General features: G+C 70.4%; 55 protein-coding genes, 1 tRNA gene and 1 pseudogene (1 of these 57 running past the window's edge). 22 read left to right on the top strand and 35 right to left on the bottom strand.

Going from position 1 to position 55,322, the window contains the following annotated elements; genetic code table 11:
- The 5 genes from ACWD11_RS09375 to ssd all read right to left on the bottom strand — a co-directional run.
- Window positions 1-184, bottom strand: partial view of a DUF4244 domain-containing protein gene (locus ACWD11_RS09375; RefSeq protein ID WP_389416900.1) — the 5' portion only. It extends 32 nt beyond the left edge of the window; 184 of the gene's 216 nt are visible here — the first part of the coding sequence; its start codon is at window positions 182-184; its stop codon lies off the left edge, out of view.
- A gap of 71 nt (window positions 185-255) precedes the next feature.
- Window positions 256-1,041, bottom strand: a complete 786-nt coding sequence (locus ACWD11_RS09370; protein WP_389416899.1) for a type II secretion system F family protein — start codon at window positions 1,039-1,041, stop codon at window positions 256-258.
- A 101-nt stretch (window positions 1,042-1,142) separates the two neighbouring features.
- Complete coding sequence (locus ACWD11_RS09365) at window positions 1,143-2,018, bottom strand: type II secretion system F family protein (protein WP_389416898.1); 876 nt, start codon at window positions 2,016-2,018, stop codon at window positions 1,143-1,145.
- The gene (locus ACWD11_RS09360) at window positions 2,011-3,228 is read right to left on the bottom strand and encodes a TadA family conjugal transfer-associated ATPase (protein WP_451282221.1); all 1,218 of its coding nucleotides are present in this window, start codon (window positions 3,226-3,228) and stop codon (window positions 2,011-2,013) included. Before ACWD11_RS09360 ends, ACWD11_RS09365 begins: the two co-directional genes overlap by 8 nt.
- Window positions 3,225-4,328, bottom strand: a complete 1,104-nt coding sequence (gene ssd / locus ACWD11_RS09355) for a septum site-determining protein Ssd (protein WP_451282219.1) — start codon at window positions 4,326-4,328, stop codon at window positions 3,225-3,227. Before ssd ends, ACWD11_RS09360 begins: the two co-directional genes overlap by 4 nt.
- Before the next feature lie 586 nt (window positions 4,329-4,914).
- Here ssd and ACWD11_RS09350 point away from each other — a divergent pair.
- Window positions 4,915-5,748 (top strand): HAD family hydrolase, encoded by an 834-nt coding sequence (locus tag ACWD11_RS09350; RefSeq protein ID WP_389416848.1) that lies wholly within the window; start codon window positions 4,915-4,917, stop codon window positions 5,746-5,748.
- Between the two features lie 372 nt (window positions 5,749-6,120).
- Here ACWD11_RS09350 and ACWD11_RS09345 read toward each other — a convergent pair whose 3' ends face one another.
- Window positions 6,121-6,945, bottom strand: a complete 825-nt coding sequence (locus ACWD11_RS09345) for an oxidoreductase (RefSeq protein ID WP_451282217.1) — start codon at window positions 6,943-6,945, stop codon at window positions 6,121-6,123.
- Between the two features lie 101 nt (window positions 6,946-7,046).
- Between ACWD11_RS09345 and ACWD11_RS09340 the strand changes: the two genes are divergently transcribed.
- Window positions 7,047-8,027: an ATP-binding protein gene (locus ACWD11_RS09340; protein WP_451282216.1), complete on the top strand. Its 981-nt coding sequence runs from the start codon at window positions 7,047-7,049 to the stop codon at window positions 8,025-8,027.
- 6 nt (window positions 8,028-8,033) lie between these two features.
- On the opposite strand, the gene ACWD11_RS09335 is transcribed toward ACWD11_RS09340, so the two are convergent.
- Window positions 8,034-9,308, bottom strand: coding sequence for a hypothetical protein (locus ACWD11_RS09335; protein ID WP_451282214.1), 1,275 nt, complete (start codon window positions 9,306-9,308; stop codon window positions 8,034-8,036).
- A gap of 341 nt (window positions 9,309-9,649) precedes the next feature.
- Here ACWD11_RS09335 and ACWD11_RS09330 point away from each other — a divergent pair, with 341 nt between their 5' ends.
- The 6 genes from ACWD11_RS09330 to ACWD11_RS09305 all read left to right on the top strand — a co-directional run bounded on the left by ACWD11_RS09330 (window position 9,650) and on the right by ACWD11_RS09305 (window position 17,689).
- Window positions 9,650-12,100, top strand: a complete 2,451-nt coding sequence (locus ACWD11_RS09330) for a SulP family inorganic anion transporter (RefSeq protein ID WP_451282212.1) — start codon at window positions 9,650-9,652, stop codon at window positions 12,098-12,100.
- 216 nt (window positions 12,101-12,316) lie between these two features.
- Complete coding sequence (gene acs / locus ACWD11_RS09325; protein ID WP_389416843.1) at window positions 12,317-14,272, top strand: acetate--CoA ligase; 1,956 nt, start codon at window positions 12,317-12,319, stop codon at window positions 14,270-14,272.
- A gap of 186 nt (window positions 14,273-14,458) precedes the next feature.
- Entirely contained in the window at window positions 14,459-15,889 is a 1,431-nt protein-coding gene (gene nhaA, locus ACWD11_RS09320) for a Na+/H+ antiporter NhaA (RefSeq protein WP_451282210.1), read from the top strand.
- A gap of 60 nt (window positions 15,890-15,949) precedes the next feature.
- Window positions 15,950-16,441 (top strand): phage holin family protein, encoded by a 492-nt coding sequence (locus ACWD11_RS09315; RefSeq protein ID WP_389416841.1) that lies wholly within the window; start codon window positions 15,950-15,952, stop codon window positions 16,439-16,441.
- Window positions 16,438-17,379, top strand: coding sequence for an alpha/beta fold hydrolase (locus tag ACWD11_RS09310; RefSeq protein ID WP_389416840.1), 942 nt, complete (start codon window positions 16,438-16,440; stop codon window positions 17,377-17,379). Before ACWD11_RS09315 ends, ACWD11_RS09310 begins: the two co-directional genes overlap by 4 nt.
- 127 nt (window positions 17,380-17,506) lie before the next feature.
- Entirely contained in the window at window positions 17,507-17,689 is a 183-nt protein-coding gene (locus ACWD11_RS09305; protein ID WP_451282207.1) for a hypothetical protein, read from the top strand.
- A gap of 25 nt (window positions 17,690-17,714) precedes the next feature.
- Here ACWD11_RS09305 and ACWD11_RS09300 read toward each other — a convergent pair whose 3' ends face one another.
- The 3 genes from ACWD11_RS09300 to nth all read right to left on the bottom strand — a co-directional run bounded on the left by ACWD11_RS09300 (window position 17,715) and on the right by nth (window position 20,757).
- Entirely contained in the window at window positions 17,715-18,914 is a 1,200-nt protein-coding gene (locus tag ACWD11_RS09300) for a MarP family serine protease (RefSeq protein WP_389416838.1), read from the bottom strand.
- 66 nt (window positions 18,915-18,980) lie between these two features.
- On the bottom strand, window positions 18,981-19,676 hold the full coding sequence (locus ACWD11_RS09295) for an NUDIX hydrolase (RefSeq protein ID WP_451282205.1): 696 nt from the start codon (window positions 19,674-19,676) through the stop codon (window positions 18,981-18,983).
- A gap of 139 nt (window positions 19,677-19,815) precedes the next feature.
- Window positions 19,816-20,757: an endonuclease III gene (gene nth / locus ACWD11_RS09290; RefSeq protein WP_451282203.1), complete on the bottom strand. Its 942-nt coding sequence runs from the start codon at window positions 20,755-20,757 to the stop codon at window positions 19,816-19,818.
- Between the two features lie 252 nt (window positions 20,758-21,009).
- On the opposite strand from nth, the gene ACWD11_RS09285 reads away from it, so the two are divergent.
- Both ACWD11_RS09285 and ACWD11_RS09280 read left to right on the top strand, forming a co-directional pair.
- A complete protein-coding gene (locus tag ACWD11_RS09285; protein ID WP_030943409.1) occupies window positions 21,010-21,684 on the top strand; it encodes a Crp/Fnr family transcriptional regulator in 675 nt (224 codons plus the stop codon).
- A 174-nt stretch (window positions 21,685-21,858) separates the two neighbouring features.
- Window positions 21,859-22,680, top strand: coding sequence for a nucleotidyltransferase domain-containing protein (locus tag ACWD11_RS09280; RefSeq protein WP_451282201.1), 822 nt, complete (start codon window positions 21,859-21,861; stop codon window positions 22,678-22,680).
- Between the two features lie 23 nt (window positions 22,681-22,703).
- On the opposite strand, the gene ACWD11_RS09275 is transcribed toward ACWD11_RS09280, so the two are convergent.
- The 4 genes from ACWD11_RS09275 to ACWD11_RS09260 form a co-directional block, all read right to left on the bottom strand.
- Window positions 22,704-23,534 (bottom strand): MBL fold metallo-hydrolase, encoded by an 831-nt coding sequence (locus ACWD11_RS09275; protein WP_389416834.1) that lies wholly within the window; start codon window positions 23,532-23,534, stop codon window positions 22,704-22,706.
- Complete coding sequence (locus ACWD11_RS09270) at window positions 23,531-24,412, bottom strand: NUDIX hydrolase (RefSeq protein WP_451282199.1); 882 nt, start codon at window positions 24,410-24,412, stop codon at window positions 23,531-23,533. The genes ACWD11_RS09275 and ACWD11_RS09270 overlap by 4 nt, the downstream gene beginning before the upstream one ends.
- A gap of 582 nt (window positions 24,413-24,994) precedes the next feature.
- Window positions 24,995-25,462 carry a RidA family protein gene (locus tag ACWD11_RS09265; protein WP_389416832.1) on the bottom strand — a complete coding sequence of 156 codons (468 nt, stop codon included), beginning with the start codon at window positions 25,460-25,462 and terminating at the stop codon, window positions 24,995-24,997.
- Window positions 25,459-25,620 (bottom strand): DUF4177 domain-containing protein, encoded by a 162-nt coding sequence (locus tag ACWD11_RS09260; RefSeq protein WP_389416831.1) that lies wholly within the window; start codon window positions 25,618-25,620, stop codon window positions 25,459-25,461. Before ACWD11_RS09260 ends, ACWD11_RS09265 begins: the two co-directional genes overlap by 4 nt.
- Before the next feature lie 95 nt (window positions 25,621-25,715).
- Here ACWD11_RS09260 and ACWD11_RS09255 point away from each other — a divergent pair, with 95 nt between their 5' ends.
- Both ACWD11_RS09255 and ACWD11_RS09250 read left to right on the top strand, forming a co-directional pair.
- Entirely contained in the window at window positions 25,716-26,693 is a 978-nt protein-coding gene (locus tag ACWD11_RS09255) for an ArsA-related P-loop ATPase (protein WP_451282197.1), read from the top strand.
- A complete protein-coding gene (locus ACWD11_RS09250; RefSeq protein ID WP_389416829.1) occupies window positions 26,690-28,030 on the top strand; it encodes an ArsA family ATPase in 1,341 nt (446 codons plus the stop codon). Before ACWD11_RS09255 ends, ACWD11_RS09250 begins: the two co-directional genes overlap by 4 nt.
- A gap of 13 nt (window positions 28,031-28,043) precedes the next feature.
- Here ACWD11_RS09250 and wblA read toward each other — a convergent pair whose 3' ends face one another.
- Complete coding sequence (wblA, locus tag ACWD11_RS09245) at window positions 28,044-28,382, bottom strand: transcriptional regulator WblA (RefSeq protein ID WP_067033339.1); 339 nt, start codon at window positions 28,380-28,382, stop codon at window positions 28,044-28,046.
- 927 nt (window positions 28,383-29,309) lie between these two features.
- Between wblA and ACWD11_RS09240 the strand changes: the two genes are divergently transcribed.
- Window positions 29,310-31,661 carry a transglycosylase domain-containing protein gene (locus ACWD11_RS09240; RefSeq protein WP_389416828.1) on the top strand — a complete coding sequence of 784 codons (2,352 nt, stop codon included), beginning with the start codon at window positions 29,310-29,312 and terminating at the stop codon, window positions 31,659-31,661.
- A 118-nt stretch (window positions 31,662-31,779) separates the two neighbouring features.
- Here ACWD11_RS09240 and ACWD11_RS09235 read toward each other — a convergent pair whose 3' ends face one another.
- Window positions 31,780-32,244 (bottom strand): GatB/YqeY domain-containing protein, encoded by a 465-nt coding sequence (locus tag ACWD11_RS09235; RefSeq protein ID WP_389416827.1) that lies wholly within the window; start codon window positions 32,242-32,244, stop codon window positions 31,780-31,782.
- Window positions 32,245-32,376: 132 nt separating this feature from the next.
- Between ACWD11_RS09235 and ACWD11_RS09230 the strand changes: the two genes are divergently transcribed.
- The 3 genes from ACWD11_RS09230 to ACWD11_RS09220 all read left to right on the top strand — a co-directional run bounded on the left by ACWD11_RS09230 (window position 32,377) and on the right by ACWD11_RS09220 (window position 34,285).
- Entirely contained in the window at window positions 32,377-33,306 is a 930-nt protein-coding gene (locus tag ACWD11_RS09230; protein ID WP_389416826.1) for a metallophosphoesterase, read from the top strand.
- A 74-nt stretch (window positions 33,307-33,380) separates the two neighbouring features.
- Entirely contained in the window at window positions 33,381-34,178 is a 798-nt protein-coding gene (locus tag ACWD11_RS09225) for a Pr6Pr family membrane protein (RefSeq protein WP_389416825.1), read from the top strand.
- Window positions 34,179-34,211: 33 nt separating this feature from the next.
- Window positions 34,212-34,285: transfer RNA gene (locus tag ACWD11_RS09220), tRNA-Pro, on the top strand.
- An 83-nt stretch (window positions 34,286-34,368) separates the two neighbouring features.
- Here ACWD11_RS09220 and ACWD11_RS09215 read toward each other — a convergent pair.
- From ACWD11_RS09215 to ACWD11_RS09150, 14 genes and pseudogenes are all read right to left on the bottom strand, one after another.
- Window positions 34,369-35,559 (bottom strand): site-specific integrase, encoded by a 1,191-nt coding sequence (locus tag ACWD11_RS09215; RefSeq protein ID WP_451282194.1) that lies wholly within the window; start codon window positions 35,557-35,559, stop codon window positions 34,369-34,371.
- Window positions 35,560-35,633: 74 nt separating this feature from the next.
- Entirely contained in the window at window positions 35,634-35,846 is a 213-nt protein-coding gene (locus ACWD11_RS09210; protein ID WP_451282192.1) for a helix-turn-helix domain-containing protein, read from the bottom strand.
- A gap of 173 nt (window positions 35,847-36,019) precedes the next feature.
- Window positions 36,020-37,203 (bottom strand): annotated as a pseudogene (locus ACWD11_RS09205) (DUF3631 domain-containing protein).
- Window positions 37,200-37,550 (bottom strand): hypothetical protein, encoded by a 351-nt coding sequence (locus ACWD11_RS09200; protein WP_451282190.1) that lies wholly within the window; start codon window positions 37,548-37,550, stop codon window positions 37,200-37,202. The pseudogene ACWD11_RS09205 and the gene ACWD11_RS09200 overlap by 4 nt, the downstream one beginning before the upstream one ends.
- Window positions 37,547-38,455, bottom strand: a complete 909-nt coding sequence (locus ACWD11_RS09195) for a bifunctional DNA primase/polymerase (protein ID WP_451282188.1) — start codon at window positions 38,453-38,455, stop codon at window positions 37,547-37,549. The genes ACWD11_RS09200 and ACWD11_RS09195 overlap by 4 nt, the downstream gene beginning before the upstream one ends.
- An 86-nt stretch (window positions 38,456-38,541) precedes the next feature.
- Window positions 38,542-39,039 (bottom strand): hypothetical protein, encoded by a 498-nt coding sequence (locus ACWD11_RS09190; protein ID WP_451282186.1) that lies wholly within the window; start codon window positions 39,037-39,039, stop codon window positions 38,542-38,544.
- A 12-nt stretch (window positions 39,040-39,051) separates the two neighbouring features.
- On the bottom strand, window positions 39,052-39,468 hold the full coding sequence (locus tag ACWD11_RS09185) for a hypothetical protein (protein ID WP_451282329.1): 417 nt from the start codon (window positions 39,466-39,468) through the stop codon (window positions 39,052-39,054).
- A gap of 60 nt (window positions 39,469-39,528) precedes the next feature.
- Window positions 39,529-39,720, bottom strand: coding sequence for a hypothetical protein (locus ACWD11_RS09180; protein ID WP_161066051.1), 192 nt, complete (start codon window positions 39,718-39,720; stop codon window positions 39,529-39,531).
- A complete protein-coding gene (locus tag ACWD11_RS09175; RefSeq protein ID WP_451282185.1) occupies window positions 39,717-39,992 on the bottom strand; it encodes a hypothetical protein in 276 nt (91 codons plus the stop codon). The genes ACWD11_RS09180 and ACWD11_RS09175 overlap by 4 nt, the downstream gene beginning before the upstream one ends.
- Window positions 39,993-40,133: 141 nt before the next feature.
- Window positions 40,134-42,374 carry a cell division protein FtsK gene (locus ACWD11_RS09170; protein ID WP_451282183.1) on the bottom strand — a complete coding sequence of 747 codons (2,241 nt, stop codon included), beginning with the start codon at window positions 42,372-42,374 and terminating at the stop codon, window positions 40,134-40,136.
- Between the two features lie 158 nt (window positions 42,375-42,532).
- The gene (locus tag ACWD11_RS09165) at window positions 42,533-42,910 is read right to left on the bottom strand and encodes an RRQRL motif-containing zinc-binding protein (protein WP_451282181.1); all 378 of its coding nucleotides are present in this window, start codon (window positions 42,908-42,910) and stop codon (window positions 42,533-42,535) included.
- The gene (locus tag ACWD11_RS09160; protein WP_451282179.1) at window positions 42,910-43,770 is read right to left on the bottom strand and encodes a protein spdB; all 861 of its coding nucleotides are present in this window, start codon (window positions 43,768-43,770) and stop codon (window positions 42,910-42,912) included. The genes ACWD11_RS09165 and ACWD11_RS09160 overlap by 1 nt, the downstream gene beginning before the upstream one ends.
- Window positions 43,767-44,216 (bottom strand): Pycsar system effector family protein, encoded by a 450-nt coding sequence (locus ACWD11_RS09155; protein WP_451282177.1) that lies wholly within the window; start codon window positions 44,214-44,216, stop codon window positions 43,767-43,769. Before ACWD11_RS09155 ends, ACWD11_RS09160 begins: the two co-directional genes overlap by 4 nt.
- Entirely contained in the window at window positions 44,213-44,524 is a 312-nt protein-coding gene (locus ACWD11_RS09150) for a hypothetical protein (RefSeq protein WP_451282175.1), read from the bottom strand. Before ACWD11_RS09150 ends, ACWD11_RS09155 begins: the two co-directional genes overlap by 4 nt.
- Window positions 44,525-45,026: 502 nt before the next feature.
- Between ACWD11_RS09150 and ACWD11_RS09145 the strand changes: the two genes are divergently transcribed.
- The 4 genes from ACWD11_RS09145 (at window position 45,027) to ACWD11_RS09130 (ending at window position 48,062) form a co-directional block, all read left to right on the top strand.
- Window positions 45,027-45,380 carry a GntR family transcriptional regulator gene (locus tag ACWD11_RS09145; protein WP_451282173.1) on the top strand — a complete coding sequence of 118 codons (354 nt, stop codon included), beginning with the start codon at window positions 45,027-45,029 and terminating at the stop codon, window positions 45,378-45,380.
- Window positions 45,381-45,613: 233 nt separating this feature from the next.
- Window positions 45,614-46,630: an AAA family ATPase gene (locus ACWD11_RS09140; RefSeq protein ID WP_451282172.1), complete on the top strand. Its 1,017-nt coding sequence runs from the start codon at window positions 45,614-45,616 to the stop codon at window positions 46,628-46,630.
- Window positions 46,627-47,214, top strand: a complete 588-nt coding sequence (locus ACWD11_RS09135; RefSeq protein WP_451282171.1) for a guanylate kinase — start codon at window positions 46,627-46,629, stop codon at window positions 47,212-47,214. The genes ACWD11_RS09140 and ACWD11_RS09135 overlap by 4 nt, the downstream gene beginning before the upstream one ends.
- Complete coding sequence (locus tag ACWD11_RS09130) at window positions 47,211-48,062, top strand: DUF1932 domain-containing protein (protein ID WP_451282169.1); 852 nt, start codon at window positions 47,211-47,213, stop codon at window positions 48,060-48,062. Before ACWD11_RS09135 ends, ACWD11_RS09130 begins: the two co-directional genes overlap by 4 nt.
- On the opposite strand, the gene ACWD11_RS09125 is transcribed toward ACWD11_RS09130, so the two are convergent.
- The 3 genes from ACWD11_RS09125 to ACWD11_RS09115 are packed head-to-tail and all read right to left on the bottom strand — an operon-like array spanning window position 48,059 to window position 50,443.
- Window positions 48,059-48,703 carry an HAD family hydrolase gene (locus tag ACWD11_RS09125; RefSeq protein ID WP_451282167.1) on the bottom strand — a complete coding sequence of 215 codons (645 nt, stop codon included), beginning with the start codon at window positions 48,701-48,703 and terminating at the stop codon, window positions 48,059-48,061. The genes ACWD11_RS09130 and ACWD11_RS09125 overlap by 4 nt on opposite strands.
- Before the next feature lie 41 nt (window positions 48,704-48,744).
- Window positions 48,745-49,866: a type II toxin-antitoxin system antitoxin DNA ADP-ribosyl glycohydrolase DarG gene (gene darG / locus ACWD11_RS09120; RefSeq protein ID WP_451282165.1), complete on the bottom strand. Its 1,122-nt coding sequence runs from the start codon at window positions 49,864-49,866 to the stop codon at window positions 48,745-48,747.
- On the bottom strand, window positions 49,850-50,443 hold the full coding sequence (locus ACWD11_RS09115) for a DUF4433 domain-containing protein (protein WP_451282163.1): 594 nt from the start codon (window positions 50,441-50,443) through the stop codon (window positions 49,850-49,852). The genes darG and ACWD11_RS09115 overlap by 17 nt, the downstream gene beginning before the upstream one ends.
- A gap of 601 nt (window positions 50,444-51,044) precedes the next feature.
- Between ACWD11_RS09115 and ACWD11_RS09110 the strand changes: the two genes are divergently transcribed.
- Window positions 51,045-51,260 (top strand): DUF4287 domain-containing protein, encoded by a 216-nt coding sequence (locus tag ACWD11_RS09110; RefSeq protein WP_389416824.1) that lies wholly within the window; start codon window positions 51,045-51,047, stop codon window positions 51,258-51,260.
- 4 nt (window positions 51,261-51,264) lie between these two features.
- On the opposite strand, the gene ACWD11_RS09105 is transcribed toward ACWD11_RS09110, so the two are convergent.
- A complete protein-coding gene (locus ACWD11_RS09105; RefSeq protein WP_389416823.1) occupies window positions 51,265-51,957 on the bottom strand; it encodes a TIGR03943 family putative permease subunit in 693 nt (230 codons plus the stop codon).
- Entirely contained in the window at window positions 51,954-52,943 is a 990-nt protein-coding gene (locus ACWD11_RS09100; RefSeq protein ID WP_451282161.1) for a permease, read from the bottom strand. Before ACWD11_RS09100 ends, ACWD11_RS09105 begins: the two co-directional genes overlap by 4 nt.
- Window positions 52,944-53,116: 173 nt before the next feature.
- Between ACWD11_RS09100 and ACWD11_RS09095 the strand changes: the two genes are divergently transcribed.
- Complete coding sequence (locus ACWD11_RS09095; RefSeq protein WP_451282327.1) at window positions 53,117-55,102, top strand: NAD-binding protein; 1,986 nt, start codon at window positions 53,117-53,119, stop codon at window positions 55,100-55,102.
- Window positions 55,103-55,322: the final 220 nt, after the last annotated feature.

Below are 55,322 nucleotides of genomic sequence, written 5' to 3'. Positions count from 1 at the left end.
TGGCCTGGAGCTCCGCGTTGACCTGCCCGCTGGTGACCACCTTGTAGAGCACCACGGCGAACGCCACCGCCGCGATGATCCCCATCGCGTACTCGGAGGTCACCATCCCCGAGTCCCGCCGTCCGACACAGACCCGCATGCACGCCCGTACTGCCTTCGCTGCCGTATTCCTTGCCTTGCGCATTACCTTGTTCATTGCAACCCCCGTGAGGATCAGTTCCGTTGATACGACTGCTGGTCAGAGCCGAAAGCCGGTCATCCACCACCCCCTTCCAGCACCCCGTCGGCCAGCCCGATCACCACGGGCAGCACACCCACCGCGATGAACGCGGGCAAAAAGCACAGCCCCACCGGCGCGGTGACCAGGACCGCCGCCCGCCGCGCCCGGGCGGTCGCGGCACGCGCCCAGGTGGCGCGGGCGTCGGCGGCGATGCGGGCGACCGGTCCGGCCGCCGGAAGCCCGGACACATCGGCCCGCTCCAACAACCGCGCCAGCGCCCCGGCGCCGGGCAGCGCCCCCAACTTCCGCCACGCCTCGCCCGGTTCAGCTCCCAGCCGTACCTCGGCCGCGCCCCGCGCCAGCCCCTCCCCCACCGGCCCGCCCAACGCCTCGCCCACGGCCTGCGCCGCGATCACCGGCCCGGCGCCGGCGGCGATGCAGGCCGCCAGCAGATCGGCGGCGAGGGGAAGTTGCCGGGCCGCCTCGGCGGCGTCGTACACCGCGCCCTCGGAAACGGCACGCCGCCCCCGCCACCGGTCCAGGGCAACCGCACCGGCCAGCCCCACCCCGGCCCCGGCGACCCCACCGACCAGCACCCACCCGGCACACCCCACCGCCACGGCGGGCAGCCACCGCCGCACCAGGCTCCGCACCGGGAACCTCGGCACGCCCGGCGGCACTTCCGCAGCGGCCATCAGCCCGGCGAGCCGCCGCCGAACCCTCCGCTCACCCCGCACCACCCCCACCCACCGCACCAGCCACGCCAGGCCCAGCACGATCCCCACGATTACCCCCAGCCTGTGGACAACTTCCGTACTCACCACGCCTCCCTTCACCAAGCCCCTCAGCCGAACCCCGCCCCAGAACCGCCCCTGGACCTCACCCGACCCGCCCTCGCCCCCCACCCCGGACCTCACCCCCCTCACACCGCCTCCGCCCCCCGCACGATCCGCATCGCCCACCACACCCCCAGCCCCTCCAGCACCCCACCGGCGAACAGACACCCCAGCCCGGCACCGCTGTGCAGCAGCACGCGCAGCGGATCAGCGCCCATGACCGCGCCGAGGAGCAGTCCCAGGACCGGCAGCCCGGCGAGCATCAGCGCCGTCGACCTGGCGCCCGCCAACTGCGCCCGCAGATCGGCCCGCTGGTCGCGCTCTGCCCGCAGCGCCGCTTCGAGCCGGTCAAGTCCGGCCGCGAGTCCCGCGCCCCGGTCCACGGCCACCCGCCAGCACGCGGCGAGACCCAGCAGCCCCTCGGCGCCCGGCTTCCGCGCCGCCGCCGCGAGGGCGCCGGGAACGTCGCCGCCGAACCGCGCGGCCGCCAGCACCGCCGCCTGCGCGTCCCCGAGTCCGCCGGAGTCGAGCGCCGCCCGCAGCAGCGCCTCACCCGGCTGCCGTCCCGCCCGCACCTCCCCGGCGAGCGCCGCGCACAGGGCGATCACCGCGTCCCCCCGGCGTTCCCGGGCCCGCCGCGCCGCACCGGCCAGCCGCACCCTGCGCAGCAAGGGCACCGCCACCGCACCGGCGACGAGCGGCAGCGCCGACGCCCCGAGCCCCGCCAGCACGACCCCGGCGACCGCCGCCCACCACTCGGCCCGCAACCGCCCCCGGATCCGCCGCAGTTCACCGGCCGCCTGCCGCCACCCGGGCGACCCGGCCGCCACCACCCCACCACCGGCGAGCAGCAGCCGGGCCCGCCGAGCCCCGGCGTCCCGCCCGCTCAGCAGCCACAGGGCGGCCCCGGCACACACCACGGCCGCGCCCGTCGAAACCCCGCCCACACCCGTCTCACCCATCCCCGCTCCCCCACTCGAAGTCCTCGTCCCGGAGCAGCCCCCGCAGCCGCCCCCACCCCCGCTCGACCACGAACGCCCCCGCTCCCCACCGCAGCGCCGGAACCGTCCGCACCAGCCCCGACGGATCCCGCTCCAGCACCTGCACCTCGGCGATCCGCCGCCGGCCGTCGCGCCCCCGCACGAGATGCAGCACCACCGACAGCGCGGCCGCCACCTGGCTGTGCAGCGCCGCCCGGTCGAGTCCCGCCGCCGTACCGAGGGCCTCCAGCCGGGCCGGGACATCGGCCGCCGCGTTGGCGTGCACGGTGCCGCAGCCGCCCTCGTGACCCGTGTTGAGCGCGGCCAGCAGATGGACCACCTCCGGTCCGCGCACCTCGCCCACGACCAGCCGGTCCGGCCGCATCCGCAGCGCCTGGCGGACCAGGTCCTGGAGCGTCACGAGCCCGGCGCCCTCCTGGTTGGCGGGTCTGCTCTCCAGCCGTACGACGTGCGGATGGTCGGGGCGCAGCTCCGCCGAGTCCTCGGCGAGCACGATTCGCTCTCCCGGCCCGACCAGTCCGAGCAGCGCGCTCAGCAGCGTCGTCTTGCCGCTGCCGGTGCCGCCGCTGATGAGGAAGGACAACCGCGCCTCGATCAGCGCCCGCAGCACCCGGTCCCCGCCCGGCGGTACCGTGCCCGCCGCCACCAGCTCGTCCAGCGTGAACGCACGCGGCCGTACCACCCGCAGGGACAGGCAGGTGCAGCCGACGGCCACCGGGGGCAGCACGGCGTGCAGCCGGGTCCCGTCGGGCAGCCGGGCGTCGGCCCAGGGCCGCGCGTCGTCCAGGCGCCGTCCGGCCACCGCGGCCAGCCGTTGCGCGAGGCGTCGTACGGCCGCCGCGTCGGGGAAGCGGACGCCGGTCAGCTCCAGGCCGCCTCCGCGGTCCACCCAGACCCGGTCCGGGGCCGAGACCAGCACATCGGTCACCGACGGGTCGGCGAGCAGCGGTTCCAGGGGCCCGCTGCCGACCAGTTCGGACCGCAACTGCTGCGCGGCGCCGAGGATTTCGGCGTCCCCGAGCACGCGCCCTTGTTCGCGCAGCGCCTGCGCCACGCGCGCGGGGGTCGGCTCGGCCCCGCTCTCCGCGAGCCGGCGTCGCACGCCGTCGAGCAGCGCCGGTGTCATGTCGGATCCGGCCGCGAGCGCCTCCTGTCCCAGGTACGTGCTCATGCCGTCCCCGCCTCCAGCAGTGCCCGCTCCCAGAAGGTGCGGCAGAAGCGCGCCAGCGGTCCGCGTCCGGCCGCGGCGGGCGGCGTCCTGCCGTTCTGCGGGCGGCTCAGCCCCGCTTCGACCGGCACTTCTCCGGCCAGCGGCAGTCCGAGGAGCCGGGCCACCTCGCGGTCGTCGAGGCCGGGCGCGTACGGCCCGCGTACCGCCACCCGCAGGTCCCCGAGCACCATCCGGACCGCGGAGGCCACCCGTCCGGCGGCCGCGACGGCGCGCAGTTCGCCGGGGACGACGAGGATGCCGAGGTCGAGCTGGGCGAGCACTTCGGCGACGCCGTCGTCGATCCGGCGCGGCAGGTCGACGACGACCGTGCCGCTGCGGCGCCGGGCGGCGGCCAGCACCGCCCGTACGGCCTGCGGCGGGACGGCAACGCAGTCCCCGCGGTCCCAGCTGAGCACCCGCAGGTTGTGCAGCCGGGGCAGCGACTCCTCCAGGGCGCCGCCCCCGACCCGTCCGCGTGAGGCGGCGAAAGCCGGCCAGCGCAGCCCCTCTGCGGTCTCGCCGCCGAGGAGTACGTCGAGTCCGCCGCCCAGCGGATCGGCGTCCACGAGCAGGGTGCGCAGTCCCTCCCGCGCGGAGGTGACGGCCAGGGCGCACGCGAGCGTGGACGCACCGGCCCCGCCCCGCCCGCCGATCACGCCGACGGTGAGGGCGGGCCGGCCCACGCCCTCGGCCACGTCGGCGATGCGGTCGACCAGCCACTGCTCCCCGTCCGGGAGCATCAGGACATGGTCGGCGCCGATCTCGACGGCCCGCCGCCATACCCCGGAGTCGTCCTGGTCCCGGCCGACCAGCACCACGCCCCGTCTGCGCGGCGCGCCGCGCACCCGGCGGGCGGCGTCGTCGCCGACCAGGACCAGCGGTGCGGTCTCCCAGTTCCCGCGCGGTTCGGGGACGCCGTGATGGACCTCGGGCGTGGCGCCCGCTGCCGCGCACAGCCGCAGCAGGTCGTCCAGCAGGCCGGCGTCCTCGGTGACGATCAGCGGTGCTCCCGGCCGCCCCGAGGCGGCGGGCGGCGGTTCTTGGGTGGCGGCAGCGGCCATGGCATCCCCCTGTGTCGCGTCTGTCGCGGGGCCCCTGCGGCCACGCGATTCCCAAAGGTGCGGAGAACCGGCGTCCGGTCTCCGTATGAGCGGCCGATACGAACCGGCCAAACGCGCCCGACTAACCGGAACCGGTCATGAAGTCCGCCCCGGCGGGACGCGTTGGGAAACACGGTGCAGCGATGCCGGAAATCGTGTGGATCTTGGTCGATAACTGTGGACAACTCGATGGTTGTGAATATCGCCGTCACCCATACCGGTGACCCGTGTACTGGTCCCGTACGACTTCCGGAGAGCAGTCCACCGACTACCCACAGTGACGGATCATGGGCATGCCGAAGAGGCGGCCTGAGCCGCCTCGCTGCGACCTCGCGGTCGGTCAAAGAAGGGGGAAAACGCACCCGGACATGCGACGACCCCCGCCGGGGGGGAGAGCGGGGGTCGTCTCCACGGCCGACTCGGGGGGGGGGGGGAGGAGCCGGGCCGGGTTAGCACGGTCGCGAACGATCCGTGACTTCCATGGTGTACCCGAGAGGCCTCTCAGGCAAACCCACGCGCCCCACCTTACGCCGAATGGGCTGCGCCTATGCTCAGGGTCGTGGAAAACCACTCCTTGCCCCGCACAGCGGCCTTCTTTGACCTGGACAAGACGGTCATTGCGAAGTCGAGCACGCTCACCTTCAGCAAGTCGTTCTACCAAGGCGGTCTGATCAACCGCCGGGCCGTCCTGCGGACCGCGTACACCCAGTTCGTGTTCCTCGCGGGCGGCGCCGACCACGATCAGATGGAGCGCATGCGCGAGTACCTGTCCGCGCTGTGCCGCGGCTGGAACGTCCAGCAGGTCAAGGAGATCGTCGCCGAGACCCTGCACGACCTGATCGACCCGATCATCTACGACGAGGCCGCCTCCCTCATCGAGGAGCACCACACCGCGGGCCGCGATGTCGTGATCGTGTCGACATCGGGCGCGGAGGTGGTGGAGCCCATCGGCGAGCTGCTCGGCGCCGACCGCGTGGTGGCCACCCGCATGGTCGTCGGCGACGACGGCTGCTTCACCGGCGAGGTGGAGTACTACGCGTACGGCCCGACGAAGGCCGAGGCGGTCAAGGAGCTCGCCGCGTCCGAGGGGTACGACCTCTCCCGCTGCTATGCCTACAGCGACTCGGCGACCGACGTGCCGATGCTCCAGTCCGTCGGCCATCCGCACGCCGTGAACCCGGACCGCGCGCTGCGCCGCGAGGCACTCGCGCGCGGGTGGCCCATTCTCGACTTCCACCGCCCGGTCCGGCTCAAGCAGCGGCTGCCCGGGTTCTCCGTCCCGACCCGTCCGGCGCTCGTCGTGGCGGCCGCTGTGGGAGCGGCGGCGGCCACCGCGGGGCTCGTCTGGTACACCAGTCGCCGCCGCACCGCACTGGCCTGACCTGCGCCGTTGCCGACCCTTGGGCCGGTTCGGCAGGTCCACGCCCGTTTAGCTCCTGTTTGAACGCAAAAGTAAAGAACGGCAGCCAGGGCTTCCGCTTGCTCCGGACCTGGAGTAGAAAGGATTCAACGGCCCGCGAGACCAAGGGCATCCGCGAGGATCACCTTTACACCGCAACTGGCCCCACGGACCGAGCATGGACACCGGGCACCCACGCGACGTCGACCCGTCGATTACGGGCCAGCCGCACCAGGGCACGGGCAAAGTCCCCGACCTGATGGGCAATATATCGAGGACGCTTGGTAACCCGGTGAACATGCCAGCGGCGGTACGAATCTCTTCGTACCGCCGCAACCCTTTTCCCGAGGACTTCTACGCCGCCCCGCGCTGAAGCGCCTCGCACACCGCCGTCGATTCGCGCGCGCCCAGCTCGATCGCCTTGCCGCAGTGGGCGATCCAGGCGGCCACGCCCTCGGGAGTGCCGGAGACGTATCCGTCGAGCGCCGCGAGGTAGGCCGCGCGGCCGAGTTCGCCGTGGCCGACCTCCGAGGGGCAGACCGACTTCGGGTCGAGACCGCTGCCCACCAGCACGATGCGCTCGGCCGCCCGCGCGACCAGGCCGTTGTGGGAGGTGAACGGGCGCAGCGCCAGCAGCTCGCCGTGCACCACGGCGGCGGTCACCAGCGCCGGTGCGGACCCGCCCGCGATGATCAGCTCGGACAGGCCGTCCAGCCGGCCGTGGACCTCGTCGGCGCCGGGCAGCGGCAGCTCGACGAGCGGCTCGTCGACCGGCTCGCCGGCCTGGCGCGGGCGCCCGACCTCCGGCCCGTTGGTCGCCGCCGCGACCAGGTGCAGCCGGGCCAGCACGCGCAGCGGCGACTGCCGCCAGATCGACAGCAGCTGGCCCGCCTCCGCGGTCAGCCGCAGCGCGGCGCCCATCAGGCGCGCCTCGTCGTCCCCGCTGAAGTCGGTGCGCCTGCGCACCTCCTCCAGGGCCCAGTCGGCGCCGGACAGCGCCGCCGAGCCGCGGGCCCCGCGCAGCGCCGCCTCGGAGGTGATCGCGTTGCTGCGGCGCCGCATGACCCGGTGCCCGTAGATCCGGTCCACGGCCTTGCGCACGGACTCCACGGACTCGGCCACGCCGGGCAGCGCACCCAGGGCCGCGAGCGGATCGGCGGTCGCGCCTGTCGTACTCATGAGTACGACATTACGCATTCCAGTGCCCGGCCCCACGATCGAGTGGCCTTCTTCACGTTTGCCCGCCCCAGGCGCCCGGGCCGCCACTACGCTTACTGAACATGAAAATTGCTTTCGTCGGGAAGGGCGGCAGCGGCAAGACCACCCTGTCGTCCCTGTTCATCCGGCACCTCGCCGCGACCGGGGCGCCGGTGGTCGCGATCGACGCCGACATCAACCAGCACCTGGGGGCCGCGCTCGGCCTGGACGAGCCCGAGGCGGCCGCCCTGCCGGCGATGGGCGACCGGCTCCCGCTGATCAAGGACTACCTGCGCGGCGCGAACCCGCGGATCTCCTCCGCCGAGACGATGATCAAGACGACCCCGCCCGGCGAGGGCTCCCGGCTGCTGCGGGTGCGCGAGGACAATCCGGTCTACGACGCCTGCGCCCGGCCGGTGGAACTCGACGGCGGCACCGTCCGTTTGATGGTCACCGGCCCCTTCACCGACGCCGACCTGGGGGTCGCCTGCTACCACTCCAAGACGGGAGCGGTGGAGCTGTGCCTGAACCACCTGGTGGACGGGCGCGACGAGTTCGTCGTGGTCGACATGACCGCCGGCTCGGACTCCTTCGCCTCCGGCATGTTCACCCGCTTCGACATGACGTTCCTCGTCGCCGAGCCGACCCGGAAGGGGGTCTCCGTCTATCGCCAGTACAAGGAGTACGCCCGCGACTTCGGCGTCCGGCTGAAGGTCGTCGGCAACAAGGTGCACGGACCGGAGGACCTCGACTTCCTGCGCGCGGAAGCCGGGGACGACCTGCTCGTCACGGTCGGGCACTCGGACTGGGTGCGCTCCATGGAGAAGGGCCGCCCACCCCGGTTCGAGCTCCTGGAAGAGGCCAACCGCAGCGCCCTGCACCGGTTGCAGGAGGCCGTGGACGCCACCTACGAGAGCCGGGACTGGGAGCGCTACACCCGCCAGATGGTGCACTTCCATCTGAAGAACGCGCAGTCCTGGGGGAACGAGCGGACCGGGGCCGACCTCACCGCACAGGTCGACCCCGCCTTCGTGCTCGGTGAGAGCGTCACCGCTCCCGCCTGAGCGGCGCTACTGCCGGGCCGCCGGTGCCCCGGGGACGCCCTTGGGCGCCGGGGCCGGGCGGTCCGACAGGAAGGACTCCCAGCCCTGCTTCGGGGCCTGGCCGACCGGCAGGGTGGTGAGCTTGGCCAGCACCTTCGGGTCCTGCGCGTCCAGCCAGTCGGCGAGCTGCCGGAAGGAGACGCAGCGCACCTCCTCCTTGGTGCACACGTTCTCGATGACCTCCTGGATGGCCCGCATATAGGTGCCGCCGTTCCAGGACTCGAAGTGGTTGCCGATGATCAGGGGCGCGCGGTTGCCGTCGTAGGCCCGGCGGAAGCCCTGGAGCAGGCCGTCGCGCATCTGGTCGCCCCACAACTCGTACTTGTCGGGGTCGCCCTGGCTGGTGGTGCCGGACTGGTTGACCATGAAGTTGTAGTCCATGGTCAGCTGCTCGAAGGTGTGCCCGGGGAACGGCACGAGCTGCATCGACAGGTCCCACAGGCCTTGCTTCTTCTTGGGCCAGACCTGGTTGTTGACGCCGCTGGTGTCGTAGCGGAAGCCGAGTTCCCGGGCGGCTTGCATGAAGTTCTCCTGGCCCTCCAGGCAGGGCGTGCGGGCGCCGATGAGCTCGCGTTCGTAGTCGAAGGGCAGCGGGGAGGCGTCCTTCAGACCGGTGTTGGTCTTCCAGGACTTCACGAACTGCTTCGCCTGGGCGATCTCGTCCTTCCACTCCTCGACCGACCATTCGCCGACCCCGCGGCCCTTGCCACAGAAGTGGCCGTTGAAGTGGGTGCCGATCTCGTTGCCCTCCAGCCACGCGCCGCGCAGCTGCTCGACGGTGGCGGCGATGCCCTGCTCGTCGTTGAAGCCGATGTCGGAGCGGCCCGGTGAGTGCTGCGGCGGCCGGTACAGATCGCGCTTGTGCTCGGGCAGCATGTACACGCCGCTGAGGAAGTACGTCATCGTCGCGTTGTTGTCCCGGGCGACCTTGCGGAAGTGGGAGAACAGCTTCTGCCCGTCCTCGCCCGCGCCGTCCCAGGAGAACACCACGAACTGCGGCGGTTTCTGCCCGGGCTTCAGCCGTTCGGGCCTGGGCAGGTGCGGCTGGGCTCCGGTGTACGCGGTCGAGCCGTCGCCGATCAGGCGGACCGCGCTCTTGGGCGGCGCCTGGGCCGGCTTGGCCTTCTGCGGGCCGGAGACCCCTTCCTCGGTGCCGTCGCTGCCGATTCCGCAGCCGGCGATTGATGCGGCACAGACCGCGGCGACCACGGCGCCCGCGGCGATCCTCTGGGTGGCGGCCATGTTCCGCCCACCTACTTCCTTCTCTCAGGCCAACGCTGACTGGGCGTTTTCTGGTGATCTGCCGGGAAAATGCCGACAGCGCCGCCAAGGTCGCACGGGACCAAGAAGGAATTAGTATGACAAGCCGACCAATGGGCCACTTCACTCATTTCGGTGAGTTATTCGCCCATTTGCCCGGAAACTCTATGCTCGCCCTTTACTCTGCATTACGATCCGTTTACCGAGCGTTGATTCATCCCGCCGCTGCACGCCGTGACCCACGGCCGCGACCCGACCCCCCGCCGACCGGACGGGGGACCACCAGATCCGCGACCGCGCTGCCCCGGAGGAGACGGGAATCCATGTCAGCCTGCGTCCCTACCCGCGCCACCGACCCCACTCGGACCGAGCGCACCCAGTCCCCCAGTACGCCGCCCACGCGCCCCCGCCGATTCCGGCTCGCCGGCGCCGATGTGTCCGCGTCGATCGCGGTCTTCCTGATCGCCCTGCCGCTGTCCCTGGGCATCGCCCTCGCCACCGGCGCGCCCCTCCAGGCCGGTCTCGTGGCCGCCGCCGTCGGCGGGCTGGTCGTCGGCCGGCTCGGCGGCTCCCCGCTTCAGGTCAGCGGCCCGGCCGCCGGTCTCACGGTGGTCACCGCCGACCTCATCCAGCGCTACGGCTGGCGCACCACCTGCGCCATCACCGTGCTCGCCGGACTCGCCCAACTCGGCCTCGGCTGCCTGCGCGTGGCGCGCACCGCACTCGCGGTCAGCCCCGCCATCGTGCACGGCATGCTCGCCGGCATCGGCGTCACCATCGCCGTCGCCCAGCTGCACATCGTCCTCGGCGGCACCCCGCAAAGCTCCGTCCCCGACAATCTGCGGGCCCTGCCCGCCCAGTTGGCGGATCTGCACCCGGCCGCCCTGTCGGTGAGCGCGCTCACCCTCGCGCTGCTGCTGCTCTGGCCGCGCCTACCCGGCCGGGCCGGCCGCCTGCTGCGCAAGATCCCGGCCGCGCTCGTCGCCGTCGCCGGAGCCACCGCGGCCGCCTCGCTCGCAGGGTTCCGGCTGCCCAAGGTGGACCTGCCCTCCTGGAGCAGCCACGCCCTCGCGGGACTCCCCGAGGGCCCGGTGCTCGGCGTCGTGGCGGCCGTGCTGACCACCACCCTCGTCTGCAGTGTGCAGTCGCTGCTCGGCGCGGTCGCCGCCGACAAGCTGGTGGCCGGGCGCCCCGGCCCGCCCGCCCCCGTCGGCCGTTCCGACCTCGACCGCGAACTGCTCGGCCAGGGCGCCGCCAACATCGTCTCCGGCGGCCTCGGCGGGCTGCCGGTGGCGGGAGTGGCGGTGCGGACGTCGGCGAATGTGCACGCGGGTGCCGTGAGCCGGAACTCCACGATGCTGCACGGCGTTCTCGTAGTAGTCGCCACCCTGCTGATGGTCCCGCTCCTGGAGCTCATCCCGCTCGCCTCGCTCGCCGCCCTGGTGATGGCCGTCGGCATCCAGATGGTGTCCCTGCACCACATCCGCACGGTGACCCGCCACCGCGAAGTGCTGGTCTATGCCGTCACCACCGCCGGCGTGGTCTTCTTCGGCGTCCTGGAGGGCGTGGCGCTGGGGATCGCCGTCGCCGTCGCCGTCTCCCTGCACCGCCTCGCCCGCACCCGGATCACCCACGACGAGCAGGACGGAGTCCATCACGTACACGTCCGGGGCCAGTTGACGTTCCTCGCGGTCCCGCGGCTCAGCCGGGCCCTGCATCTCGTACCCCACGGAGCGCCTGCCGTCGTGGAGTTGGACGGGTCCTTCATGGACCACGCGGCGTACGAGACGCTCCAGGACTGGCAGAACACGCACACCGCGCGGGGCGGCTCCGTCGAGCTGACCGGCCGCCGCGCGGGGCTCAAGATCTCCGAACCGGGGGTCCCCACCACCGTGCACAACGAACCCGGGTCGGCCGAGGCGGCCGCTTCCGCCGGCTGCCGGTGCCGCCCCTGGACGCCCTGGCGCAACCACCAGTGCGAGCAGCCCCACCTCGGGCCCGCTTCCGGCGCACGGCAGGACGGTCCCGGCGACGGCGACGGCGCCGGAGGCGGTACGCCGGGACCGGACCGCGGCCGCAGCGGGCATGAACTGGCGCGTGGTATCAGCGCGTTCCAGCGCCACACCGCACCCCTGGTGCGCGGGGAGCTGGCGCGGCTGGCGCGGGAGGGGCAGCGGCCCTCGCAGCTCTTCCTCACCTGTGCCGACTCGCGTCTGGTCACCTCGATGATCACCTCCAGTGGTCCCGGGGACCTGTTCGTGGTGCGCAATGTGGGCAACCTCGTTCCGCCCCCGGCCGACGCCGCGAGAGACACCCGGCCCGGCGAGGAGTGGGGGGACGACTCGGTGGCGGCCGCGATCGAGTACGCGGTGGAGGTGCTGAAGGTGCGTTCCATCACCGTGTGCGGGCACTCCGGGTGCGGGGCCATGCAGGCGCTGCTCGCCGCCGAGCCGGAGGGCGCGGCGACCCCGCTCAAGCGGTGGCTGCGGCACGGGAGGCCGAGCCTGGAGCGCATGGCCGACGCCGGCCGGCCGTGGCCCCGGCTGGCGGGGCGGGCACCGGCGGACGCGGTCGAGCAGCTCAGCCTGACCAACGTGGTGCAGCAGTTGGAGCATCTGCGGGCCCATGAGTCGGTGGCCCGGGCCCTGCGCGAGGGGGCGGTGGAGCTGCACGGGATGTACTTCCACGTGGGTGAGGCGCAGGCGTACCTGCTCACCGGACCGGACGAGGGCCAGGTCTTCGACCACGTACGGGCGGAGGAGGTGCCGGTCTGAGGGGCGGCCCGGGGTCCGGAGCGGGAAAAGCAGGCCAGAGGCTGAACTCCGCCTGGTCAGCGTCCGTGGGTACGGATGACAGCGAGTGCCGCACCACGGCCGTGGACACAGCCACACAGGTCTAAACCAATTTCCCGTCGGCCCTTGTCACCGGGCCCCCGGGTCTGATGAGCTGTGGCCTGGGACACAACGGACACCCTGGGAAAGGGAGATGTCGTGAGCAACGAAAGCCTGGCCAACCTCCTCAAGGAGGAGCGACGCTTCGCGCCGCCCGCTGACCTGGCCGCGAACGCCAACGTCACGGTGGAGGCGTACGAACAGGCCAAGGCTGACAGGCTCGGCTTCTGGGCCGCGCAGGCCCGCCGCCTGAGCTGGGCCAAGGAACCGACGGAGACGCTGGACTGGTCGAACCCGCCGTTCGCGAAGTGGTTCAAGGACGGCGAGCTCAACGTCGCCTACAACTGCGTGGACCGGCATGTGGAGGCCGGACACGGGGACCGGGTCGCCATCCACTTCGAGGGCGAGCCCGGCGACGGCCGCGCGATCACCTACGCGGAGCTGAAGGACGAGGTCTCCAAGGCGGCGAACGCACTGCTGGAACTGGGTGTGCGGAAAGGCGACCGGGTCGCCGTCTACCTGCCGATGATCCCCGAGGCTGCCGTCGCGATGCTCGCGTGTGCCCGGATCGGCGCCGCGCACTCGGTGGTCTTCGGCGGCTTCTCCGCCGACGCGCTCGCCACCCGGATCCAGGACGCCGACGCCAAGGTCGTGATCACCTCCGATGGCGGCTACCGGCGGGGCAAGCCGTCCGCGCTGAAGCCGGCCGTGGACGAGGCCGTCACCAAGGCGGGCACCGTCGAGCATGTGCTCGTGGTGCAGCGCACCGGCCAGGAAGTCGCCTGGGACGCGGACCGGGACGTGTGGTGGCACGAGATCGTCGGGCGGCAGAGCGCCGAGCACACCCCGGAGGCCTTCGGGGCCGAGCACCCGCTGTTCATCCTCTACACCTCGGGGACCACGGGTAAGCCGAAGGGCATCCTGCACACCTCCGGCGGCTATCTCACCCAGGCCGCCTACACCCACCACGCCGTCTTCGACCTCAAGCCCGAGACGGACGTGTACTGGTGCACCGCCGACGTCGGCTGGGTCACCGGGCACTCCTACATCGTCTACGGGCCGCTCGCCAACGGCGCCACCCAGGTGATGTACGAGGGCACGCCGGACACCCCGCACCAGGGCCGGTTCTGGGAGATCGTGCAGAAGTACGGGGTAACGATCCTGTACACGGCGCCCACCGCCATCCGTACGTTCATGAAGTGGGGCGACGACATCCCCGCCAAGTTCGACCTCAGCAGCCTCCGGGTGCTGGGCTCGGTGGGTGAGCCGATCAACCCCGAGGCGTGGATCTGGTACCGCAAGCACATCGGCGGCGACCGCACCCCGATCGTGGACACCTGGTGGCAGACGGAGACCGGCGCGATGATGATCTCGCCGCTGCCCGGCGTCACCCAGACCAAGCCCGGCTCGGCCCAGACCCCGCTGCCCGGCATCTGCGCGACCGTCGTCGACGACGAGGCCCGCGAGGTGCCCGACGGCGGTGGCGGCTACCTGGTCCTGACCGAGCCGTGGCCGTCCATGCTGCGCACCATCTGGGGCGACGACCAGCGGTTCCTGGACACGTACTGGTCGCGCTTCGAGGGCAAGTACTTCGCCGGGGACGGCGCGAAGAAGGACGACGACGGCGACATCTGGCTGCTGGGCCGGGTGGACGACGTGATGCTGGTGTCCGGCCACAACATCTCCACCACCGAGGTCGAGTCCGCGCTCGTGTCGCATCCGTCGGTCGCCGAGGCGGCCGTCGTCGGCGCGGCGGACGAGACGACCGGGCAGGCCATCGTCGCCTTCGTGATCCTGCGCGGTACGGCCGCCGAGACCGAGGACCTGGTGGCGGAGCTGCGCAACCACGTCGGCGCCACCCTCGGGCCGATCGCCAAGCCGAAGCGGATCCTGCCGGTGGCCGAGCTGCCCAAGACCCGCTCCGGCAAGATCATGCGCCGCCTGCTGCGGGACATCGCCGAGAACCGCGAACTGGGAGACGTCACCACGCTCACCGACTCCACGGTCATGGACCTCATCCAGGCCAAGCTCCCGGCGGCACCGAGCGAGGACTGACCTCCGCGGCTCTGCGGACGCCCGGCGCCCCACCGCGCCGGGCGTTCCCCCGCGCCGGTCCGGCAGGGGTACCGGGCGTGCGGCCCCGCCGTACGTTAGATAAGCTAAACATCACGTAAGACCCTCAAGGTGCGCCGGGAAGTCTGGTCGGCAAGTGTTTGTGCTGCCCACTCACCGGAGGTTCCCGTGTCCGCGCCCCGCACCCCCCGCAAGGTCTTCGGCCGGCTGTCGCTGCCGGAGCGGACCTTCGTCACGGACGCGCTGCGCGCCGAGACCGTCGGCGGTGTGCTGCTGCTCGTCGCCGCCGTCGCCGCCCTGCTCTGGGCGAACATCCCCGCGCTGCGGGACAGCTACGACAGCGTCAGCCACTTCCACATCGGGCCCGCGGCCCTCGGCCTGGACCTGTCCATCGAGCACTGGGCCGCCGACGGGCTGCTCGCGATCTTCTTCTTCGTCGCCGGGATCGAGCTCAAGCGTGAGCTGGTGGCCGGTGAGCTGCGGGACCCCAAGGCCGCCGTACTGCCGGTGGTGGCCGCGCTGTGCGGCATGGCCGCGCCGGCGCTCGTCTACACCCTCACCGCCGTCGCCGGCGGCGGCTCCCTGAGCGGCTGGGCCGTACCCACCGCCACCGACATCGCCTTCGCGCTGGCCGTGCTCGCCGTCATCGGCACCTCCCTGCCGAGCGCGCTGCGCGCCTTCCTGCTCACCCTGGCCGTCGTCGACGACCTCTTCGCGATCCTGATCATCGCGGTCTTCTTCACCGACCAGCTCGACTTCGCCGCGCTCGGCGGCGCCGTCCTCGGCCTGGTCGTCTTCTGGCTGCTGCTGCGCAAGGGCGTCCGCGGCTGGTACGTCTACCTGCCGCTCGCGTTCGTCATCTGGGCACTGATGTACAACAGCGGCGTCCACGCCACCATCGCCGGTGTCGCCATGGGCCTGATGCTGCGCTGCACTCGGCGCGAGGGCGAGGAGCACTCCCCCGGCGAGCACATCGAGCACCTGGTCCGGCCGCTCTCGGCGGGCCTGGCCGTGCCACTGTTCGCGCTGTTCAGCGCTGGTGTCACCCTCTCCGGCGGAGCGCTCGGCGAGGTGTTCACCCAGCCCGAGACGCTGGGGGTGGTGCTCGGACTCGTGGTCGGCAAGGCGGTCGGCATCTTCGGCGGTACCTGGCTCACGGCCCGCTTCACCAAGGCATCGCTCAGTGACGACCTGGCCTGGGCCGATGTGTTCGCCGTGGCGTCCCTGGCCGGGATCGGCTTCACCGTCTCGCTGCTCATCGGCGAACTCGCCTTCGAGGGCGACACTGCCCTGACCGACGAGGTCAAGGCGGCCGTTCTGCTGGGCTCCCTCATCGCGGCCACGCTGGCGTCGGTGCTGCTGAAGATGCGGAACCGCCGGTACCGCCAGCTGACCGAGGCCGAGGAGCGCGACGAGGACCTCTCCGGCATCCCCGACATCTACGAGGAGGACGACCCGGCGTACCACCTGCGGATGGCGGCCATCCACGACGCCAAGGCCGCCGAGCACCGCCGGCTCGCCGAAGTAAAGGCCGCCGAACAGGCACGGCTTGCCGAAGTGACGGGTGGGGCAGGCGAGGAGGACGACCGTCGGGCATGATCTGACGGGACGGTACAAAAGACGAGACCTCACCCACAGGGTCAGAACAGGGAGAACGCGATGAGCGCACCCGACGGCAGCCCGGTCGGCGCCGAACGCAGCATCGGCCAGCTGTTCGCCTCGGCGACGACCGACATGTCGGCGCTGGTGCACGACGAGATCGCGCTGGCCAAGGCCCAGCTCAAGCAGGACGTCAAGCGCGGGGCGACCAGCGGCGGCGCGTTCATGGTGGCGGGCGGGGTGCTGGTGTTCTCCCTGCCGATGCTCAACTTCGCACTGGCGTACGGCATTCACACCTGGAGCGACTGGAATCTCGCCATCTGCTTCCTGCTGTCCTTCGCCGCGAACGTCCTGATCGCCGTGGTCCTCGCGCTGATCGGGGTCCTGTTCGCGAAGAAGGCCAAGAAGAGCAAGGGCCCCCAGAAGGTCGCCGCCTCGATGAAGGAGTCCGCGGGCGTCCTGCAGAAGGCCAAGCCGCACCCGCGTCCGGCGCCGGCCCTGGAGGACCGGTCGCCCGCCGCCATCGAGGCTGTGGCACGCTCATCGTCATGACGGACCCGGCCCCCACCCCTTCGGCACAACCCGCCTCGGTCGTACGACTCGATGGTCCCTGGACCCATCGGGACGTGGCCGCCAATGGCGCGCGCTTCCATATCGCCGAGATGGGTGACGGGCCGCTGGTCCTGCTCCTGCACGGATTCCCGCAGTTCTGGTGGACCTGGCGGCACCAGTTGCCGGCGCTCGCCGACGCCGGGTTCCGGGCCGTCGCCATGGACCTGCGCGGCGTCGGCGGCAGCGACCGCACCCCGCGCGGCTACGACCCCGCCAACCTGGCGCTCGACATCACCGGCGTGATCCGCTCCCTGGGCGAGCCGGACGCCGCCCTCGTCGGCCACGACCTCGGCGGCTATCTGGCGTGGACGGCGGCCGTGATGCGCCCCAAGCTGGTGCGGCGGCTGGCGGTGGCGTCCATGCCGCATCCGCGGCGCTGGCGCTCGGCGATGCTGTCCGACGTCAAGCAGACGGCCGCGGGCTCCTACATCTGGGGGTTCCAGCGACCCTGGATCCCGGAGCGCCGGCTCACCGCCGACGACGGGGCGCTGGTGGGCCGGCTCGTCCGGGACTGGTCCGGGCCGCGGCTGCCGGAGGACGACGCGGTGGACACGTACCGCCGCGCGATGTGCATCCCTTCCGCCGCGCACTGCTCGATCGAGCCGTACCGCTGGATGGTCCGCTCCCTGGCCCGTCCCGACGGCATCCAGTTCAACCGGCGGATGAAGCGCCCGGTCCGGGTGCCGACCCTTCATCTGCACGGTTCGCTCGACCCGGTGATGCGCACCCGCAGCGCGGCCGGTTCCGGTGAGTACGTCGAAGCCCCCTACCGCTGGCGCCTGTTCGACGGACTCGGACACTTCCCGCAGGAAGAGGACCCGGTCGCTTTCTCTACCGAACTGATCAATTGGCTGAAGGATCCCGAACCGGATCGGTGACCGTTCCGACGCACCCGGTATCCGCATCTGAACACCTGTACTACGAACAGCCAATTGCCCGGCGCATAGGCCAATTGGGGGCCCTGGGAGCGGTTATCGACCTTGGGGCGGGGGCAGACGTCGGGGTATGGGCTGGACGCACGACTACAGTGACGGAGCACGCACTCGCCGCTCGGGCAACGCCCGGAGCCCCCGCCAAGGCGGTGCCGCCCCGCAGCTCGCGGGCACCGACCCCAGGGTGGGCATTCCGCGCATCCTGCGCCGCCGTGCCCGCTGGGTCTCGGTACGCCTGCGTCACCCCCGCGGCTGAACTCCTCGGGCGGGTTCCACCCGGCTCACAGCGCGCAGCTGTCGCTGTCCACCTGCTGGTTGGCGGTGCGGCCGGCGGCGATGTCGTCCTGGATCTCGTCCGCGGTGAGCGCGTAGCCGGTGTCGGCGTCGTCGAGTGACTTCGCGAAGACCACGCCGTACACCTTGCCGTCGGGCGTGAGCAGCGGGCCGCCGGAGTTGCCCTGGCGGACGATCGCGTACAGCGAGTAGACGTCGCGGTGCACGGTGCCGCGGTGGTAGATGTCCGGGCCGTTGGCCGGGAGACGGCCGCGGACCCGGGCCGCGCGCACGTCGTACGCGCCGTTCTCCGGGAAGCCGGCGATGATCGCGTCGTCGCCGCTGCGGGCGTCGGTGGAGGTGAACTTCAGCGCGGGCGCGTCCAGATCGGGTACGTCGAGTACGGCGATGTCGCGCTTCCAGTCGTACAGGACGACCCGCGCGTCGTACTTGCGGCCCTCCCCCCCTATCTGGACGGTGGGTTCGTCGACGCCGCCCACCACATGCGCGTTGGTCATCACCCGGCGGTCGGCGTAGACGAAGCCGGTGCCCTCCAGGACCTTGCCGCAACTGTCGGCGGTGCCCACGACCTTGACGATGGATCGCTTCGCGCGGGCGGCGACCTTGCTGTTCGCCAGGGCCGGGTCGGGGGGCTGGACATCGGTGATGGGCTCGTTCGAGAACGGGCTGAAGACCTGTGGGAAGCCGTTCTGCGCGAGGACCGAGGAGAAGTCCGCGAACCAGGTGTCGGCCTGCGCGGGCAGCGCCCGGGAGACCCCGAGCAACACCTTGGAGTTGCGGACCTCCTTGCCGAGCGTCGGCAGGGTGGTGCCGGCCAGCGCCGAGCCGATCAGCCAGGCCACCAGGAGCATCGCGACGACGTTGACCAGGGCGCCGCCGGTGGCGTCCAGGGCGCGGGCCGGGGACCAGGTGATGTACCGGCGCAGCTTGTTGCCCAGGTGGGTGGTCAGCGCCTGGCCGACGGAGGCGCAGACGATGACGACGATCACGGCGACGACGGCGGCGGTCGTGCTCACCTCGGAGTTGTCCGTCATGGCGTCCCAGATCACCGGGAGCAGATAGACGGCGACGAGACCGCCGCCGAGGAAACCGATCACCGACAGGATGCCGACGACGAAGCCCTGGCGGTAGCCGACGATCGCGAACCACACCGCGGCGACCAGCAGCAGGATGTCCAGCACGTTCACCGCTTCAAGCCTCGCCTCGTCACTTCACGCCCCCCCCCCGGATTGCGGAACACGGCGTCCACCCTGTCATGACCGCCAGTCCAGCGGGACCTGGTTCTCCCGGTCCCAGGGCAGCTCCCAGCCCGCGAAGTGCAGCAACCGGTCGATGATCCCGGCGGTGAACCCCCACACCAGGGCCGATTCGACCAGAAATGCCGGACCGCGGTGGCCGCTGGGGTGGACGGTGGTGACGCGGTTGGCGGGATCCGTGAGATCCGCCACGGGGACGGTGAAGACCCGGGCCGTCTCGTTCGGATCGACGACACCGACCGGAGTCGGCTCGCGCCACCAGCCCAGCACCGGGGTGACGACGAAGCCGCTGACCGGGATGTACAGCCGGGGCAGGACGGCGAAGAGCTGCACGCCGGACGGATCGAGCCCGGTCTCCTCCTCGGCCTCACGCAGAGCGGCTCGCAGCGGCCCGTCGGTCTTCGGGTCGCCGTCCTCGGGGTCGAGGGCACCGCCGGGGAAGGAGGGCTGGCCCGCGTGCGAGCGCAACGAGCTCGCCCGCTCCATCAGCAGCAGTTCGGGGCCGCGCTCGCCCTCACCGAACAGGATCAGCACCGCGGACTGCCGCCCGGCGCCGTCCTCCGGCGGCAGGAACCGGCTCAGCTGCACCGGCTGGACCGTCTCCACGGCGCGCACCACCGGATCCAGCCAGCCGGGCAGGCCCTCCTTGCTGAGCGCCACCGGCCCGCCCTGTGTGTTGCTCGCGCGCGTCATCGCCACCCCCGTCGTTCTGCCGTGTCCAACGCCGGGCCCCGCCTGGATCGTTCCTGGGCCGGTCCCTGAGATCGCCCCTGAGAAGACCCCTGAGGCCGCTCCAGGGACGACCCCGGGTCTCGCTGCCGAGGGCCGCCCGTCATCCGGTCCCCAGCGGCGGGGCCGCCCTGCCGCCCCCGTCCAGATAGGCCTGTGGGGGCTTCAAACGCTGGCCGGGGAAGCCGCCCTTCTCGTACTTGAGCAGCTTCTGCGCCTTCTCCGGGTCGGTCTCGCCCTCGCCGTACGCGGGGCAGAGCGGGGCGATGGGGCAGGCGCCGCAGGCCGGTTTGCGGGCGTGGCAGATACGGCGGCCGTGCCAGATCACGTGGTGCGAGAGGTCGGTCCAGTCGCTCTTGGGGAACAGCGCGCCGATCTCCGCCTCGATCTTGTCGGCGTCGGTCTGCTCGGTCCACTGCCAGCGCCGTACCAGCCGCTGGAAATGGGTGTCCACGGTGATGCCGGGCCGCCCGAAGGCGTTGCCGAGCACCACGAAGGCGGTCTTGCGGCCGACGCCGGGCAGCTTGACGAGGTCCTCGAGCCGTCCCGGCACCTCGCCGCCGAACTCCTCCGACAGGGCCTTGGACAGCCCTATGACCGATCGGGTCTTGGCCCGGAAGAACCCGCACGGGCGCAGGATCTCCTCGACCTCCTCGGGGTTGGCCGCGGCCAGGTCCTCGGGGGTCGGGTACTTCGCGAACAGGGACGGGGTGGTCTGGTTGACCCGCAGGTCCGTGGTCTGGGCCGACAGGACCGTGGCGACCAGGAGCTGGAAGGGGTTCTCGAAGTCCAGCTCGGGATGGGCGTACGGGTAGACCTCGGCGAGTTCGCGGTTGATGCGGCGGGCCCGGCGGACCAGGGCGGTGCGCGACTCGGCCTTCGCGGGCTTCACGGCGGTCTGTTTGGCGGCAGCCTGCTTCACGGCGGTTTGTTTTACGGGCGCCGTCTTCTTCGCCACAGCCGGCGTACGCTTTGCCGCTTTTGCCGGTTTCCTTGCGCCACCGGGGTCTTGTTCGCCCACAGCGGAATCACGACGTACAACCACCCGCCCAGCCCCCTTGGCCTGTGCTCTCACCGGCGTTTTGGACACCCGGCCAGCCTAGAGCCCGACACTGACATCCGCCCCGAGCCCTGAAGATCGGCGCCCAATTGGACCCCTGCCGCTTACCCCGGGACACGTGTGCGGCATCCTTGTGACAGATCACACTGTTTGGACCGTCCGGCAAAACGGGGAACACGGTCCCCTGGTACCAAGGGGGAGCAAGATCCCCTGAGCAGGTCGACAAGGAGAGAACTCGTGGACGACGTTCTGCGGCGCAACCCGCTCTTCGCGGCGCTCGATGACGAGCAGTCCGCGGAGCTCCGCGCCTCCATGAGTGAGGTGACCCTCGCGCGCGGTGACTCCCTGTTCCACGAGGGCGACCCCGGTGACCGGCTCTACGTCGTCACCGAGGGCAAGGTCAAGCTCCACCGCACCTCCCCCGACGGCCGCGAGAACATGCTCGCCGTCGTCGGCCCCGGCGAGCTCATCGGCGAGCTGTCGCTGTTCGACCCGGGCCCGCGTACGGCGACCGCCACCGCGCTGACCGAGGTCAAGCTGCTCGGCCTCGGCCACGGCGACCTCCAGCCCTGGCTGAACGTCCGCCCCGAGGTGGCCACCGCGCTGCTGCGTGCCGTCGCCCGCCGGCTGCGGCGCACCAACGACGCGATGTCCGACCTCGTCTTCTCGGACGTCCCCGGCCGTGTCGCCCGCGCGCTGCTGGACCTCTCCCGCCGCTTCGGCGTGCAGTCCGAGGAGGGCATCCACGTCGTCCACGACCTCACGCAGGAGGAGCTGGCCCAGCTGGTCGGCGCGTCCCGCGAGACGGTCAACAAGGCCCTCGCCGACTTCGCCCAGCGCGGCTGGCTGCGCCTGGAGGCCCGCGCGGTGATCCTGCTGGACGTCGAGCGCCTGGCGAAGCGGTCGCGCTGACGCTCGGTCTCGGCCGCACGGCTGTTCAGTTCAGGGCTCGTCTCCTCGTGGGGCGGGCCCTGTGTCGTACTCCGGGCCTCGGGCCCGTGCTGGCCGTGCCGGGCCGCGCCGCGCCGCGCCGCGCCGCGGCGAAAGTGAGCTGCCCGGGGTCCGCTCTCGGGGCAGAGTTGATCCATGGCTGAAACCGTGCAGCGCCCCGGACTCGACTCCCAGGGCTACGTCGCGCGCGAGGGGTCCCTCGGACGGATCGCGCACGACTTCCGGCCGGTCGTCGCCGCCGCGCGGGACGGGCTGCTCGACGTGTTCGGGGCGCGGATGCACAGCGCGTACCTCTACGGGTCGATTCCGCGCGGCACCGCGCGCGTGGGGCGCAGTGATCTCGACCTGCTGGTGGTGCTGCGCGCCGAGCCGACGGAGGCGGACCGCGAGGACGCGCGGATGCTCGGTGAGGGGCTCGACAAGGAGTTCCGGCGCATCGACGGGGTCGGCACGCTGCTGTACAGCCGGGCGCGGGTGCTGAGCGAGCCGGAGCGGTACGACATGGGCTGGTTCCTCGCCTGCCTGTGCACGCCGCTGCTGGGCGAGGATCTCGCCGAGTACCTGCCGCGCTACCGGCCAGACTCGCTGCTCGCCCGGGAGACCAACGGCGACCTCGCGCTCCTGCTGCCCCGCTGGCGCGAGCGGATCGCGGGCGCCGCCGACTCCGACCAGGCGCGCCGGCCCCTCGTACGGTTCATGTCCCGCCATCTCGTGCGCACCGGGTTCACGCTGGTCATGCCGCGGTGGAACGGCTGGACCAGCGACCTGGGCGAGATGGCGGAGGCGTTCGGCGCGTACTACCCGCGGCGGGCGGCGCAGATGCGTGCGGCGGCCGTCCTCGGGTACGAGCCGACCGGCGATCCGGCGGTGCTGCGGTCGTACGTCGACGACCTGGGCCCCTGGCTGGCCGAGGAGTACGCGCGCGCGCACGGCGTGAAGACGCCACGCCCCGGCTGAACCGGCTGAACCGGCTGAACCGGTTAGATCAGGCCGTGCTCGCTCAGATAGTCCAGCTGCGCCCGCACCGACAGCTCCGCGGCCGGCCACAGCGAGCGGTCCACATCCGCGTAGACATGGCCCACGACCTCCGCGGGCGTCCGGTAGCCGTCCTCGACCGCCGTCTCGATCTGGGCGAGGCGGTGGGCGCGGTGGGCCAGGTAGTACTCGACGGCGCCCTGGGCGTCCTCCAGGACGGGCCCGTGGCCGGGGAGGACCGTGTGGACGCCGTCGTCGACCGTGAGCGAGCGCAGGCGGCGCAGGGAGTCCAGGTAGTCGCCGAGGCGGCCGTCGGGGTGTGCCACGACCGTCGTGCCGCGGCCCAGGACGGTGTCGCCGGTCAGGACCGCCCGGTCGGCCGGGAGATGGAAGCACAGGGAGTCGGCGGTGTGCCCGGGCGTCGGTACGACCCGCAGCTCCAGACCTCCGACCTGCACCACTTGACCGGCGCCGAGCCCTTCGTCGCCGAGCCGCAGCGCCGGGTCCAGGGCGCGGACCTTGGTGCCGGTCAGCTCGGCGAAGCGGGCGGCGCCCTCGGCGTGGTCGGGGTGACCGTGCGTCAGCAGGGTGAGGGCGACGCGCTTGCCGGCCCGTTCGGCGGTGTCGACGACGTTGCGCAGATGGCCTTCGTCGAGCGGGCCGGGGTCGATCACGACGGCGAGGTCGGAGTCGGGCTCGGAGAGGATCCAGGTGTTCGTGCCGTCCAGGGTCATCGCGGAGGCGTTGGGCGCGAGGACGTTCACCGCGCGCGCGGTGGCGGGGCCCGAGAGAACCCCGCCTCGCGGCCGGCCGGGAAGGGTGCGTGCGTCCGTCATGCGAGGGCTCCCCCGGTCGGTTCGGTCGGGATGTGCTTGGTGAACTCGTCGTGGCCCGGCCAGGACAGCACGATCTCGCCGTCCTCCAGGCGGGCACGCGCGATGACGGGCGTCATGTCCCGCGCGGGGGCGGCGGCGAGCGCCTCGGCGGCCGTGGCGCAGGGGGCCAGCTGGCGCAGGGTGGCGATGGTGGGCGGCATCATCAGCAACTCGCCCTTGTCGTACGACTCCGCGGCCTCCTGGGGCCGGATCCACACCGTGCGGTCGGCTTCCGTGGAGGCGTTGCGGGTGCGCTGGCCCTCCGGGAGGGCGGCGACGAAGAACCAGGTGTCGTAGCGGCGGGACTCGAACTCCGGGGTGATCCAGCGGGTCCAGGCGCCGAGCAGGTCGGAGCGGAGGACCAGGCCCCGGCGGTCGAGGAACTCGGCGAAGGACAGGTCGCGGGCGACGAGGGCGGCACGGTCGGCCTCCCAGTCGGCGCCTGTGGTGTCGCCGACGACGGAGTCGGGGGTCGGGCCCGCGAGCAGGACGCCCGCTTCCTCGTACGTCTCGCGTATGGCCGCGCAGACGATCGCCTGGGCGCTGCTCTCGTCGACGCCGAGCCGTTGCGCCCACCACGCGCGCGTGGGGCCCGCCCAGCGGACGTGGTGGTCGTCGTCGCGGGGGTCGACGCCGCCGCCGGGGTAGGCGTACGCGCCGCCGGCGAAGGCCATGGAGGCGCGTCTGCGGAGCATGTGGACGGCGGGGGTGCCGGTGGCGGTGTCCTTCAGGAGCATGACCGTGGCCGCGCGCTTGGGGGGCACGGGGGTGAGGGTGCCTTCCGCGAGCGCGCGGATGCGGTCGGGCCACTCCGGGGGGTACCACTGACCGTTCGCCATGTCCGGAGGCTATCTCGGGGCGCGCGGATGTTCGAGAGGTGCCTGGGGTGAGAGCGGCGGGGGGTTGCACCGGCCGGGTTTCGGTTGCCCGCGCGTAGGGGTGACGCGGGGTGGACGGCGGGCGCTGAGGAGTGCCGCGGCGTCGGAGTGACTGCCGGGTGGGTCACGGGCCTGGCGCTATGGGCTGCCGCGTGTGGAGGTGACCGCCGGGTGGGACGCGCGGCCCGGCGCTGACGGGGTGCCGCGTGTGGAGGTGACCGCCGGGTGGGACGCGCGGCCCGGCGCTGACGGGGTGCCGCTGCGCCCACCCGTGCCGCCCCAGCGGCACGACTGCCCGCAGCGGCGGCTGGTACGGCTGGCCGACGCGCGGCGGCGGGTACGGCAACCCGAGGTCCCGCAGGCGCGCAAGGCGTACAACGACCGCTGCCGGGCGGGCACCGCCGCAGCGGTGCCGCAGTCGCGCGAGCCAGGACGACGGCCGCTGCCGGGCGTGCCCCACCCCAGCGGGATGCGGGCGCAGGCGGTGGCGGCCGACCTCGCGAAGCCGGTCCGGCTCCGCCCCCGCCCGCCCGCCGCTGCCCGTTACGCCTGTGTCAGTTCCACCTGGATCTCGATCTCCACCGGCGCGTCCAGCGGCAGGACCGCGACGCCGACCGCGCTGCGGGCGTGGACGCCCTTGTCGCCCAGGACCTCGCCCAGGAGTTCGCTCGCGCCGTTGAGGACCGCGGGCTGGCCCGTGAAGTCGGCGGCCGAGGCGACGAAGCCGACGACCTTCACCACGCGCGCGATCCGGTCCAGGTCACCGGCGACGGACTTGACCGCGGCGAGGGCGTTGAGGGCGCAGATGCGGGCCAGTTCCTTGGCCTCCTCCGGCGTGACCTCCGCGCCCACCTTGCCGGTGACCGGCAGCTTGCCCTCCACCATGGGAAGCTGACCGGCGGTGTAGATGTACACGCCCGACTGCACCGCCGGCTGGTACGCGGCGAGCGGAGGGACGACCTCCGGGAGCGTCAGCCCCAGCTCGGCGAGCTTCGCCTCGACCGCGCTCACGCCCGCTTCTCCCGCTTCAGGTAGGCCACCAGCTGCTCCGGGTTGTTCGGCCCGGGCACGACCTGGACGAGCTCCCAGCCGTCCTCGCCCCAGGTGTCCAGAATCTGCTTCGTGGCATGGACGAGCAGCGGCACGGTTACGTATTCCCACTTGGTCATGTGGCCGACTTTAGCCGCTGCCGTATCGGCCCCCGCGCACACGTTGTCCACAGCCTCCGGAGTGATCCGGCGGCCGACTGGTTAGGCTCGCATACGTGAGCAGGCTCCAGGTCGTCAGCGGCAAGGGCGGGACCGGAAAGACCACGGTCGCCGCCGCGCTAGCCCTCGCCCTCGCCACCGAGGGGAAGCGGACGCTTCTCGTCGAGGTGGAGGGCAGGCAAGGTATCGCTCAGCTCTTCGAGACTGAGGCGCTGCCCTATGAGGAGCGGAAGATCGCCGTCGCTCCAGGGGGCGGGGAGGTGTATGCCCTGGCCATCGACCCCGAACTGGCCCTTCTGGACTACCTCCAGATGTTCTACAAGATGGGCGGCGCGGGCAGAGCGCTCAAGAAGCTCGGCGCCATCGACTTCGCCACCACCGTCGCCCCGGGGCTGCGGGACGTCCTGCTGACGGGCAAGGCCTGTGAGGCCGTACGGCGAAAGGACAAGAGCGGGCGGTTCGCGTACGACCACGTCGTCATGGACGCCCCGCCCACCGGCCGCGTCACCCGCTTCCTGAACGTCAACGACGAGGTCGCGGGCCTCGCCAAGATCGGCCCCATACACAATCAGGCGCAGGCGGTCATGCGCGTGCTGAAGTCGTCCGAGACGGCCGTGCACCTGGTGACGCTGCTGGAGGAGATGCCGGTCCAGGAGACCGCGGACGGCATCGCCGAACTCCGCGCGGCGCGGCTGCCGGTGGGCCGGGTCATCGTGAACATGGTGCGGCCCCAGGTGTTGGACGCGGCCCAGCTGGAACTCGTACGCGGCACACCCCGTACGGCCATCGCGCAGTCCCTGTCGGCGGCCGGCCTCGGCGGGGCGCGGCGCGGCGGGCACGCGGAGCGGCTGGTGGATCCGCTGCTGCGGCAGGCCGAGGAGTACGCCGAGCGCTTCACCCTGGAGCACGAGCAGCGGGCCGTCCTCGGCGAACTGGGCCTGCCGTCGCACGAACTGCCGCTGCTCTCCGAGGGTATGGATCTGGCAGGGCTGTACGAACTGGCCACCGAGCTGCGAGAGCAGGGGATGACATGAGCCCGGAAGCCCAGACAGGCGCCCATCACCACCTCGCCCCCGCCCGCACCCTGGAGGTGGATCCGCTGCTGGACGACCCCGGGACCCGCATCATCGTGTGCTGCGGGTCCGGCGGCGTCGGCAAGACCACCACCGCGGCGGCGCTCGGCCTGCGGGCCGCCGAGCGCGGCCGGAAGGTCGTGGTGCTCACCATCGACCCCGCGCGCCGGCTCGCCCAGTCCATGGGCATCGACTCGCTCGACAACACCCCGCGCCGGGTGAAGGGTCTCGACGACTCGGCGAGCGGCGAACTGCACGCGATGATGCTCGACATGAAGCGCACCTTCGACGAGATCGTCGAGGCGCACGCGGACCCCGAGCGGGCCGCCGCGATCCTGGGCAACCCGTTCTACCAGTCGCTCTCGGCGGGCTTCGCGGGCACGCAGGAGTACATGGCGATGGAGAAGCTGGGCCAGCTGCGGGCGAAGGACGAGTGGGACCTCATCGTCGTCGACACGCCGCCCTCCCGCTCCGCGCTGGACTTCCTGGACGCGCCCAAGCGGCTCGGCTCGTTCCTCGACGGCAAGCTGATCCGGGTGCTGCTCGCCCCCGCCAAGGTGGGCGGGCGCGCGGGCATGAAGTTCCTGAACGTCGGCATGTCGATGATGACCGGCGCCCTCGGCAAGCTGCTGGGGGGTCAGCTGCTGAAGGACGTCCAGACGTTCGTGGCCGCGATGGACTCCATGTTCGGCGGCTTCCGTACCCGCGCGGACGCGACGTACAAGCTGCTCCAGGCGCCCGGGACGGCGTTCCTGGTGGTCGCGGCGCCGGAGCGGGACGCGCTGCGGGAGGCCGCGTACTTCGTGGAACGGCTGGCCGCCGAGGACATGCCGCTCGCGGGTCTGGTGCTCAACCGTGTCCACGGCAGCGGCGCCGACCGGCTGTCCGCCGAGCGGGCGCTCGCCGCCGCGGAAAATCTTGAGGAGTCCCGCATTGTCGATCAGGAGGGCGGGAAAGCTGGACTTCGTAACTCTCCCGACACGTACGGCAGTTCACCAGATCCCGCATCCGAGGCCGCCGAGGAAGGCTCCCCCGCCGCCATGGCCACGGTCACGGCAGGCCAGGATGCGCCCTCCACCGACGAGCTAACCGCCGGCCTGCTGAAGCTGCACGCGGACCGTATGCACCTGCTCTCCCGTGAGCAGCGCACGCGGGATCGCTTCGCCGCGCTCCACCCCGAGGTGGCGGTGGCCGAAGTGGCCGCGCTGCCCGGCGACGTGCATGACCTCGCGGGACTGCGCGACATCGGAAACCGGCTGGCGGCCGGCCGACCGGAGCTGCCCAACCCCGGGGCCTGACCGACCTGAGCCGTCAGCTCACCGCCGCGTAGTTCTCGTACACCTCGTCATCGTCGAGGGGCAGGATTCCTGCCCCGCGCTCGTACTCCGTACGAGCCGTCTCCAGCAGCCGGCGCCACGAGGTGACGGTGGGCCGCCTGCGCAGCAGTGCGCGGCGCTCCCGCTCCGTCATGCCTCCCCATACGCCGAATTCGACGCGATTGTCGAGCGCATCGGCCAGGCATTCGGTGCGTACCGGACACCCGGTGCACACCGCCTTGGCCCTGTTCTGCGCTGCTCCCTGAACGAACAGTTCATCCGGATCGGTAGTGCGGCAGGCCGCCTGCGCACTCCAGTCGGTTACCCAGCCCATACCGGCGCCGTCCTCTCCCGAATCGAGGCTCCCCCACGGCGGCAGCGGCATATTCACCGCCGCCAGTTGAGGACGTTACGGAAGGTGGGCACAGCGCAACACCCCCAGCGGGCCCAATCTTGAATGGTCCGAACGGACTATGGGTAAGCGGCAGATCACCCGGGGGAGTGAGCTGGGGACATGCGTGATCATCCCGGCAAAGCGGGACAGTTCAGTTGAGTCACAACGGGCGCCAGGTGACACACAAGGCGGATTCGGACACGCCCCCATCAGAAAACTGATGGCCGACCGGAACGATTCGAGGTCGCCGGACGTATTGATACGTGGACCTACTGCTGTGACAGTTGAGAGCAGCTTAGGCCAAGGCATATACGCGTGTCCGGCGAATGAGAACGTAGACACCTCACGTTGCTATGCCGTCAAGTCCGGGGCTTCCGGCCGGTGTAGCGTGACCTGCCTCTTCGAACGGGTGGGATGGATCCTTGGTCGACGTGGTGCGGGCCACGCAGCGACCTAATCCCAGGCCTCGACCGCGCTGCGGTCGGGCCGCCACCTCACTAGCCGTTCGTGACACCAGCGCACCCCACGGGCCTCGGTCTATGCAGGAGCTCGGGCGGCTCGGGCGAATCGAGAGGTCACCATGTGGCGGGCTCGCACCACGAAATCAACGAGCGAACACAACAGCAGGTGGTGGCGGCCACGAAGGCGCCGGACGCCGCCGCTCTGTTCTTAGGCTTCGAAGCCTGGGCATACTCAGGCATCCGCCCGGCGCCCACGTGACCGCCACCACTCGCACCAGACCGCGCACCGATCTACGTTGAGGCCTCGACAGCCCGGCTGCACCTGGATGTCACGGTCTGGTACTCGAACGCTCCGAGAAGCCCCTGCATCTGCGGAACGCTCATAACTACGGATTAGGCTGCCCCTATGCCAAAGAAGCGCTCGGGCGGTGGTCTGTCGCCAACGCAGCAGGCCGCCAAGTTCCTCGGTGTCAGTGTGCTCTCGGGAGCCGTCCTGGCGGGCATCGCCCTGCCCGCGGTCGGGGCGCTGGGGCTGGCCGCCAAGGGCTCGGTCGAGAGTTTCGACGAGCTCCCCGCCAACCTCAAGACGCCGCCGCTGAGTCAGCGCACCACGATCCTCGACGCCAAGGGCGGCACGCTCGCCACGGTCTACTCACGCGACCGCACGGTGGTCGACCTCAAGGACATCTCGCCGTACATGCAGAAGGCGATCGTCGCGATCGAGGACGCCCGCTTCTACCAGCACGGCGCGGTCGACCTGAAGGGCATCCTGCGCGCCCTGAACCGCAACGCGCAGACCGGCGGGGTCGCCGAGGGCGCCTCCACGCTCACCCAGCAGTACGTGAAGAACGTCTTCGTGGAGGAGGCCGGCGACGACCCGACGAAGGTCGCCGAGGCCACCCAGCAGACCCTCGGCCGCAAGATCCGCGAACTGAAGTACGCGATCCAGGTCGAGGAGGAGCTGGGCAAGAAGAAGATCCTCGAGAACTACCTGAACATCACGTTCTTCGGCCAGCAGGCCTACGGCGTCGAGGCCGCCGCCCAGCGGTACTTCTCCAAGCCCGCGAAGGACCTGAAGCTCCAGGAGGCCGCGCTCCTCGCCGGCATCGTCCAGTCGCCCTCGCGCTACGACCCCGTCAACGACGAGGCCGAGGCCACCAAGCGGCGCAACACCGTGCTCCAGCGCATGGCCGAGGTCGGCAACATCTCCCAGGCGGAGGCCGACAAGGCCAAGGACAAGCCGCTGGGCCTGGAGGTGAGCAAGCCGAAGAACGGCTGCATCACCGCCGTCAAGGGCGCCGGCTTCTTCTGCGACTACGTCCGCGCGGCCTTCCTGAGCGACCCGGTCTTCGGCAAGACCAAGGAGGCCCGGGCCAAGATCTGGAACCAGGGCGGTCTGACCGTCCGGACCACCCTCGACCCGCAGGCCCAGGAGTCGGTCCAGCAGTCGGTCAAGGACCACGTCAACCAGAGCGACGACGTGGCGACCGCGGCGACCATCGTCGAGCCCGGCACCGGCAAGATCCTCGCCATGGGCCAGTCCCGCCCGTACGGCTTCGGCAAGAACGAGACCCAGATCAACCTCTCGGTCGACGCGGCCATGGGCGGCGGCGCGGGCTACCAGCCCGGTTCGACGTTCAAGCCGATCGTGGCCGCGGCGGCGATCGAGGGCGGGATGCCGCCGAACAAGGTGTACGGGTCGCCGTACCAGATGGACTACCCGACCCCGGTGTCGACCTGCGAGGGCGGGACCTGGGACGAAAAGGGCGTCCCGCTCGAGAACGAGAACGAGTCCGAGGTCGGCCCGTACGACATGCGGGAAGCGACCGCGAAGTCGGTCAACACCTACTACGTCGAGCTGATCAGCGACATCGGGATCTGCCCGGTGACGGAGCTGGCCGAGAAGATGGGCGTCGAGCGCGCGGACGGCGGCAAGATGGCGCAGGCCCCCTCCATCGCCCTCGGCACCCAGGAGGTGTCCCCGCTGACCATGGCGAACGGCTACGCCACCTTCGCCTCGCGCGGGATGTACTGCACGCCGGTCGCCATCGAGTCCATCACCCAGAGCGTCGGCGGCAAGGACAAGTCGCTGGAGGTCCCGAAGTCGACCTGCTCGCGCGCGATGTCGGAGAAGACCGCCGACACCATCAACACCCTGCTGCGGGGCGTGGTCGAGGACGGTACGGGCCAGCAGGCGGGCCTCGGCGCCGGCCGCGCCAGCGCCGGTAAGACGGGTACGACGGACGAGCGGTTCGCGGCCTGGTTCGTGGGCTACACCCCGAACATGGCCGGTGCGGTGTGGGTCGGCGACCCCGCGCACAAGCGGAAGATGCAGGACATCACCATCGGCGGCGTCTGGCACGCCAAGGTCTTCGGTGGCCAGGTGCCCGGCCCGATCTGGCGCGACATGATGACCGGCGCGCTGGAGGGCAGGGAGGCCCCCGAGTTCAGCCTCGTCGACATCCCGAGCGGCGACACGGGTGACCGGGACCGTGGCGACGGCGACGGCGACGGCGGCGGTGACCGTGGCGGCGACGGTGACAACGACAACGGCAATGGCGACGAGAACGGCAACAACGGCAACGACAACGGCGGCCTGTTCGGCGGGATCGTCGACGGCGGCACGACCACCGGTACCGATGGCGGCACGAGCACCGGCACGGACGGCGGTACGACCGTACCGACGCCGTCGTTCTCCATCCCGGAGGACTTCTTCCAGGGGCAGACGAACGGGAACGGGAACGGCGGGCGGGACTGAGGCCAGCCGGGACTGAACTGAGCGGTACGACTACGGCCCCTTTCCCTCTACGGAGGTCCTCCACGGAGGTCCTCTACGGAGGGGAAGGGGCCGTAGGTCTGTCCGCCCTCGGGGCCGGTCAGCCCGCGAGGAGCTTCTTCACGGCCGCGGCGACGCGACCGCCCTCCGCCTGACCCGCCACCTTCGGGTTCACGATCTTCATGACCGCGCCCATGGCCCGCGGGCCCTCGGCACCGGCCGCCCTGGCCTCACCGACGGCCTCGGTGACGATCCGCTCCAGCTCCTCGTCGCTGAGCTGCTGGGGCAGGTACGCGGCGAGCACCTCGCCCTCCGCCTTCTCCCGCTCGGCCGACTCGGCACGGCCACCCTGGGCGAAGGCGTCCGCGGCCTCGCGGCGCTTCTTCGCCTCCTTGGTGATCACCTTGAGGACCTCGTCGTCGGACAGCTCGCGCTTCTGCTTGCCCGCGACCTCCTCCTTGGTGATCGCGGCGAGCGTCAGCCGGAGCGTCGAGGAGCGGAGCTCGTCGCGCCCCTTGATCGCGGAGTTGAGGTCATCCTGCAGCTTCGACTTGAGCGTGGTCATGACGTCGATTGTCGCAGGTACGGGCGGCAGAAAGCCCCTCGATTTCCCCGGCGGTCCCTTGCGGGGCGCCCCCGGCGGTCCCCTGAGGGGCGGCCGGACACGGTAGTTGGGACGATCTGACACGATGGAGGTATGCGCGCGCGATACGGAGTACCCCTGGGAATGGCGGCGGCCGGCGCCGCCGGTCTGCTGTATTCGGCGGGTTTCGAAGCCCGCTCCTTCCGCCTGCGGCGGGTGACGGTCCCCGTCCTCCCCGCCGGTATGCGTCCCCTGCGCGTGCTGCAGGTCTCCGACATCCACATGGTGAGCGGACAGCGCAAGAAGCAGCGCTGGCTGCGCTCGCTGGCGGGCCTGCGCCCCGACTTCGTGATCAACACCGGCGACAACCTCTCGGACCCCGAGGGCGTACCGGAGGTGCTGGACGCGCTGGGCCCGCTGATGGAGTTCCCGGGCGCGTACGTCTTCGGCTCCAACGACTACTACGGCCCCAAGCTCCGTAACCCCGCCCTCTACCTGATCGAGAAGGCGCAGGGCAAGCACGGTCTGAACGGCAACCCGCCGGCCGTCGGCGCGCTCCACAATCCGTGGGAGGACCTGCGCGACGGCTTCGACACGGCGGGCTGGGTGAACCTGACCAACACGCGCGGCGCCCTGAAGGTCGACGGCGTGTCGGTGGAACTGACGGGGCTCGACGACCCGCACATCAAGAGGGACCGGTACGCCGAGGTCGCGGGCGGCCCGTCGGGTACGGCGGACTTCTCGATGGCCGTGGTGCACGCGCCGTACCTCCGCGTCCTGGACGCCTTCACGGCGGACGGCTATCCCCTGGTCCTGGCCGGCCACACGCACGGCGGCCAGCTCTGCATCCCCTTCTACGGCGCCCTGGTCACCAATTGCGACCTGGACACCGACCGGGTGAAAGGCCTCTCGACGCATACGGCGGACGGCCGCAGGGCGTACCTGCACGTCTCGGCGGGCTGCGGCGCCAACCGCTACACCCCGTTCCGCTTCGCGTGCCCGCCGGAGGCGACGCTGCTGACGCTGGTGGAGAAGCGGCGGTAAGGGGTTGACGTGGGGGTAACCCGCACGGGCCACCCGCATGGCCCGTTATGCCCCATTTGCTTAGCGTGGGGGGCATGACCGCCCCCATACCCAGGGACATCCCGGACCTGCCCGCGATCCCGGGCATTCCCGGGTTCCTGCCCTCGCCCGTTCCCGCCACGGCCGTGGTGGAGCCCGTACGCCGCCGCCTGGCCGCCGCGTTCCGCCTGCTGGTCGCCCTGCTGGCGGCCGGGGCGGTGACGATCGACCTGGTTCTCGGCAGCCCCCTGCGGGTGCTGAGCTACTTCACGATCCAGAGCAACATCCTGCTGGCACTGGTCATGGTGCTGGCGGCACGCCGGGCATGGGCGGCCCGCCGCCCCCTGGCGTCGGGCCTGACGGGCGCGGCCCTGCTGTACGTGTCCACCACGGGCCTGGTGTACCACCTGCTCCTGGCGAACGCGTCGAGCCCGTTCTCGATGACGGGAGACACGGCACCGTCGACGGGCTGGCACGCGGTGACCAATCTCGTCCTGCACACGATCACCCCGGTCGCGGCGGCCCTGGACTGGCTCCTGCTGACGGCACCGGGCAGCCTGCACCTGCGCCAGGCGGCGGCCTGGCTCCTCTACCCCCTGGCGTACCTGGCCTTCTCCCTGACCCGAGCCGAACTGCTCCCGGCCGGCACCCCGGCCCGCTACCTCTACCCCTTCCTCGACGTGGGCCTGCACGGCTACAAGAGCGTCCTGGGCAACGCCCTCCTGATCGGCCTGTCCATCTACGCCCTGGCCGTCCTCCTGGTCGTCCTGGACCACACCCGCCCCAACATGGTCCGCCACCGGGCCCACCACCGCGCCAAAACCGGATTTCGTCTCCAGCCACCGGTGGGCTAAAGTAAACGACGTCACCGCGTCGAGCGGGGACATCGGGGTGTAGCGCAGCTTGGCAGCGCGCTTCGTTCGGGACGAAGAGGTCGTGGGTTCAAATCCCGCCACCCCGACGCTGGTAAGAGGGCCATTCGCATGATCGCGAATGGCCCTCTTTCATGCTCGGGGGGCCAAACAGGGGGCCAAACGAATTTGATCAGGCCACCGCGTCGGCCTTTGTGTCCTCCCCTTCCTGATCTTCGGCGAAGATGTCGTCCATGGCTTCGGCGCCCTGCGTGATCACGGGCCGGAGCTGTTTGCGGTAGACCGCCTCTGTGGTCGCCTGGCTGCTGTGACCGACCAAGAGCGCGATCCGCTCCAAGGGGATGCCGTGGTCGGAGAGCAGGGACACGAAGCTGTGCCGGAGCTCCCGAGGGGTCCACTCAGGCTTCAGTCCGGCCTTCTTCACGATGGCCTTGAAGTCGCGTCGAACGTTGGCCGCGTCGAGCGGCTCGCCGCTCCGAGTCGTGAAGACACGGCCGGTCGGACTCCACTCCTTCCCTCTCGATGCCCGCTCCTGCTTCTGCCATCGCATGTGCTCTTCGAGGACTTCGACCACCTGTTTCGGCAGAGCGATGGTCCGGCGGCTCTTCCTGGTCTTGGTCTCACCGTGCTTGCGCACCGAACGCCACACCGCGACGTGAGGCGGGATGCCGTCCGTCGTCTCCAGAAAGACGTGATCCCAGGTGAGGGGCCGCGCCTCTTCCGTGCGCACGCCGCTGAGGAGCGAGAGCACGAGGTAGGCGTACAGCCGTGACGGACGCGCGGCGGTGAGCACGGCTTTCGCCTGCTCCAGGTTCAGTGCCTTGCTCGGTCGGCCGGGGCGTCCCTCCGGTGCTGTGACGAGTAGGGCGACGTTCCGCGCGGCCTTGTCCCTGCGCTGAGCATGCGCGATGGAGCGGCGCAGGATGGCGAGCAGGTCACGCAGGCTTCGCGTCGCGAGGAATTCGGCCCTGTCGTCCAACCAGTCGTCGACGTCGTCCGCACTGAGTTCCTTCAGCTTGGCCTTGCCGATGAACGGGATCAGGTGCTTGTTCGCCATCGAGCGGTTCTTGCCGATGGTGCCCTTCTCGTCGCGTCCCTTCAGCCCGCGCTCCAGCCAGTCGTTCACCGCGTCGGCCACGGTGTAGTTGGCCGGCGCTTTGACGCCCGTCCGCACCTCCTTCTTCAAGTCCCGGATCTTGTTGCGGACTTCGGTCTTCGTCTTGCCGTACACCTTCGGCCGACGGCGCTTGCCGTTCGGGGCGTATCCCAGGGAGACGGCTCCGACGTAGCTCTTCTTGACGGGGTCCCAATAGATGGTGTCCGCGCCGTGGCCAGCCCGGGTGCGCTTCGGGGTATCGCTCATCTTCTGTTGTTCCTCCGTAGGACAGGGCCGCGCCCTGTAGGGCGCGGCCCTGTGGAACTGGGGTGATGGGGAGTTCAGGCGGTGGCCTCTGCCTCGCGCTTGAGGAGTTCGACGTACTGCGCGATGTACTCGGGCGGCACGAGTCGGCGGCGACCGATGCGGACGGTCTGGAGTCGTCCGAGGCGGATTTCCTCGTAGACCAGCGAGCGGCCGATGCCCAGCGCCGCCGCAGCTTCTTCCGGTCGGTACAGGAGCCGCTCGGCGGGAGCGGCGAGCGTGACGCTCATTCCGGAGTGCCTCCTAGGCGGGGGTGTCTTGGTGCCTTCTCAGAAGTCCGCTACATCCGCTACGCCGCTACATCGCAGGTCAGCGGGGGTGTTTGTGTAGCGGACGTGCGGGATGTAGCGGCTACGGCGCTACGCGGGGGTGTGGCCGTAGCCGCTACATCGGGTGGTTGCCGCTACAGGAAATGGGTGTCTGACCTGGGGTGTAGCGGATGTAGCGGCAGTAGCGGACCTACGGGGACGGGGGCGGGCAGTAGCGGGCCCACGCGTCTTCGAGGTCTTCGCTGTAGTAGCCCTTGAGGACCCCTCCGGCCGTGCGGATGTTCCGTGAGGCGACGGGGGTTCCGTCGGCGGTGACGTACTGGCTGAGCATCTTGGACAGGCGCCGGTTGTCGAGTGCCTTGCCGTCGAGGTCGGCCCACGGGGCGTCGTCGAGGGCGTTGAGCCGGTCGAGTACGGCGATGGTGGGCAGGCGGTCGACACCGACCATGACGTGGTCGCGGAGGTCGGTCAGCAGGCGGATGCCGATGCTGCCCTTGTCGTTGACCTGGGATGCCTTGACCAGCTCGGTGCAGGCTTCGCGGGCACGCTTGGGCCACTCGCCCCCGACCGCGTCCGCGACGGCGAGCAGGGGTTCCCACACGTCGGCGGGGCGGTCGGTGACGCCCTCGGGCATCTCCGGCCAGGCTCCGGCGACCTGGTCGCGCACCTGCTCCGCCCACATGGCGAGGCGGTCGCGCAGGGCGAACCCTTCCTTCTCGTGGATGCGCGAGCGGTAGGGCTCCGCCTTCTCGTTCCTCGCGCGCCGGCGCATGCGGATGATGACCGAGCGGGTGAGGATCGTGTCGGGCAGGGAGCCGAGACCGGCGACCGCTACGGCGGTGTAGGAGGGGAAGGCCTGAACGGTCTGGTTGGCGCCGTCCCCGACGCACCGGTACATCACCTTGCCGCGCCGGTGCCCGGCGTTGATGAACCCGCGGAGCTGTTCGTTCTCTCCGGCCTTGGGGCCAAAGATGGTGTCGATCTCGTCGAACAGGATCGTGGGCCGTTCGCCGTCGACCCCGGAGACGGAGCGGAACAGGGCGGCGGCGGACGCGTCGACTGCGGCCATGGGGTTCGGTACGAGGGTTTCCACGATCTCCAGTGCCCGCGACTTTCCGGACCCCGGTTCGGGGCTGAGGAAGGCGATGCGGGGGGTGGACTCGAAGCAGTCGAGCAGGTGTGCGTGGGCGTCCCACAGCGTCACGGCGACGTAGGCGGCTTCGGTGGGGAAGACGTTGAAGCGCCGGTGGAAGGCTTCCACCTCGTTGAGCAGCGCGGCGCCGTCGATGGTGGGCGGGGCGGGGGTCTGGTCGGTCATGCGGCCCGTCCTTCCTGGGGGTTGCGCAACGGGCAGGTGGTGCGGTGGGAGTCGTGATCGGCGGCGAGTGCGAGCACGCGGCGGATGCCGACGGCGGAGCGGTCGCGTCCGCACGCGCACCACGACGTGGCGGTGGGGGTGGCGCCGCGACCGGGCGCGCTGATGTGCAGCCACGCGATGGCGCGGCGCCCGTCGTCGCCGTGGCGGTCAGTGCCAAGGGCAGTTCGGACGCCTTCGGCGACGCCCTTCGGGTCGCCCATGGCCGGTGCGGGCGGGGCGAGTTCGGCGACGTGCCCTCCGCTCGCGGGGGGTTGGCCTTCCAAAGGGGAGGGTCGGGGGGCGTTCATGCCGCCTCCCGGGGTCGGGCCTTGCGGATGGAGCTGTTCAGGGCACTGCGGATCGTGGCGCGGCACTCGGCCGCGGTGAGTCCCCGCCCCTCCCCCGCCCCTTGGAAGGCCTCTTCCACCACGTGCCGGGGGATGTCGCCCCAGGCGACGAAGCGCCCCACCTTGAAGGCGCACCGGTTGAGTGTGGTGTTGCGCTGTTTGTCCGGCGCGGCGGACACGACGGCGCACTCGGCTTCCAGTGCGGACAGGGCCGCGCGGCTCCCGTCGACCGCAGGGAGCGTCAGCGGGCCCGTAGAGCGCCCGGGGGAGGGTTTCAGGATGGTTTGTAGCCATTCGGGCAGCGGAGCCGCCACAGAGCCGCTGACGGCTTCGTACGCTCCGGTGTCGGTGGTGCTGCCCGCAGCGACGACGTAGCCGCCCCACGCGCGGGTGTCGACCAACTCGCCGATGGTCCCGGCCGTGTTGGCCAGCCGGACGCCGTTGGGGGCGGTGAAGTACAGGTGCGTGCCGCCGCTCGCGGTCCGCACTCGGTAGGTGTCGGGGACGGCGTGTCCGGCGCGCTCGCAGAGCGCCTCAAAGGTCGTCGCACCGCACGGCGCGTCCGCACTGCCTTTGGTCTTGGGCATGTCGAGGTCGACGACGACCAGCCCGGACGGGCCGGTGGCAATGCCGATGTTGAACGCGTCGGCCGACCAGGCGGCGCGGATGCGGTCGGGGTCGGTGGTGGCGCGCCGCTCCCACTTCACGTGTCCGCCGGCGCACTGGCCGGTGCGGGGGCAGGTGGCTTCGCCGTGGAGGGCGGGCCGCTTGGTGCCGGGGCGGAGGGGGAAGACGTGCCAGCCGCGGGCGGCGGCTTCCAGGGCCGCCGCGAGGGGGTCTCGCGGGATGGTGCGGGCATGGGTCATGCTGGGGGTTCTCCTGATCTCTTGGAGGGACGGGAGGACCGGGGCGGGCGCAGGCTTTGGAGAGACGGCGCCCGCCCCGGGCGTAGCTAGTACTGGTCGCGCAGCTCGCAGAAGTCGCAGTCACAGTCGTCGGGGTGCGGGCAGTCGCAGCCGCACGGGTGCCAGGCGCCGACGCAGTAGCACTGGCACATGCCCTCCCCGCACGGCTGTTCGTCCTCGTCGTCGCTCGTGTCGTAGCCGAGCGGGCTGAGGGCTGAGTGGACCTGGTCGAGGGCTTCGGCAAGGCGCTGTGCGCGGCTGATCGCGACGCGCGTCGTCTGTACTGCGGACGATGCGGCCTGGTCAGGGTCCTTGCCCCCGTCCACGGTGAGCCGGTCGGCCTCGTGGGCGTCGGTCACGGGCACAAGCGCCTGCGTGATGGCCTGAGGCAGCATGCGTGACAGGTGCGCGAGCGTCCCGATCAGGCTGTAGGCGTCGCTGGGGTACTGCCAGTCCGCCCCGGCCACGCGGGTGCGGTGGTTGATGGCGCGGACGGCTTCGGCGGCCTGGTCGGCCAGGGATACGGGACTCTCCAGATGGCTCATGCGACGCTCCCGTCAGGTGTGGAAGTGGTTGCGCTTGATGACTGCCTTGCGGATGTTGACCGTGGTCGCGCCCTTGTGGCTGCTCTCGCTGAAGACCTGCACGGCCACCCAGCCGCCGAAGAGGACGGCGGCGAGGATGACGAGCTGGGTGATGAGCGCGGTCAGGGCGGTGATGAACGCGGTCAGCAGGAACAGCCCGCCGCACACGGCGGCGAACCCGACGCCCCCGAGCGCGATGTTCACCGCCGCGCGGGAGACGGGCGGCTTGTGCGTGACCGGCTCGGGCTGCATGGGGGTGATGGCGTAGCCGGTGACGACCCGTCCGTCGGGCAGGACGACGCTCGCCACCGCCGGGATGCCGCCGGGCTGCATGGGCATGAGCGGCGCCGTGTGCGCGGGCGTGATCGGGGTGGGGTGGTGGATGTCCATGGCCGCCGGGTCGTACGTGGCCGGGAGACGAGTGGATTCGTTCACGGTCGGGGCCTCCTGTCAGCCGAGGTCGTTGAGGGCGTCGGCGCCCGCCTGCACGAGGTTGTGGATGGGCTCGTACGCGCCGGTCCCGGCGGCGAAGAACCCGAAGAGGAACAGGACGATGGCCGCGCCGCCGCCGGCGGACTTGGTCTTGACGGCGAGGGCGGAGGCGGCGCCGAACAGGAGCACGGCGGAGATGTTGAGGATCATCGGAGTCCTTCCGGGCAGGGGGTGTCGGTTCCGGCGCGGTAGATGCGGGCCCAGCGGTTGTAGAGCCAGCGGCCGACGCGTATGCGCTTGCCGGTGGCCTTGCAGCGGCGGCAGTCCTTGCCGCGCTTCATGCGGCCCTTGCGGTCGGTCTTCAGGGCGTGGCCCATGCCGGAGCACGTGCGGCAGTCACCGAACGGCGAGGCCGCACACAGCCCGACGTAACCAAGCGTGACGGCGAGCAGGCAGGCGATAGCAAGGAGGATGGAGGTCATCAAGGGCCCTTCCAGGCGGGTTTCAGGGGTTTCCGCAGGTGGGCCGCTATCCGCTAGCGGCCTGATCAGAGCTGGTTTGGGGCGCTAGCGGGGCCGCTAACGTTAGCGGGGTGTGGCGCTATCGTTAGCGGCCCCGGACGGTCAGCTCGCGTCCCGCTTTCCGTCACGCTCCGCAATGGCGGTGGTGATGTGGGAGCGGTCGACACCGCGCCGGTTGACGACCTTGCCGTCCACCCGGCGCCCGACCTGGATGGTGGCGATGCCGTGCGGCTTGAGCGCGGCGGCAAGCGCGTCGGGCTCCCACCCGTCGTAGACCTCGGGGCGCAGTTCCGCGAGCCGGGCAACGACCGTCTCGGACCACGCCTTGGTCTCCTTGGCGGGGACGACGGCGAGGATGTCGGCGAGCAGGTCGTAGGCGGGGCCGGTGACCGTCTCGGGTGCCTCGCCGAGCGCGTGCCCGGACAGGAGCCCTGCCTTCTCGCGGGCGGTGCGGGCACGGGCGGCGATGGCGTCGGCGGCGGGGGCGTCGACGTAGACGGATGCGACGATCCGGGCGTCGGCTCCCTCGCCCACGAAGTAGTGGATGCCCTTGTCACCCCAGGCGAACATGGTCGCCCGTACCCCGCGCTTGTAGGCGGAGGTGCCGAGGACCATGTCGTTCTCGGTCTGGCCCATCACCTTCAGGCACCAGCGGGCGCCTGCGTTCGCGGAGATGCCGGTGGGAAGCGACTTGGCGTCGGGGCGCTGGGTGGCCAGCAACAGCACGATCCCGGTGGCGGGACCGCGCTTGACCAGGTCGGTGGCGATCTCCTCGAACTCCTTGCCGTGCTCGGGGTGCTCGAACAGCACTTGGCACTCATCCACCCCGACCACGATCGGGTGCAGCCCAAGGGAGCGCTTGTCGGCAAGCGGGCTGGTGACCTTCGACTCCGGGCAGATGTCGCGGGGAAGCGAGCGGATCACCTTGGTACGGCGCCGCAGTTCCTCGCGCAGCGCCCGGAAGTCGGCCAGCGCGTAGCCGATCGCTTCGTCGTCGTCGCCCGCGGCATGGCGGTGGGAGACGGCGTTGCCGACCGGGTCGAGGTCGCCGGTTCCCTTCATGTCGTAGGTGTGCAGCTCGGCGCGCGGGTCGAGGGCGGCGATGAGCAGCAACAGCCGCAGAAGGAACGTCTTGCCCATGCGAGGGATGGCGCCGATGACGCCAGCGATGTACATGAGGGTGACCTCAACCCAGCGTCCGCGCTGGTCGGTGCCGTAGGCGACCGGCTTGAACAGGTCCACCGACCCGCTCTTGACCAGCGGCCACGCGGGCTTCTTGGCCTGGTTCATGTCCTGGTCACCCACCCACAGCACAAGCCGCCCGGTGTGCTCGTTCGGTACAGCTTCGGGCCACACACAGCCCAGCGGGCGCCGCAGACCGGACGCCAGACGCTCGCGCCGCTCGATGATGTCCGTGACCGTCACGCCGTAGGGGAGGTTGCCCTCAGCGCGCCAGCCGGGCCCGTCACGGGTGATCGGCGCGGTGAACTCGAACCCGTCCCGCCCCTTGCCCTGCGCCTGGTTGATGGCGGGAATGCCGAGCGAGCCCAGCGCGCGCAGCACGATGTCACTGGTGAGCTTGACCGCCTTGGGCAGTTCCACCGCCCGGTGGATGACCGGGGCATCCGCGCGCCGTCCGGCCGACCCGAGCGCCATCACCAGCGCACTCACCGACACCGCTTGCAGCCAGCCGGGGGCGAGAACGTAGATGGCCAGCGCGGAGCCAAGACCGACGAACAGCGCCAGCACGGCTACGAGGGTACGGAGCCGGACGCGTCCGTCGCGCTGCCGGGACAGCTTCAGGTACTCGGCGGCGTCCTCGCGGCGCACGGCGGCGAGGCGGACCGGCTCGCCCTCGCGGTCGGCCACCCACCGCATCGTCCCGCCGACGAACCGGGCGGCACCGGTCGGAGCCTGCAAGGCGAGCCGGGCGGCGTAGACCGGCGCACGCAGCGCGTGGTACCCGGCGGTGTGGGCGTAGTGGCGAGCCACCCACCCCGACGCCGTGCGCAGCTCCGCAACCGACTTGAGCCACACGGGGACGACCGCGCGGCGTCGGGCGCCGGCGAGCCGACCGAGGTAGCCGGGGCCGGTGGCGGTCGGGGCCGACTGGTCGACCATCACGGGCGCGGTCGGGTCGCCCGACTCGGCACCCGACCGGCCAGCGCCGGAGTCGGCCGACGGGTCGGGTGTGGGTCGGGTGGCCGGGTCGGCCGACCCGGTACGGGCCGACCGGGCCTTGTCGAGGTCGACCACGTCCGCCCGCGCGTCGGGGCCGGAGTCGGCGGCCATCTCGGCTTCGAGCCGGTTGAACAGTTCGTTGTCGTCGTCGGGGTGCTTCACTGAGACGTCCTTCCTGAGCGGAGGGGTGAGCGGGCCCGGTCGTCGCTGTAGGAGGTGAGCGGCCGGGCCCGTACGAGTGATGGTGAGCGCCCTACCGGGCGGTAAGGGATACAGTCCGTATCCCTTCGCGGAGGGGGATGCTTCTACCCCCTACGTGATCAAGCGGCGCGCTGTTCCTCGGGGTAGGCGCAGGCAACGCACGTGCCGAGCGAGGCCGGCAGGCAGTAGCTGTAGGTGATCCGGCACTCGGGGCAGGTGCGGCGGGCGAGCATCGCCAGCGCGAGCGCGCCCCACTTGCGCGAGGTCATCGGCCGTACCGGCTTGGCGAGGTCGACGCGGTAGAGGTAGGCGACCAGCGGCGGGCGCCGGTGCCGCCCGCGCATGACCTGAGCCGCCACCGGCTGACCCCCCGGACGCAGACCGAGCGCCCGCAGTCCCCGGCGGGTGGCGTAGCCGTCCGGCGCGCACTTCCACGGGTAGGTCGGGATGCCGTAGCGGTCGCCGTCCGGGTCGAAGAACGCGGCACGGGCCACCATCAGGCAACCCGCTTCCACGCGGCCCGAAGCCGGACCTCGGATGCGGAGTGGCCGGCCGCGCGGAACCGGGCGGACATCTCCCGGTAGGACAGCGCGGGCGTCTCACTGTGACGGATCTCGTCAACCAGCGCGTCAAGTGAGTCATCGGTGAGCGCGGGGCCGGTCTCCAGCGCGAGCGAGGAAACCGGCTCGGTCGGCCCCCAAACGGGCAGTTCCCACGCGGGTGTGACGCCGGGTGTGACGCGGGTCGTCACGCTGGTCAGCGCCCTGCCGGTGTCCTCGCCATCGCGCGCCGTCTCCAGCGTCGACCACGCCCCCGCGAGAGTCTGCGCGGTCTTGGCCTGGACACGTGCGACGCGTGCCCCGGCTTCCGTCACAGCCATCAGCCGGGTCTCCTCGGTGGCCGCTTCCGCCCGCAGTCGCGCACGGGCCACGGCCGCTTCGTCGCGGGCCTCTTGCTGGATTCCCCGGATCGCACCGAGCGCGGCCGGGGTGAGCGCGGTCCGCTCCCACAGTCCGTGAACCAGCCACAGCGCCTTGGCCGCCAGCGGCAGCCAGGCCACAGCCAGCCACGCGCCGACGGCGTGGTCGGCGGTGAGCGCGTGGGCGACCAGAACGCCAGTGGCGACCAGGCCGAAGAACCAGCCGACGGCGGTGACCGTGCGGCTGTGGTCGCCCTGCGCGGCGAGGCGGCGTTCGTAGGCAAGGGTGGCCAGCCATCCGCCGTCGATGCCGAGACCGACGACCAGCGCAACGGGCCATGGCACGGCGGTGCCCAGCCACATCAGTACGACGGCGAGGGTGAGGACCATGGACACCGCCGTCATCGCGACGGCGGGAAGAACGGTCTTGCCCCTCATGCCGCACCTCCCACCGCGAGCAGTACGGCGAGGATGAGCAGCGCACCGCCCGCGCACGTCAGGTCGACCGCCCGGCGCAGGCAGGTGAACTTGGCGACCGCCAGTCGGGACAGACCCGCGATGTCGGCGGCGAGGTCCCGGGACGCGGCGGCGTCGGTGATCTCCTGCGGAGTGAGCGTGGCCCACAGCGGGAAGCCGTGCCGCCCCTTGATGTTGGGGCGCACCGACCGCAGCAACAGGCCGGCCGCCGCAACCAGCAGCGCCAGACCGCATCCGCCCGCCACGTACACGGGGACGTTCAGCGGCAGGTCCCCGGCGACCGTCCACGCGCCGGCCAGCACCGCGCCGACGAACGCCAGCAACAGCGCCGTCTTGGTATCGGTCCGCGTGATCTCCGCCTTCACCTCAGCGTGCGCGGCGGTCAAGTTCTGCGTGGTGGTGGTCATGCCGCCTCCGATCCGTTGCTCTCGAAGCGGTGGGCGTCGCGCAGGAACGGCACGGTGTGGGTCAGCGCGTCGGCGTAGAGCGCGTCCCACGCGGCGATCTCGTCGCCGTCCTCCGCCAGCTCGTTCAGCTCCGCGAGCACCTCGCGGGCGACGTCAAGGCGGGCACGGCGTTCCTTGGCGCTCTCGCGCCGCAACGGGCCGCGGAACAGCTCGATTTCCAGCCCGAGCGGCTGTTCGTCGAAGGGGTAGGCCAGCTCCGCGCACTCGTCTGCGGTGACGACCTGGTGATGACCGATGTAGCTACGCATGGCAAGGCTCCTGACGGCGGAGGAACGGGAAGACCGCCGGGGCGGGCGCAGGCTTTGGAGAGACGGCGCCCGCCCTGCGGCGGAGGCATTGAGTTCGAAGCGCGGCAGCAACTGCCGCGAAAGGTTCTGCGGATGTCAGATCACGTAATGCCAGTCACGCCCCGAAGGGCGGATCCGGGCAGGTCACCCGGCCCGACATGGGCGGTCGGGATGGTGACCCGCACCCATCGACCGCACGTGTTCATGCGGCTGGGTCGGCACTCTGTTGAGTTCTTCGTAGCGCTTGCTCCGGGCCTTGCATCCGGGCGCTATTTGTGCAGGTCAAACGGGTCTTGCAAGGGCTCCGCCCCTTCCGGGGCTGCGCCACTTAGCAACTCTGCCTCAGAGTGCACTGTGAGGCAGAGTCCGTCAAGTCCCCTCGCGGAACAAGCGGCGTGGGGCGCTGGTTCTACCTCTGCGACTTGGGCACTATGAGGCAGAGACAACGAGACTTGGGGTGTAGATGGTCGAGTGGACCGGCGACAGGTTCGCCTATCAGCAGGTCGCGGATGACCTGCGGCGACGCATCGCGGCCGGCGAGTTCGCCGAGACTGGACAGCTCCCCTCGTTGGGGCAGCTCCAGAAGTCCTACGGGGTCACGGTGACCGTGGCCCGCGCCGCCATCAACCAACTGAAGGCAGATGGCCTCGCGGTGAGCCATCAGGGCAAGGGAGCCTTCCTGACGCCCGACGCCGACCGCGCTGCACAGCTCGCCGATCCGGTCGGGGCGGTTACCGAACTGCGCGAGGAAGTCGAAAAGCTGCGGAGCGAGGTTGGGGAGTTGCGCCAACGTGTCGCGACCCTGGAAGGGAAGTGACCTTCCGGCGAGCCGGGACGGAACCTGAACAATCGCGCCGCAGGACATCTAAACCTCCTCGTTCGGTGTGTGCACTACTTCACATCCGTGGCGCGAAAACCGGTATCACGTCCCACTACCCGAGAAAGGCCAAGCGGTTTTATACATCCGCTTACACATGCGCTATCACGATTTTCCATACGCCTAGTCGAGCCGCTACAGTCGCAGCTCGACTAGCTATCTAGGAGGGGCAGATGGCTCGGAAGCACCCGGATTGGAAGCCCGATCTTCTGCGAATGCATCGTGAAGAAATAGGGCTCACTCTGGAAGATACGGGGGAGAAGCTACGTGAAATCGCGGAGCGTCACGGCTTCAATATTGCCGCGAACTTCCAAACAATCTGGGGCCACGAAAAGGGTTCGGTATATCCCGGTCCGCATTATCGTCGGGCGTACTGCCGTCTCTATCGTCGCAACGAAGCTCAACTTGGCTTCCGTAAAGCCCTGCCCGGAGAGGATGCCTCTGTGGAATCCGTACCGGCGCCCGCTACCGCTGCGCGAAAGCTCCCCGACCAACCGGACGCAGTACGTCAAGCGCTCAGCAGCATCCGCGAAGGCACTGACGATGTGGACAGCGAGGCTCTGCGCAATCGTGTCGTCGATGCATGGCGCCGCCACACCGCAGGGGGAAGTGCCGACGGCCCCACCGTGATCCTGGTCGGAGGGTATGCCGGATCGGGGAAGTCGGAGTTCGCGAAGTTCCTCGGTGGACTAACCGGCTGGCCCATCCTGGACAAGGACTCGCTGACACGTCCGCTGGTGGACCAACTCTTGGTCGCCATGGGCGGGGAGGCGCATGACCGGAGTTCGGAGCTTTACCGGGAAAAGGTCCGGCCACTCGAATACCGGTGCCTCATGGAGGCCGCATGGGACAATGTGGATTGCGGAATTTCTACGATCCTCGATGCCCCGTTCATTTCGGAATTCTCCCAAGCCGAATGGATGCAGCGCTTTCAGAACCGCTGCCGATCAAAGCGCGTATCCGTCGCGACCATATGGGTTGAGTGCGACCCGGAGTCGATGCGCGAGTACATCGAATTCCGCGGGGCGGCTCGCGACGCCTGGAAGATGGAGGCGTGGGACGAATACGTCTCGGGACTCGACCTGAAGATGCGTCCGCAGGGCCCGCACTTCGTCGTCGACAACCGGCTTGGCGCCGCCGTCGCCCTGGTCGACGAAGCCCGTGACGTACTGAGTGGAGGCGGACTGTGAGCCCTTCCGGCGTCATCCTCTACGGCCCTCCGGGGTCCGGCAAGGACACGATCACAGCCGAACTGTCCAACCTGCGACCGGAGTTCACGCTCTTCCAGCGACTCAAGGCAGGCCCCGGGCGGACCACCGGATACCGGCTCACGACACGCGAGCACATTGAGGAACTGGCACAGGCCGGAGACGTTCTGTACCGCAACAGCCGGTACGACGCGGAGTACGCCATCGACCGCGGCGAGGTTTCCGCGCTTGTCGACTCGGGGCGCATCCCGGTCCTCCACATGGGGCAGGTGGCCGGAGCCCGTGCCGTCGCAGCCCACCCGATCAACTGGGTGTGGGTGCTTCTGTGGTGTCCCGAAGGCGTGACGCATCGGCGCTGCCAGGGGCGCGGCGACAAGGACTTGGACACCCGCCTCAAGATCTGGCACGAGACGCGGCAGGATCTCTTGGACCATGCCGCGGAGCCCTGGTCACTCGTCATCCGAACCGATCAGCTCAGCGCGGCTCAGGCAGCGCAGGCCATCGACGAAGCACGGTTGGCCGGCGCACCCGCCGAAGTGCGCGATATTCGGGGGCTCGTCGGATGACAGTCGTCGGAGTCCTGCACCCGGGCAGCATGGGCGCCGCAGTGGCAGCACAAGCCCGACTCAGCGGAGCCGAGGTTCTGTGGTGCCCGACCGGGCGCAGCTCGGCGACGAAAGACCGAGCCCTCAGCTACGGACTGACCTCAGCGAGCAACCTGGGGGAGCTGGTCAACGCGGCTGACGTCATCCTCAGCATCTGCCCGCCGGCGTACGCGGAAGACGTCGCAACGGAGGTTGCGGCTCACGCGTTCGCGGGGATCTACGTGGACGGCAACGCGATTTCTCCGGCCACGATGGCACGCGTCTACACCATCGCGACCCGGGGCGGGGCGACCGTGGTGGACGGGTCCATCATCGGCTCGCCTCCGTCCGACTCGAAGTCTCCCCGCCTCTACCTGTCCGGCCCGGAGGATGCACTGACGCCTGTGACGTCGCTCTTCTCTGGATCGGCGGTTCACGCGTACGCACTCTCCGGCGGAGTCGGCCGTGCATCCGCGCTCAAGCTGTCGTACAGCAGCTACCAGAAGACGAGCCGCGTACTCGCTGCGGTCTCGTACGCCCTTGCCCGTGACTACGGAGTGGAGGCGGAGCTACTCGACATCGCGCAGGGACGCACTACCAGCTACCTCGCAGAGACCGGCTACATCCCGAAGGTGGCAGCGCGGTCATGGCGCTGGGGCCCCGAGATGGAAGAGGCCGCAGCCACGCTGCGGGAAGCCGGGCTTCCCGCAGAACTCGCGGAGGCATCGGCCGCGGTCATGAGCCGGTGGGACGACCTCAGGGGTTCGTCCCTGGGCATTCCCGAGGTACTTGAGCATCTGCACGACGCTCCCGAGCGCCAGCCTGATTAGACCGTCGCCTGCCGCATCGCCACGATGGCCTCCGCGACGCCCGACGCCACGATGTCGGCTTCGCGGAGGCCATCGCTCCATGTGCGGCCATTGGCCACCCACGCCGTACGAAGCCCCGTCGCGCGAGCCCCCTCTATATCCGTCTCGGGGTTGTCCCCGACCATCCACCCTCCGACGCTGAGTCGGAGGCCGCACAGGGCAACGGCAGCCTCGAAGTGCTCGCGCGCCGGTTTCCTGGCCCCGATCTCCTCTGAGACACAGATGCCGTCGAAGTGCGACGCGAGTCCAAGCGCGGCGAGCTTGGCCCGTTGGATATCCCCCGCGCCGTTCGTCGCGATACCGAGCGTCCAGCCCTCACCGCGCAGCGCTTCGAGGCCCTCGCGTACCCCCGGGAAGCAGCGCACCGACCGAGCGATGCCGTCGACGTACTCGCGCCATAGGTCGCCCGGGTCGTCGCTGAGCCCGAGCGCCTCCCGCAGATGGACGAAGTCTGCCGGGTAGGCCCGCTCCCGGAGCCGCTCGCAGATGATGGATTGCGCTTCCCCGGGCAGTCGCCGCGCCCGCACGAAGCCGCGGACCCAGTCCTCCAGGCCCCCACGCCGGTCAACCAAAGTGTTGTCGAGATCGAAAAGTGCCAGCACACAGCAACGCTACATGACCGATAGCAGGCACCTCGCGGTCGCTAAATCAGGCTCAGCTCCTCAGCAGCTTCCTGGATAGATTCATCAGGAAGTACCCGAATCCACTGACGTGTTGCGAGGTTAGCGATAGCACGAAGAATATCTTCACGCTTCAACGGGGGCACGCGCCTAACCTTCCAAGCCTCCACGGCATTCAGAACTTCCGTGGCGGTCGGAAGGTCACCATTTCTGCGGTAGAGATGATAGGCCGTGTAATGGACGGTAGCCGCGATCTCCGCTTGCGTCGTATCGAATCGCGCGACCAGGTCGCACGTCGCATCGATGGCTTGATCCCACTTCTCAATTTGGGAGGTGAATTCCTTGCGAGCAGCCTCGTAGGCGTCACCCACTCGAACTTCGAACATCTTCCCGCGCTGCCGTTCGTCGAGCAGGCCGTTATTTTGAAGCTTTGCGATTGCTGGCTTCAATTGCGATGAGAACGGCCCAAAGCTGGCTCGCTCATACTCGAATCCTGTCGGCAATCCGGCCACCGTTGCAAAGTACGCGAGCTTCTGAAGCATCACGCGACCGACTGGCCATCGGTACGGCTGATCTTCAAGGCGATGCAAGATTTCGACCAGCGCAATGAGCGAAGGATCAATTTTCCTCCGCGGCTCATCTCTCTGCTCATCATCCCAGAGATTGAGTTGACCGCCGGCTACGTCAACTCCATGCGGAGCGTAAAGCTCCACAGGAATGTCGAGCTGTGCAAGGCGGTCGATCAGAATAGGACCAACTACCGCCCATTCGAGCTGACCATTGCCGCAGCCCAGGGGCGGTACAGCGATAGAACGCAGGCCCCAAGCGCGGTAGTTCGCCTTGAGGTATTCGAGCCCATCAACGATGTCGGATAGCTTGCTCACACTACGCCAGTGAGCTTTCGTTGGGAAGTTGATAACTACATGCCCATCAACCTCAAACGGGTACGGTTGCCCTAGGTGGACTTCTTTCGCATCGCACCGGCGAACATAGTCCGCGAACATGTCCGGATAGCGCTTCTTGAAGGCAAGCGCGATCCCCTTACCCATCACCCCAACAGTGTTGACCGTGTTCACGAGTCCATGCATAGAAGACTTCAGCAAATCACCCTGAACGATCCGCACGTTGTCAGCGGAAGTAGACACGTTTATTCACCTCCACCTTCCAATGGGTCTGTGCAGCCTTGCAGATTTCCGCATGCTCGCTATTCGAAGTATAACAGCCGACGATGTAAGTAGGCAATACAGAATTAGGCACCAAGACTTCAGCGCACCGCGCACGCTTCTGCTCGACATACTGCCAGTAGTCGTTACTATTCCAGTTGTCGGAATACACAAGCTTGGCTTCCAAGAAGGACAAACCTGACGGCGACGCAAGGAAGCGGGTCGTATCCGCAGCCGCATTCCCATCCGTTACGACGGCACCCGAAATATCCAAAACGCTCGGCGCAACTCTCACGACAATCAGGTCATCGTGCCCGTGCCGCGTCAAGTAATACATCATCGGATTGCGCGCGTCGAAGTACAAGTTTGCGTAAGAGTGCAGCGGCCCGCCATTCGGAACGACTTTGCGTGCACGCCGGTCCTGTACATCAGGTAGGGCAACCGAGAGGTGCTCTACAGCCTCCGCAGCGCGGTGGCTCAACAGGCCATGAGTTCCTATGGAGGCGAGGTTAGAAATGGGGGTAATGTAATGAAGCTCAGCGACCCTCTCACGCTCCACCTTCGCTCCTATCTGCGGAGAAGTCTCCGTGTCCCATCCGCAGAGAGCTACGCCAGGACCCCGGCGGCTCGTCAGCGGTTGCCATAGGAACATCATGCAGCCTGGCACTGACATCGACCCCAGACATGCTCAGTTGCCGTGCCAGACGGCCGGCGGACTCGGCATGACGTGCGCTGTCAGGTCTCTGTACCGCGAGGGTCATGCGGTTGCTCACCGACGACAGCGCACCATCACGATCGATTCAGCACCTGCTCCCCGTGGCAAGCCTCGACCAGCACAGACACGGCCTGAGTGGTGGACAGTCGGGGGCCAAACGGGGGGCCAAACGTAGCAGCTGGCCCGAGACTGTCACGGACGGTAGTGGACAGTGCCGGAGCCAAACGAGCAGGTCAGTTAGCCGGAACCAAGGTCACAAAGGGGCCTGATCGCGTTCGGGACGAAGAGGTCGTGGGTTCAAATCCCGCCACCCCGACGCTGTACAGAGGGCCTGGTGTGTAGGTTGCACCGGGTCCTTTGTCGTGTTCTGGGGACCGATGAGTTTGGGTGGGGTGGGGAGTCTCTTCTTCGGTAACGCCGTTCGGCACTACAGGAGAGGTTCGATATGACCGCCGTGGTGAAGGGTCCCGCCAGTTACTTTCCGTCCATCGAGAAGAAGTACGGGCGGCCGATCCCGGAGTGGATGGAGCTCATACGGGGGGCTGGGCTCAGTAAGCACATGGAGCTGGTGGGGTGGCTCAAGGCGGAGCACGGGGTGGGGCACGGGCATGCCAATGCTCTGGTGGCGTACGCCCTGGCCAGCGGGGACAAGCAGGGGTAGGGGTTCACGTTTCGTCGTACGGGTCCTCCGGGGGTGGCGTCGGGGTTGCCCTCGTCACCTTCAGGTAGGGGATGGGGGCGCCGTTCACCGGGTCTTTCGTGGTGCGGGGGGTGTAGGTGCCCGTTACGCGTAGCCAGGTGTCCGGGCGGAGTACCGGGGGGACCTGGCCCGTCAGGGCGATCTTGATCGGCTGGGCGTCCGCCGCGCAGCAGTTCAGGGTCATGCGGACGAGGTAGGGGGTGCCCGAGGGGGACAGGGCTACGAAGCCGGTGATCTCCACGCGGCGGTTCTTCAGGGTGCGGCCCTGGTCGTAGACCGCTCTCGCCGCGTAGTCCGGCAGGGAGAGGGGGGTGGGATCGTGGGGTGGCAACTCCTCGTAGCCGTACGGCTCTTGCAGGGCCGTGCCGGTGCGGAGTGCGCTGTATGAGCCCAGGGCCGGTGGGGCCACCAGGATCAGGGCCAGGACCGGGAGGGTCAGGAGCCAGCTGATGCGGGGTTCCGGGTGGGTGGGCGGGGTGGGGGTCTTGCGTTCGTACCAGACCGTGGCCAGGGCCGCCGCGATCAGGATGGCCGCGGAGAGCAGGAGCAGCGGGCGCAGGCCGGATTTCACGTAACGGAGGTACAGGTCCGTCGTGCCGGCGTGCAGCAGTGACGCGCCCAGCAGGAACAGGAGGGCCGCCTGGGCCTGGCGCTTCACAGGAGCACCGCGCCGGTCGCCGTCGAGACCGCCACCGCCACCACGAAGGTGGTCGGAGCGAAGCGCAGCGCGAAGGCGCGGCCGAAGGTGCCCGCCTGCATCGCGAAGAGCTTCAGGTCGATCATGGGGCCCACGACCAGGAAGGTGAGCCTGGCCGTCAGGGAGAAGTGGGTCAGGGACGCCGCCACGAACGCGTCCGCCTCCGAGCAGAGGGAGAGCAGTACGGCCAGGGTCGCGAGGGCGAGGATCGCCAGTGGTGGGTTGGACGCCAGTTGCCGCAGCCATGTCTCCGGTGCCGCCGCCTTCAAGGTCGCCGCCGCGATCGCGCCCACCACCAGGAAGCCGCCGGCGTGCATCACGTCGTGACGGACCGAGCCCCAGAAGGCGGCTCCCCTGGTCTGCCCCTCGTGGGACGAGCGGATCGGTGGGCGCAGCCAGTCCGCGCGGCCCAGGCGCAGCCACAGCCAGCCCATCGCGCAGGCCGTCATCAGGCTCGCCAGCAGACGGGCCAGGACCATTTCCGGGGTGCCGGGGAAGGCCACCGCCGTCGAGGTCAGGACGATCGGGTTGATCGCGGGGGCCGAGAGGAGGAAGGCCAGGGCGGCGGCCGGGGTCACTCCCCGGCGGACCAGTGCGCCCGCCACGGGGACCGACGCGCACTCGCAACCCGGCAGGACCGCTCCCGCCGCTCCCGCCACCGGGACCGCCAGGGCCGGGCGGGCGGGGAGGGCCCGGGCGAAGAACGCCGGGGGGACGAACACCGCGATCACCGCCGAGAGCAGCACGCCCAGCACCAGGAAGGGCAGGGCCTGAACCATCACCGCCACGAAGACCGTCGTCCAGCTCTGCATCACCGGGGCGGACAGGGCTCCGCGCAGGGGGTTCTGCAGGAGCACGGCGAGCAGCAGCAGTGTGATGAGGAGCAGAGGCGCGGACTGGCGGCCTTCGTCCTGGTCGGGGGGTCGGGGGCGGGTGGTGGTCGCCACGGGCGGTCGCGTCCCTCCGGTGGGCTCTTGCTCGTCTTCCTCCCCTCTTCTACGGGGAGTTGGCGTTCTTTGTTCAGGTGGATGCTGGAACCACCTGTCCCGGTGAGGCAGTCTTTCCCCTCGTGGTGAGCGTTCCGAGTCAGGGTCAGCCGGGTGGTGCGCCGGCCGCGCACATGGTGGTGTGCGGCGACGACGGGCTCGCGCATCGGCTCGCCGCCGAACTGCGGGGCGTCTACGGCGAACAGGTCACGCTCGTCGTACCGCCCTCCGAGCGGGAGGTGCGGCCGCCGGTGGTCGGGCGGGCGCGGGCCGCTTCGGCCGCGCTGCTCGACCGGGTGGTCAGCGCCGCGGTGAGCCGGGCGGCGGGGAACGGGACTGCGGGGAACGGGGCGTCGGTCGGCAGCGCGCGGGTCGTGGAGGCCACCGAGGTCACGGAGGCGGTGCTGGCGGACATCGGGGTGGAACGGGCCGCCGCGCTCGCGCTCGTCTTCGAGGACGACGAGACCAACATTCGCGCCGCCCTGACCGCGCGGCGGCTCAATCCCCGGCTGCGGCTCGTTCTACGGCTCTACAACCGGCGGTTGGGGCAGCACATCGAGGCACTCCTCGATCAGGCGGCCGCGTTGGCCACGGGGGACGGTGTCTCCGACGCCTCCAGCGTCGTACTGTCGGACGCCGACACCGCCGCTCCCGCGCTGGTCGCGACCGCGCTCGTCGGGACCAGCAAGGTCGTACAGACCGATGGGTTACTGCTGCGGGCGGTCGAGCGGCAGCCGGGTGGGGACGGGCGGGTGGCGGCGGGTGGGCTGGCCACCTTGGCCCTGCTCTCCGGGCCGGGGAACGATGCCGGTTCTTCCGAGAGCGGGGAGCAGGGGCCGCTGTTGCTGCCCGACGAGGCGGCGGTGCGGGAGGCGCGGGGGCGGGGGGCCGTCGTGCTGGAGCAGGTGTCGTATTCGGGACCTTCCATGTCGGGTGGGCGGGGGGTGGTGCCGGCGTTCGGGTCGCTGTTCTCGCGGCGGCTGCGGTGGTCGTTGGCGGGGCTGGTGGGGTGCGTGTTCGCGCTGGCCGGGGCGTTGACCGTGGCTACGGGGGATCATCCGCTGCACGCCACGTACGAGACACTGCTCGATCTCTTCGCCATCAATGAGCCGGCGCTGCAGGAGTCGACGGGGCGGCAGGTGCTTCAACTCCTCTCCGGATTGCTGGGGTTGCTGTTGTTGCCGGTGTTGTTGGCGGCGGTGCTGGAGGCGCTCGGGACCTTTCGGAGTGCCTCCGCGCTGCGGAAGCCGCCTCGGGGGCTGAGCGGGCATGTGGTGCTGCTCGGGCTGGGGAAGATCGGGACGCGGGTGCTGACGCGGCTGCGGGAGCTGCATGTTCCGGTGGTGTGCGTCGAGGCCGATCCGGAGGCTCGGGGGATGGCTACGGCTCGGCGGTTGCGGGTGCCTGTGGTGCTGGGGGATGTCACGCAGGAGGGGGTGCTGGAGGCGGCGAAGGTTCATCGGGCGGATGCGTTGCTGGCGGTGACCAGTGCGGATACGACGAACCTCGAGGCTGTGCTGGCGGCTCGGTCGGTCCGGCCGGACCTGCGGGTGGTGCTGCGGTTGTACGACGACGACTTCGCGACCGCCGTGTACCGGACGCTGCGGGCGGCGCATCCGTCCGCCTCCACTCGGAGCCGGAGCGTGACGCATCTGGCTGCGCCGGCCTTTGCCGGGGCGATGGTGGGGCGGCAGATTCTGGGTGCGATTCCGGTCGAGCGGCGGGTGTTGTTGTTCGCGGCTGTGGAGGTGGGCGGGCATCCGCAGTTGGAGGGGCGGACTGTGGGGGAGGCGTTTCGGGCGGGGGCCTGGCGGGTGTTGGCGTTGGATACGGCGGTGGGGGGTGCGGGGGGATCGGGGCCGGGTTCGGGTTCGGGTTCTGGTCCTGTTTCGGGTGCCGGTTCCGACGGTGGGGGCGGGGATTGGGGTGGGTGGGGGTCTGGGGGGATCGGAAGGGCTGGGGGGTCCGGAGGGTCCGCGGGGACCGGGGGGTCTGGGCTGGTGTGGGATCTGCCTGACACGTATGTCCTGCGCGGGGAGGACCGGGTGGTGCTGGCTGCTACGCGGAGGGGGCTGGCGGAGTTGCTGGGGCGGAGGCGGTGGGAGTCGGCGGGGGCGTGAGCGGGGCACCGGGGCTGGCGGGGTCGGTCGCCTTGTAGGTGCCGGTGGGTGCGGGTGGCCGCCGGGTGGGACGCGCGCGCCCGGGTGCTGGCGGGGTGCCGGTGTGTCGGGGGCACCGGCGGGTGGGACGCGCGGCCCGGCGCTGACGGGGTGCCGCGTGTGGAGGTGACCGCGGGGTGGGACGCGCGGCCCGGCGCTGACAGGGTGCCTCCCCCAGAGG

The sequence above is a fragment of the Streptomyces sp. NPDC002776 genome (assembly GCF_053592195.1).
This window is presented reverse-complemented; position numbering and strand designations above follow the sequence as displayed.

Excerpts from the sequence above, each read along its gene's own strand:
- ACWD11_RS09340 (WP_451282216.1), top strand. The coding sequence starts at position 7,047 with ATGAAAATTGCTTTCGTCGGGAAGGGCGGCAGCGGCAAGACCACCCTG.
- ACWD11_RS09360 (WP_451282221.1), bottom strand. The coding sequence starts at position 3,228 with ATGAGCACGTACCTGGGACAGGAGGCGCTCGCGGCCGGATCCGACATG.
- ACWD11_RS09195 (WP_451282188.1), bottom strand. The coding sequence starts at position 38,455 with ATGACCCATGCCCGCACCATCCCGCGAGACCCCCTCGCGGCGGCCCTG.
- ACWD11_RS09310 (WP_389416840.1), top strand. The coding sequence starts at position 16,438 with ATGACGGACCCGGCCCCCACCCCTTCGGCACAACCCGCCTCGGTCGTA.
- ACWD11_RS09200 (WP_451282190.1), bottom strand. The coding sequence starts at position 37,550 with ATGAACGCCCCCCGACCCTCCCCTTTGGAAGGCCAACCCCCCGCGAGC.
- ACWD11_RS09315 (WP_389416841.1), top strand. The coding sequence starts at position 15,950 with ATGAGCGCACCCGACGGCAGCCCGGTCGGCGCCGAACGCAGCATCGGC.
- ACWD11_RS09275 (WP_389416834.1), bottom strand. The coding sequence starts at position 23,534 with ATGACGGACGCACGCACCCTTCCCGGCCGGCCGCGAGGCGGGGTTCTC.
- ACWD11_RS09175 (WP_451282185.1), bottom strand. The coding sequence starts at position 39,992 with ATGACCTCCATCCTCCTTGCTATCGCCTGCCTGCTCGCCGTCACGCTT.
- ACWD11_RS09350 (WP_389416848.1), top strand. The coding sequence starts at position 4,915 with ATGCTCAGGGTCGTGGAAAACCACTCCTTGCCCCGCACAGCGGCCTTC.
- ACWD11_RS09095 (WP_451282327.1), top strand. The coding sequence starts at position 53,117 with ATGGTGGTGTGCGGCGACGACGGGCTCGCGCATCGGCTCGCCGCCGAA.
- ACWD11_RS09145 (WP_451282173.1), top strand. The coding sequence starts at position 45,027 with ATGGTCGAGTGGACCGGCGACAGGTTCGCCTATCAGCAGGTCGCGGAT.
- ACWD11_RS09130 (WP_451282169.1), top strand. The coding sequence starts at position 47,211 with ATGACAGTCGTCGGAGTCCTGCACCCGGGCAGCATGGGCGCCGCAGTG.
- ACWD11_RS09215 (WP_451282194.1), bottom strand. The coding sequence starts at position 35,559 with ATGAGCGATACCCCGAAGCGCACCCGGGCTGGCCACGGCGCGGACACC.
- ACWD11_RS09140 (WP_451282172.1), top strand. The coding sequence starts at position 45,614 with ATGGCTCGGAAGCACCCGGATTGGAAGCCCGATCTTCTGCGAATGCAT.
- ACWD11_RS09230 (WP_389416826.1), top strand. The coding sequence starts at position 32,377 with ATGCGCGCGCGATACGGAGTACCCCTGGGAATGGCGGCGGCCGGCGCC.
- ACWD11_RS09365 (WP_389416898.1), bottom strand. The coding sequence starts at position 2,018 with ATGGGTGAGACGGGTGTGGGCGGGGTTTCGACGGGCGCGGCCGTGGTG.
- ACWD11_RS09235 (WP_389416827.1), bottom strand. The coding sequence starts at position 32,244 with ATGACCACGCTCAAGTCGAAGCTGCAGGATGACCTCAACTCCGCGATC.
- ACWD11_RS09225 (WP_389416825.1), top strand. The coding sequence starts at position 33,381 with ATGACCGCCCCCATACCCAGGGACATCCCGGACCTGCCCGCGATCCCG.
- ACWD11_RS09190 (WP_451282186.1), bottom strand. The coding sequence starts at position 39,039 with ATGAGCCATCTGGAGAGTCCCGTATCCCTGGCCGACCAGGCCGCCGAA.
- ACWD11_RS09160 (WP_451282179.1), bottom strand. The coding sequence starts at position 43,770 with ATGAGGGGCAAGACCGTTCTTCCCGCCGTCGCGATGACGGCGGTGTCC.
- ACWD11_RS09280 (WP_451282201.1), top strand. The coding sequence starts at position 21,859 with ATGGCTGAAACCGTGCAGCGCCCCGGACTCGACTCCCAGGGCTACGTC.
- ACWD11_RS09270 (WP_451282199.1), bottom strand. The coding sequence starts at position 24,412 with ATGGCGAACGGTCAGTGGTACCCCCCGGAGTGGCCCGACCGCATCCGC.
- ACWD11_RS09330 (WP_451282212.1), top strand. The coding sequence starts at position 9,650 with ATGTCAGCCTGCGTCCCTACCCGCGCCACCGACCCCACTCGGACCGAG.
- ACWD11_RS09335 (WP_451282214.1), bottom strand. The coding sequence starts at position 9,308 with ATGGCCGCCACCCAGAGGATCGCCGCGGGCGCCGTGGTCGCCGCGGTC.
- ACWD11_RS09165 (WP_451282181.1), bottom strand. The coding sequence starts at position 42,910 with ATGGTGGCCCGTGCCGCGTTCTTCGACCCGGACGGCGACCGCTACGGC.
- ACWD11_RS09110 (WP_389416824.1), top strand. The coding sequence starts at position 51,045 with ATGACCGCCGTGGTGAAGGGTCCCGCCAGTTACTTTCCGTCCATCGAG.
- ACWD11_RS09180 (WP_161066051.1), bottom strand. The coding sequence starts at position 39,720 with ATGATCCTCAACATCTCCGCCGTGCTCCTGTTCGGCGCCGCCTCCGCC.
- ssd (WP_451282219.1), bottom strand. The coding sequence starts at position 4,328 with ATGGCCGCTGCCGCCACCCAAGAACCGCCGCCCGCCGCCTCGGGGCGG.
- ACWD11_RS09240 (WP_389416828.1), top strand. The coding sequence starts at position 29,310 with ATGCCAAAGAAGCGCTCGGGCGGTGGTCTGTCGCCAACGCAGCAGGCC.
- ACWD11_RS09210 (WP_451282192.1), bottom strand. The coding sequence starts at position 35,846 with ATGAGCGTCACGCTCGCCGCTCCCGCCGAGCGGCTCCTGTACCGACCG.
- ACWD11_RS09250 (WP_389416829.1), top strand. The coding sequence starts at position 26,690 with ATGAGCCCGGAAGCCCAGACAGGCGCCCATCACCACCTCGCCCCCGCC.
- ACWD11_RS09295 (WP_451282205.1), bottom strand. The coding sequence starts at position 19,676 with ATGACGCGCGCGAGCAACACACAGGGCGGGCCGGTGGCGCTCAGCAAG.
- ACWD11_RS09345 (WP_451282217.1), bottom strand. The coding sequence starts at position 6,945 with ATGAGTACGACAGGCGCGACCGCCGATCCGCTCGCGGCCCTGGGTGCG.
- wblA (WP_067033339.1), bottom strand. The coding sequence starts at position 28,382 with ATGGGCTGGGTAACCGACTGGAGTGCGCAGGCGGCCTGCCGCACTACC.
- ACWD11_RS09150 (WP_451282175.1), bottom strand. The coding sequence starts at position 44,524 with ATGCGTAGCTACATCGGTCATCACCAGGTCGTCACCGCAGACGAGTGC.
- ACWD11_RS09305 (WP_451282207.1), top strand. The coding sequence starts at position 17,507 with ATGGGCTGGACGCACGACTACAGTGACGGAGCACGCACTCGCCGCTCG.
- ACWD11_RS09260 (WP_389416831.1), bottom strand. The coding sequence starts at position 25,620 with ATGACCAAGTGGGAATACGTAACCGTGCCGCTGCTCGTCCATGCCACG.
- ACWD11_RS09185 (WP_451282329.1), bottom strand. The coding sequence starts at position 39,468 with ATGGACATCCACCACCCCACCCCGATCACGCCCGCGCACACGGCGCCG.
- ACWD11_RS09155 (WP_451282177.1), bottom strand. The coding sequence starts at position 44,216 with ATGACCACCACCACGCAGAACTTGACCGCCGCGCACGCTGAGGTGAAG.